Origin of the sequence: Streptomyces sp. NK08204 (assembly GCF_020400585.1) — a bacterium.
Taxonomy (GTDB): Bacteria; Actinomycetota; Actinomycetes; order Streptomycetales; family Streptomycetaceae; genus Streptomyces.
In genome coordinates, this window is the sequence record NZ_JAINVF010000003.1 from 55,656 (window position 1) to 112,654 (window position 56,999).

Annotated in this window: 50 protein-coding genes and 1 pseudogene (2 of these 51 cut by a window edge); 25 read left to right on the plus strand and 26 right to left on the minus strand. The window is 71.2% G+C overall.

The features are described from left to right. The 5 genes from K7G59_RS06030 to K7G59_RS06050 form a co-directional block, all read left to right on the plus strand. Nucleotides 1–60, plus strand: the 3' portion of a protein-coding gene (locus K7G59_RS06030) for an EF-hand domain-containing protein (RefSeq protein ID WP_225831505.1). It extends 495 nt beyond the left edge of the window; the window shows 60 of its 555 coding nt (coding positions 496–555); its start codon lies beyond the left edge, outside the window; its stop codon occupies nt 58–60. After that, nucleotides 57–881, plus strand: coding sequence for an alpha/beta fold hydrolase (locus K7G59_RS06035; RefSeq protein ID WP_225830838.1), 825 nt, complete (start codon nt 57–59; stop codon nt 879–881). Before K7G59_RS06030 ends, K7G59_RS06035 begins: the two co-directional genes overlap by 4 nt. A gap of 155 nt (nt 882–1,036) precedes the next feature. Beyond that, nucleotides 1,037–1,591, plus strand: coding sequence for an EF-hand domain-containing protein (locus tag K7G59_RS06040; RefSeq protein ID WP_225830840.1), 555 nt, complete (start codon nt 1,037–1,039; stop codon nt 1,589–1,591). A gap of 167 nt (nt 1,592–1,758) precedes the next feature. After that, a complete protein-coding gene (locus K7G59_RS06045; protein WP_225830842.1) occupies nt 1,759–2,364 on the plus strand; it encodes a nuclear transport factor 2 family protein in 606 nt (201 codons plus the stop codon). A gap of 771 nt (nt 2,365–3,135) precedes the next feature. After that, nucleotides 3,136–5,562: a SpoIIE family protein phosphatase gene (locus K7G59_RS06050; protein ID WP_225830844.1), complete on the plus strand. Its 2,427-nt coding sequence runs from the start codon at nt 3,136–3,138 to the stop codon at nt 5,560–5,562. On the opposite strand, the gene K7G59_RS06055 is transcribed toward K7G59_RS06050, so the two are convergent. Then, the gene (locus K7G59_RS06055; RefSeq protein ID WP_225830846.1) at nt 5,559–6,104 is read right to left on the minus strand and encodes a DoxX family protein; all 546 of its coding nucleotides are present in this window, start codon (nt 6,102–6,104) and stop codon (nt 5,559–5,561) included. The genes K7G59_RS06050 and K7G59_RS06055 overlap by 4 nt on opposite strands. A gap of 177 nt (nt 6,105–6,281) precedes the next feature. Here K7G59_RS06055 and K7G59_RS06060 point away from each other — a divergent pair, with 177 nt between their 5' ends. From K7G59_RS06060 to K7G59_RS06070, 3 genes are all read left to right on the plus strand, one after another. Beyond that, nucleotides 6,282–6,608 (plus strand): nuclear transport factor 2 family protein, encoded by a 327-nt coding sequence (locus K7G59_RS06060; protein ID WP_225830848.1) that lies wholly within the window; start codon nt 6,282–6,284, stop codon nt 6,606–6,608. 76 nt (nt 6,609–6,684) lie between these two features. Further along, nucleotides 6,685–7,869 carry a D-alanyl-D-alanine carboxypeptidase family protein gene (locus K7G59_RS06065; protein WP_225830851.1) on the plus strand — a complete coding sequence of 395 codons (1,185 nt, stop codon included), beginning with the start codon at nt 6,685–6,687 and terminating at the stop codon, nt 7,867–7,869. Nucleotides 7,870–8,143: 274 nt separating this feature from the next. Further along, entirely contained in the window at nt 8,144–8,431 is a 288-nt protein-coding gene (locus K7G59_RS06070; RefSeq protein WP_225830853.1) for a hypothetical protein, read from the plus strand. 187 nt (nt 8,432–8,618) lie between these two features. Here the strand turns inward: K7G59_RS06070 and K7G59_RS06075 are convergent, their stop codons facing one another. Then, complete coding sequence (locus K7G59_RS06075) at nt 8,619–9,377, minus strand: SDR family oxidoreductase (protein WP_225830855.1); 759 nt, start codon at nt 9,375–9,377, stop codon at nt 8,619–8,621. A gap of 384 nt (nt 9,378–9,761) precedes the next feature. Here K7G59_RS06075 and K7G59_RS06085 point away from each other — a divergent pair, with 384 nt between their 5' ends. The 4 genes and pseudogenes from K7G59_RS06085 (at nt 9,762) to K7G59_RS06100 (ending at nt 13,301) form a co-directional block, all read left to right on the plus strand. Beyond that, nucleotides 9,762–10,931 carry a serine hydrolase gene (locus K7G59_RS06085; protein ID WP_225830857.1) on the plus strand — a complete coding sequence of 390 codons (1,170 nt, stop codon included), beginning with the start codon at nt 9,762–9,764 and terminating at the stop codon, nt 10,929–10,931. Between the two features lie 103 nt (nt 10,932–11,034). Further along, the gene (locus K7G59_RS06090; RefSeq protein ID WP_225830859.1) at nt 11,035–12,045 is read left to right on the plus strand and encodes a small ribosomal subunit Rsm22 family protein; all 1,011 of its coding nucleotides are present in this window, start codon (nt 11,035–11,037) and stop codon (nt 12,043–12,045) included. 4 nt (nt 12,046–12,049) lie between these two features. Then, nucleotides 12,050–12,435, plus strand: a pseudogene (locus K7G59_RS06095) (TetR family transcriptional regulator); the annotation flags it as partial. A gap of 128 nt (nt 12,436–12,563) precedes the next feature. Beyond that, the gene (locus K7G59_RS06100; protein WP_225830861.1) at nt 12,564–13,301 is read left to right on the plus strand and encodes a bifunctional DNA primase/polymerase; all 738 of its coding nucleotides are present in this window, start codon (nt 12,564–12,566) and stop codon (nt 13,299–13,301) included. 370 nt (nt 13,302–13,671) lie between these two features. Here K7G59_RS06100 and K7G59_RS06105 read toward each other — a convergent pair whose 3' ends face one another. Genes K7G59_RS06105 through efeO form a run of 4 tightly spaced genes read right to left on the minus strand, consistent with a single transcriptional unit; the run spans nt 13,672 to nt 17,947 of the window. Further along, the gene (locus tag K7G59_RS06105) at nt 13,672–14,664 is read right to left on the minus strand and encodes a hypothetical protein (protein ID WP_225830863.1); all 993 of its coding nucleotides are present in this window, start codon (nt 14,662–14,664) and stop codon (nt 13,672–13,674) included. Then, entirely contained in the window at nt 14,624–15,496 is an 873-nt protein-coding gene (efeU, locus tag K7G59_RS06110) for an iron uptake transporter permease EfeU (RefSeq protein ID WP_225830865.1), read from the minus strand. Before efeU ends, K7G59_RS06105 begins: the two co-directional genes overlap by 41 nt. 3 nt (nt 15,497–15,499) lie before the next feature. Then, complete coding sequence (gene efeB, locus K7G59_RS06115; protein ID WP_225830868.1) at nt 15,500–16,777, minus strand: iron uptake transporter deferrochelatase/peroxidase subunit; 1,278 nt, start codon at nt 16,775–16,777, stop codon at nt 15,500–15,502. A 33-nt stretch (nt 16,778–16,810) separates the two neighbouring features. Continuing rightward, entirely contained in the window at nt 16,811–17,947 is a 1,137-nt protein-coding gene (efeO, locus tag K7G59_RS06120) for an iron uptake system protein EfeO (RefSeq protein WP_225830870.1), read from the minus strand. A 354-nt stretch (nt 17,948–18,301) separates the two neighbouring features. On the opposite strand from efeO, the gene K7G59_RS06125 reads away from it, so the two are divergent. Continuing rightward, nucleotides 18,302–18,946 carry a PhzF family phenazine biosynthesis protein gene (locus K7G59_RS06125; RefSeq protein WP_225830873.1) on the plus strand — a complete coding sequence of 215 codons (645 nt, stop codon included), beginning with the start codon at nt 18,302–18,304 and terminating at the stop codon, nt 18,944–18,946. Here the strand turns inward: K7G59_RS06125 and K7G59_RS35260 are convergent. The 3 genes from K7G59_RS35260 to map all read right to left on the minus strand — a co-directional run bounded on the left by K7G59_RS35260 (nt 18,858) and on the right by map (nt 20,820). Further along, nucleotides 18,858–19,169: a DUF397 domain-containing protein gene (locus tag K7G59_RS35260; protein WP_225830875.1), complete on the minus strand. Its 312-nt coding sequence runs from the start codon at nt 19,167–19,169 to the stop codon at nt 18,858–18,860. The two genes, K7G59_RS06125 and K7G59_RS35260, sit on opposite strands and share 89 nt — an antisense overlap. Before the next feature lie 38 nt (nt 19,170–19,207). Next, a complete protein-coding gene (locus K7G59_RS06135) occupies nt 19,208–19,855 on the minus strand; it encodes a heme oxygenase (biliverdin-producing) (protein ID WP_225831506.1) in 648 nt (215 codons plus the stop codon). 107 nt (nt 19,856–19,962) lie between these two features. Beyond that, nucleotides 19,963–20,820 (minus strand): type I methionyl aminopeptidase, encoded by an 858-nt coding sequence (gene map, locus K7G59_RS06140; RefSeq protein ID WP_225830878.1) that lies wholly within the window; start codon nt 20,818–20,820, stop codon nt 19,963–19,965. Between the two features lie 58 nt (nt 20,821–20,878). Between map and K7G59_RS06145 the strand changes: the two genes are divergently transcribed. After that, nucleotides 20,879–21,112 (plus strand): hypothetical protein, encoded by a 234-nt coding sequence (locus K7G59_RS06145; protein ID WP_225830880.1) that lies wholly within the window; start codon nt 20,879–20,881, stop codon nt 21,110–21,112. Between the two features lie 8 nt (nt 21,113–21,120). Here the strand turns inward: K7G59_RS06145 and K7G59_RS06150 are convergent, their stop codons facing one another. Continuing rightward, nucleotides 21,121–22,413, minus strand: a complete 1,293-nt coding sequence (locus K7G59_RS06150) for an MFS transporter (protein ID WP_263975982.1) — start codon at nt 22,411–22,413, stop codon at nt 21,121–21,123. A gap of 440 nt (nt 22,414–22,853) precedes the next feature. Between K7G59_RS06150 and npdG the strand changes: the two genes are divergently transcribed. Both npdG and K7G59_RS06160 read left to right on the plus strand, forming a co-directional pair. After that, a complete protein-coding gene (npdG, locus tag K7G59_RS06155; RefSeq protein ID WP_225830885.1) occupies nt 22,854–23,588 on the plus strand; it encodes an NADPH-dependent F420 reductase in 735 nt (244 codons plus the stop codon). 61 nt (nt 23,589–23,649) lie between these two features. Further along, the gene (locus K7G59_RS06160; protein WP_225830887.1) at nt 23,650–23,841 is read left to right on the plus strand and encodes a hypothetical protein; all 192 of its coding nucleotides are present in this window, start codon (nt 23,650–23,652) and stop codon (nt 23,839–23,841) included. On the opposite strand, the gene K7G59_RS06165 is transcribed toward K7G59_RS06160, so the two are convergent. Beyond that, entirely contained in the window at nt 23,831–24,631 is an 801-nt protein-coding gene (locus tag K7G59_RS06165) for a site-2 protease family protein (protein ID WP_225830889.1), read from the minus strand. The two genes, K7G59_RS06160 and K7G59_RS06165, sit on opposite strands and share 11 nt — an antisense overlap. 133 nt (nt 24,632–24,764) lie before the next feature. Here K7G59_RS06165 and K7G59_RS06170 point away from each other — a divergent pair, with 133 nt between their 5' ends. Both K7G59_RS06170 and K7G59_RS06175 read left to right on the plus strand, forming a co-directional pair. Next, nucleotides 24,765–25,271 carry a DUF6578 domain-containing protein gene (locus K7G59_RS06170; protein ID WP_225830891.1) on the plus strand — a complete coding sequence of 169 codons (507 nt, stop codon included), beginning with the start codon at nt 24,765–24,767 and terminating at the stop codon, nt 25,269–25,271. Nucleotides 25,272–25,364: 93 nt separating this feature from the next. Further along, the gene (locus K7G59_RS06175; protein ID WP_225830893.1) at nt 25,365–28,625 is read left to right on the plus strand and encodes a BTAD domain-containing putative transcriptional regulator; all 3,261 of its coding nucleotides are present in this window, start codon (nt 25,365–25,367) and stop codon (nt 28,623–28,625) included. A gap of 43 nt (nt 28,626–28,668) precedes the next feature. On the opposite strand, the gene K7G59_RS06180 is transcribed toward K7G59_RS06175, so the two are convergent. The 3 genes from K7G59_RS06180 to panB all read right to left on the minus strand — a co-directional run bounded on the left by K7G59_RS06180 (nt 28,669) and on the right by panB (nt 31,593). Next, nucleotides 28,669–29,535, minus strand: a complete 867-nt coding sequence (locus K7G59_RS06180) for an ABC transporter permease (RefSeq protein ID WP_225830896.1) — start codon at nt 29,533–29,535, stop codon at nt 28,669–28,671. Continuing rightward, nucleotides 29,532–30,557: an ATP-binding cassette domain-containing protein gene (locus tag K7G59_RS06185; RefSeq protein ID WP_225830898.1), complete on the minus strand. Its 1,026-nt coding sequence runs from the start codon at nt 30,555–30,557 to the stop codon at nt 29,532–29,534. The genes K7G59_RS06180 and K7G59_RS06185 overlap by 4 nt, the downstream gene beginning before the upstream one ends. A 169-nt stretch (nt 30,558–30,726) precedes the next feature. Continuing rightward, nucleotides 30,727–31,593 carry a 3-methyl-2-oxobutanoate hydroxymethyltransferase gene (gene panB, locus K7G59_RS06190; protein WP_225830900.1) on the minus strand — a complete coding sequence of 289 codons (867 nt, stop codon included), beginning with the start codon at nt 31,591–31,593 and terminating at the stop codon, nt 30,727–30,729. 244 nt (nt 31,594–31,837) lie between these two features. On the opposite strand from panB, the gene K7G59_RS06195 reads away from it, so the two are divergent. From K7G59_RS06195 to K7G59_RS06210, 4 genes are all read left to right on the plus strand, one after another. Next, a complete protein-coding gene (locus K7G59_RS06195; RefSeq protein WP_225830903.1) occupies nt 31,838–33,424 on the plus strand; it encodes an MFS transporter in 1,587 nt (528 codons plus the stop codon). A gap of 76 nt (nt 33,425–33,500) precedes the next feature. Continuing rightward, a complete protein-coding gene (locus tag K7G59_RS06200; protein ID WP_225830905.1) occupies nt 33,501–34,130 on the plus strand; it encodes a TetR/AcrR family transcriptional regulator in 630 nt (209 codons plus the stop codon). A 185-nt stretch (nt 34,131–34,315) separates the two neighbouring features. After that, nucleotides 34,316–35,383 (plus strand): endonuclease/exonuclease/phosphatase family protein, encoded by a 1,068-nt coding sequence (locus tag K7G59_RS06205; RefSeq protein ID WP_225830907.1) that lies wholly within the window; start codon nt 34,316–34,318, stop codon nt 35,381–35,383. A gap of 141 nt (nt 35,384–35,524) precedes the next feature. Further along, nucleotides 35,525–35,968: a hypothetical protein gene (locus tag K7G59_RS06210; protein WP_225830909.1), complete on the plus strand. Its 444-nt coding sequence runs from the start codon at nt 35,525–35,527 to the stop codon at nt 35,966–35,968. A 249-nt stretch (nt 35,969–36,217) separates the two neighbouring features. On the opposite strand, the gene K7G59_RS06215 is transcribed toward K7G59_RS06210, so the two are convergent. The 3 genes from K7G59_RS06215 to K7G59_RS06225 form a co-directional block, all read right to left on the minus strand. After that, nucleotides 36,218–38,161 carry a protease pro-enzyme activation domain-containing protein gene (locus K7G59_RS06215; protein WP_225830911.1) on the minus strand — a complete coding sequence of 648 codons (1,944 nt, stop codon included), beginning with the start codon at nt 38,159–38,161 and terminating at the stop codon, nt 36,218–36,220. Nucleotides 38,162–38,382: 221 nt separating this feature from the next. Beyond that, the gene (locus K7G59_RS06220) at nt 38,383–39,009 is read right to left on the minus strand and encodes a DUF305 domain-containing protein (protein WP_225830913.1); all 627 of its coding nucleotides are present in this window, start codon (nt 39,007–39,009) and stop codon (nt 38,383–38,385) included. Then, nucleotides 39,009–39,677, minus strand: coding sequence for a DUF3105 domain-containing protein (locus K7G59_RS06225; protein WP_225830914.1), 669 nt, complete (start codon nt 39,675–39,677; stop codon nt 39,009–39,011). Before K7G59_RS06225 ends, K7G59_RS06220 begins: the two co-directional genes overlap by 1 nt. 352 nt (nt 39,678–40,029) lie before the next feature. Between K7G59_RS06225 and glnA the strand changes: the two genes are divergently transcribed. Next, nucleotides 40,030–41,391, plus strand: a complete 1,362-nt coding sequence (gene glnA, locus K7G59_RS06230; protein ID WP_225830916.1) for a type I glutamate--ammonia ligase — start codon at nt 40,030–40,032, stop codon at nt 41,389–41,391. Between the two features lie 333 nt (nt 41,392–41,724). Here the strand turns inward: glnA and K7G59_RS06235 are convergent, their stop codons facing one another. The 3 genes from K7G59_RS06235 to K7G59_RS06245 are packed head-to-tail and all read right to left on the minus strand — an operon-like array spanning nt 41,725 to nt 44,934. Beyond that, nucleotides 41,725–42,774 (minus strand): TolB-like translocation protein, encoded by a 1,050-nt coding sequence (locus K7G59_RS06235; protein WP_225830918.1) that lies wholly within the window; start codon nt 42,772–42,774, stop codon nt 41,725–41,727. Next, the gene (locus tag K7G59_RS06240; RefSeq protein ID WP_225830919.1) at nt 42,771–44,045 is read right to left on the minus strand and encodes an MFS transporter; all 1,275 of its coding nucleotides are present in this window, start codon (nt 44,043–44,045) and stop codon (nt 42,771–42,773) included. The genes K7G59_RS06235 and K7G59_RS06240 overlap by 4 nt, the downstream gene beginning before the upstream one ends. 1 nt (nt 44,046) lies before the next feature. Then, nucleotides 44,047–44,934, minus strand: a complete 888-nt coding sequence (locus tag K7G59_RS06245) for an alkaline phosphatase family protein (protein ID WP_225830921.1) — start codon at nt 44,932–44,934, stop codon at nt 44,047–44,049. Nucleotides 44,935–45,278: 344 nt separating this feature from the next. Here K7G59_RS06245 and K7G59_RS06250 point away from each other — a divergent pair, with 344 nt between their 5' ends. After that, nucleotides 45,279–48,293: a bifunctional [glutamine synthetase] adenylyltransferase/[glutamine synthetase]-adenylyl-L-tyrosine phosphorylase gene (locus K7G59_RS06250; RefSeq protein ID WP_225830923.1), complete on the plus strand. Its 3,015-nt coding sequence runs from the start codon at nt 45,279–45,281 to the stop codon at nt 48,291–48,293. Here the strand turns inward: K7G59_RS06250 and K7G59_RS06255 are convergent. The 6 genes from K7G59_RS06255 to K7G59_RS06280 form a co-directional block, all read right to left on the minus strand. Continuing rightward, nucleotides 48,275–49,150 carry a phosphatase PAP2 family protein gene (locus K7G59_RS06255; protein ID WP_225830925.1) on the minus strand — a complete coding sequence of 292 codons (876 nt, stop codon included), beginning with the start codon at nt 49,148–49,150 and terminating at the stop codon, nt 48,275–48,277. The two genes, K7G59_RS06250 and K7G59_RS06255, sit on opposite strands and share 19 nt — an antisense overlap. Nucleotides 49,151–49,218: 68 nt before the next feature. Beyond that, the gene (locus K7G59_RS06260; protein ID WP_308294998.1) at nt 49,219–50,253 is read right to left on the minus strand and encodes a LacI family DNA-binding transcriptional regulator; all 1,035 of its coding nucleotides are present in this window, start codon (nt 50,251–50,253) and stop codon (nt 49,219–49,221) included. A 25-nt stretch (nt 50,254–50,278) separates the two neighbouring features. Next, entirely contained in the window at nt 50,279–51,928 is a 1,650-nt protein-coding gene (locus K7G59_RS06265) for a glycoside hydrolase family 13 protein (RefSeq protein ID WP_225830928.1), read from the minus strand. Nucleotides 51,929–52,011: 83 nt separating this feature from the next. Continuing rightward, nucleotides 52,012–52,923 (minus strand): sugar ABC transporter permease, encoded by a 912-nt coding sequence (locus K7G59_RS06270; protein WP_225830930.1) that lies wholly within the window; start codon nt 52,921–52,923, stop codon nt 52,012–52,014. A gap of 12 nt (nt 52,924–52,935) precedes the next feature. Then, nucleotides 52,936–53,934, minus strand: coding sequence for a carbohydrate ABC transporter permease (locus tag K7G59_RS06275; protein ID WP_225830932.1), 999 nt, complete (start codon nt 53,932–53,934; stop codon nt 52,936–52,938). Nucleotides 53,935–54,065: 131 nt separating this feature from the next. Further along, entirely contained in the window at nt 54,066–55,355 is a 1,290-nt protein-coding gene (locus K7G59_RS06280) for an extracellular solute-binding protein (RefSeq protein WP_225830934.1), read from the minus strand. A 485-nt stretch (nt 55,356–55,840) separates the two neighbouring features. Here K7G59_RS06280 and K7G59_RS06285 point away from each other — a divergent pair, with 485 nt between their 5' ends. After that, nucleotides 55,841–56,999, plus strand: the 5' portion of a protein-coding gene (locus K7G59_RS06285) for an alpha-amylase family protein (RefSeq protein ID WP_225831508.1). It continues 179 nt past the right edge of the window; the window shows 1,159 of its 1,338 coding nt (coding positions 1–1,159); it begins with the start codon at nt 55,841–55,843; its stop codon lies beyond the right edge, outside the window.

The following is a 56,999-nucleotide window of genomic DNA, read 5'->3' on the forward strand; positions in this document are numbered from 1 at the left end:
CGTTCCGAGGATCTGGAGCGCCCCGGCAGCCTGTACTTCGGGCGTCTTCAGCAGTCGTGACGGGCCCTGCCGGCCCCATCGCGTCCGGGTCGCACCGTGCCGACCGGGTCCCCGTGGTGCTGCTGCACGCGTTTCCCCTCCACTCCACCATGTGGGACGCGCAACGGCACGTCCTCACCCGCACGGGCCATCCAGTCATCGCTCCCGACCAACGTGGGTTCGGCGCAGCCGTCCTGGGAACCGGCCCCCCGTCACTGCCGGCGGTCGTCGGCGACCTGGCGCGGTCTCTGGACAGCGGTGGCGTGCGGCGTGCGGTGCTCGTGGGCTGCTCGATGGGCGGGTACGTCGCCATGGCGTTCCTGCGCCGTCACCCTGATCGCGTGCTGGGGCTGGCCCTTCTTGCCACCCGGGCCGAGGCGGACACGCCGGAGACGGCCGCAGCGCGGGAGAGATTCGCCCACCGGGTCCTCCAGGACGGCCACAGGGAAGAGCTGCTCGCCGACACCGTGCCCCTTCTGGTCGGCTCCACCACCCTCGAGCGGCGAACAGCCGTCGTGGAGCGACTGACAGCCGACGTCATGGCGGCCCCCGCGAGGTCCATGGCGTGGGCTCAGCGTGCGATGGCCGCCCGGCCCTGCTCCCTTGATGTCCTGCACCGGGCGGACGTGCCGGCCGTCGTGATCGCGGGTGACGAGGACAGGCTGGTCCGGCCGGACGAGGCGCAGCGCCTGACCGCGGTGCTTCCCCGCGGGCGGCTGGTGGTCGTCCCAGGGGCCGGCCACCTCACTCCGTTGGAGGCGCCTGCCCGGGTGACGACGGCTCTGCTCGGCCTGCTCGATGCCGTCGGCGGGGCCGGTGAAGGCGCGAGAGCGAGGCGCTGACGAGCCGTCCGACTGTCGTCCACGGCCTCACGCCACGCGAAACCTGTTTTTTCGCCTCAAATCATGCAATCGACACATTCGATACGTTGTTGACGCATGCCCTCGTTTCGGTCGTGTGCATGCCTCCCCATCCCCCCCCCGGAAAGGACAGAGTCTTGGCCACAACTACGGCATCGGACGTCATCCGGCTCAAGATTGAACGGGCGTTCGACACCATGGACGCCAACAACGACGGCTACGTGGACTGGTCGGACTACCAGCAGCTCGTCGACCGGTACATCAGCGTCTTCCAGCTCGGCAAGAACGATCCCCGGGCCGGCGGCATCCAGGCCTTCTACCAGATGTACTGGCAGGAGCTGCTCCGGCACGCACGGCCGAACGGCCAGAGACTGTCGAAGGAAGAGTTCGTGGAGGCCAACCGCCTCACGAGCGTCGACACCAGCCGGCTCAACATGGTCGAGGGCTGCGGCCACGCGATCTTCGACTGCATGGACGTCAACGGCGACAACGAGATCAGCAAGGAGGAGTTCGAGACCTTCCTGAGGAAGGTCTGGAAGATCTCCCAGCCCGACGCGATCGAGACCTTCCACAAGCTGGACCTCGACGGGGACGGCAGCATCTCGCGGCAGGAGTTCATCCGGGCGGCACACGAGTACTTCTACTCCAGCGACCCGAACGCTCCGGGCAGCCTCTTCTTCGGGCACGTCTGACCCCAGCCGCTCGATGCGGCGGTACGTGCGGTGGCGTAAGTCCCCCAGGATGCCGCCGCACGTCCCCCGGCCGCGTGGAGGGCACCGGTGACAACCGGCCTCCACGCGGCTTCCCCCTCATCAGCCGGACATGCCGGTTCCGGCCGACCTCATCAGGAGCAGAAGCGATGACGCATGACCGCAGCCCCAGTGACATCACCGATGTGACACAGCTGGTGCTGCATGAACGCCGGAGCCGGGACCGGGGCTGGTGGGACGCCCAGCGGGAGTGCTTCGCGCCGGACAGCACCGTCCGCGTGAGCTGGTTCCGCGGTACCGGCGCCGACTTCGTCACCGAGTCGGAGAAACTGGCCGCCAACGGGGAGGACGCCACGCACAGCGTCGGGCCGCCCGTCGTCGACCTGCACCGTGACCGGGCGCTCGCCGAGGTTCCCTGCCACATGGAGCTGCGCACGCACCTCGACGACACCCCCGTGATGCTCTCCTGTCATGCACGGCTGCTGTACCGCGCCGAGCGAAGGAGCGACGAATGGCTGATCGCCTCCCTGGACGCCGTCTATGAGCGTGATGCCGTGACCCCCCATGTGCCCGGCACACGGCTGCACCTCGACGAGGAAAAGCTCGCCACGTTCCGCCCCTCCTACCGGATGCTCGCCTACCTGCTGGGACAGCGCGGGTACAGCATCGCGGAAGACCTGTACGGCGACGACCGCCCGGAGCACGTGGCCGCGCTGCACCGCTCCGCCTGGACCTGGCTGCGCAACGGTCGTTGATCCCTGCTCCCGCTGTCTGCCTCGGCAGCGTGCGCGCCGTATCACCATTCGCGCGTGGAGCCCGGTCGAGGATCGCGGTCACCGGACCCGACGGCGACCTCACCTACGGCGAGCTCGAAGACCGGGCGGAACAGGTGGCCGTCCGGCTCGCCGTACTGGGCGTGGGAGTGGATCTTCCGGTGGGCCTGCCGGTCCTCCTACCGGCAGCGTGAGCGTGGGCCGGCGAGGAGGGGCCGGTCCGGCCGCCGACCCCCGGCTCGGCCCTGTGCTCGCCCTGTTCACCTCGGGCTCGACCGGCGAGGCCAGGCCGTCGCCGTCGAGCACCGCCAGTGCCTCCCCCGGGCAGCCCTCCCCACCACCGGCGGCCGGCTGCACGTGCTGTCCCAGGAGCCGGCGATCGATCCGGAGGCCTTCGCGGCGTACTTCAACAGCACCGGATCGACGCGATGAAGCTCGTACAGAGCCACCTCGCGGCGCCGGCGGGAGCGCACGGTGCCGCGGACGCCAGGGTGCCGCCGCGGCGGCTGCTGATCTGCGTGGGCGAGCCGCTGCCGCCGAAGCCGGTCGGCCGGGTCCGAACCGCCCGGCCGGACCTGGCCGGTCGGGAACCACCACGGCCCGAGTGGGACCACCGTCTCGATGCTCACGGTCGAGCTGGTCCTGACCTGACCCAGGCCCTGTGATCCGGCGGCGTGATCGCAGCTGGGACCGCAGATTCCGACCAAAGCCAACATACTGGACGTATTGGCCACTGGTTGGGAGATGCACAGGATGTGGTTGGCACCCCGACGCGGCTGTCCGTCCGTGTTCGATGAGATCGCGACGGCCGTGATCCACGCTGAGGGCACTGTGCTGAACTGGTCCCGCGCGGCCGAGGAACTGCTGGACCGGACGGCCGCGGAGGTCTGCGGGAAACCGGTCGGGCACCTGCTCGCCGACGCCTGCGAGCGGTGGCCCGGGGCGGACGCCGACGAGACCGGGATCCCGTGCGCGGGGCGGGCACTGCTGCGGCACCGTTCCGGTGACAGGATCGAGGTCGCCTTCCGGGCTGTGCCGCTGCAGGACTCCTCACTGCTCGTCCTGGCCGCCCCCGCCCGCCGCGTGACCGACTGGGAGCAGGGGGGCGCGCTGCTGCGCGCGCTGCTCGCGCAGGACCGGATCGGGGTCGGCGTCCATGACGCCGACATGACCGTCGTGCGGAGCAACATCACACCCGAGATGTTCGGCGGTCCCGGCTTGCCCACCCCCGGCCGGCTGGGTGACGTGATGGCCCCACAGGTCGCCGAGGAGGTCGAGGCGGCACTGCGCCGGGTGCTCGATACGGGCGTGCCGCTGGTCCAGCACGAGCAGCAGATGTACGCGCAGGCTCCCGCGCGGCTGTGGTCCGCCTTGCTGTCCGCCCTCCGGCTGGAGGATGCCCAGGGGCGCCCCAGCGGGGTGGTCGTGCTGCTCACGGACAGCACCGCGCAGCAGCGGGCCCGCCGGGAGCTCGAGCTGCGCTTTCAGGCGTCGGTCCGGATCGGCGCCTCCCTCGACGTCGAGCGCACCGCCCAGGACATCGTGGACGTTCTCGTCCCGGCCTTCGGAGACTTTGCCTCGGTCGATCTCGCGGATGCCGTACTGGAAGGGGAGGAACCCCCAGAGATCCACGGCGGAGGGGACCTGCACCTGCACCGGACCGCGGTCGCCTCGGTCACCGGGCCCTGGCCGGCCGGGCTCCTCCAGCCCGGTGACGCGCTCCCCCCGTGGCCGGACCACCCTGTCCTGCGGAGCTATCAGCGCGGTGAGGCCGTCTTCCTCGACCGGGCGGGATATGTCGAGGCATTCGGCACCCCGGAGATCCTCCGCTCGGCCGTCCCCGAGGGCGGGCGGTCGGCCATGGCCGCCCCGCTGCTCGCGCGCGGCCTGCTGCTCGGCTCCATCGACGTCTGGCGCACCGAGCAGCGCGAGCCCTTCGACCAGCAGGACGCGGACCTGCTGTCCGAGATCGCCTCCCGGGCCGCCCTGAGCGTGGACAACGCCCGCCGCTACACCCGCGAGCACCGAGCCGCCGTCGCCCTCCAGCAGCGCCTGCTCCCACGGGCCACCACCGATTCCCCGGCGGCCGACACCGCCGGACTGTACCTGCCCGCCGGCGGCGGCGCCGAGGTCAGCGGCGACTGGTTCGACGTGATTCCGCTGCCGTCACTGAGGTGCGCCTTCGTGGTCGGCGACGTCATCGGCCGCGGCCTGGCCGCCACTGCCACCATGGGCCGGCTGCGCGCCGCCATCCAGACCCTGGCCGACCTGGAGCTCGATCCCACCGAGCTGCTCACCCATCTGGACGACCTCGTCGCCCGGCTCACCGCCGAGGCCGGCCCCGAACAGCAGGACACGATCGGCGGCACCTGCCTGTACGCCCTGTACGACCCCGTCACCGGCCGCTGCGCCCTGGCCTCCGCCGGTCACCCGCCGCCCGTCGTGGTCCGGCCCGACGGCACCGCCCGCATCCTGCAGGAGCTCTCCCCGGGGCCACCACTGGGCGTGGGGTGCATGCCCTTCGAAACCACCACGGTCGACCTGGCCCCCGGCAGCGTCCTCGGGCTTTACACCGACGGGCTGATCGAGTGCATGAGCCACGACGCGGACACCGGTCTGCGGCATCTGGCCGACAGCATGGGAGCGCACTGCCGCCCGGGCCGTCCCCTGGAGGAGACCGGCCGCGCCCTGCTCGCCGCCGCCACCGACCTTCCGCCGCGCGACGACATCGCGCTGCTCCTGGCCCGCACCCGCGTTTTGCCGCCGCACGGCACCGCCGCCTGGGAGTTCCCGGCCGACCCTGCCGTCGTCGCCGAAGCCCGGGCGGCCACCGTGCGTCAGCTCGCCGCCTGGGGGCTGGACGACCTCGCCTTCACCACCGAACTGGTGGTCAGCGAACTCGTCACCAACGCCGTCCGCTACGCCGGCGGCCCCATCGGCCTGCGGCTGATCCACGAGCACGTCCTGGTCTGCGAGGTCACCGACCCCAGCAACACCCAGCCCCGCCTGCGCCGGGCCCGCTGGGCCGACGAGGGCGGGCGTGGCCTGTTCCTCGTCGCCCAGCTCACCGCACGCTGGGGCAGCCGCTACGACCAGTCCGGCAAGACCATCTGGGCGGAGCTGCACCTGTCGTCCGCCGACGCGGCGCACCACGGCGAGCCGTCGGGGCGGCCGGCCTAGTCCTCGAACAGCGTCTCCTGCTCGCCCTCCGCCTTCTGCCGGACCCGCCTGTTGCGGGCGCCGATCACCACGGCCGTCGTCGCCGCCGTCATGCCGAGCGCCAGCGGGACCATCCAGCCGCGGTCGAAGACATGGCCGAAGGCGTGGTCGAGGGAGAGCCGGCCGGGGCCCGTGATCGCGAGGCCCGTCGCGGCCAGGCCCAGGCTCGCCGCGTACTCGTAGCCGCCCGACTGGGCGAAGAAGCCGCTGGGCACGTGCACCGCGGCGGCGCCCGCCATGGCGCCGGCCGCCGCCGCGCCCGCCGCCGGGGTCGCCAGGCCCAGTGCCAGCAGCGCGCCGCCGCCCGCCTCCGCCAGGCCCGCCGCGGTCGCGCTCGCCTTGCCGGGGGCGTAGCCCACGGACTCCATGAACTGGCCGGTGCCTTCCAGGCCGTGCCCGCCGAACCAGCCGAAGAGCTTCTGGGTGCCGTGCGCGGCGAGCACCCCGCCGGTTCCCAGCCGGAGCAGCAGCAGGCCCAGATCACGTCGGTCGAAGCAGGTCACGGTGGCTCCTCGGGAGACTCGGGGCAGGCGGGCGGGCAGGACGAGGGACGGTCCCCCGTCCGCGGTTCCACCGTTGCACTCCGCAGCCCACCGGGCCTGTCACGGAGGCCGTTCGGGTGGCCGGGCCGGGGGAGTGTTCGGGTGGCGGGCACCGGGGAGCGGTGTGAGATTGACGCCATGACGATTCAGCCAGCCAGACTCAGCGATCCGGCCGTCCGGGCCTTCGTCAACGCCGTCAACTCCCATGACCGGGAGGGCCTCCTGGCCCTCCTCACGGACGACGCGACCATGTCCGACGACGGCGCAGACCAGGAACTCGCCGATTGGATCGACGAGGAGATCTTCTCCTCCCACGGCCACATGGAGGTCGACAACGAGTCCCGGGGCGGTCGTGCCCTCGTGGCCCGCTACCGCAACGACACCTGGGGCGAGATGCGCACCCGGTGGACCTTCATCGTCGAGGACGACGGGCGGATCTCCCGCTTCGAGACCGGGCAGGCCTGACCCCGGCGGATCAGGCGGGTAAGAGGTCGGTCAGACCCGGGACAACGCCTTAATCGATTCGGTGTACGGTCCCGGGATGCGCGATTGTTCTCGGCTCAGTCGGCGTGCCCTCCTCGGACTCTCGGCCGCCGCCCTTCCCCTGTCCGCGACCACCCCCGCCGCCGCGTCCGATGCCCACGTCGTCGGCGGTGGACGGCTGGCCCGTACGGGGATCCAGGTGCGCGGCGCCGGACTGCCCAAGAAGCTCACCGCCCGTTCCTGGCTGATCGCCGACTTCGCGAGCGGAGAGGTGCTCGCGTCCTTCGGCGCGCACCGGCGGCTCGCGCCCGCGTCCACGCTGAAGATGCTCTTCGCGGACACCGTGCTGAAGAATTTCGACCGCACCGAGCGGCACCGGGTCACGGATGCCGATCTGGCCGACATCCCGGCCGGCTCCAGCCTGGTCGGCATCAAGCCCGGAATCACCTACACCGTCGAGCAGTTGTGGCAGGGCGTGTTCCTGCGTTCCGGGAACGACGCCGTGCACGTGCTCGCGCACATGAACGGCGGGGTCGCCAGGACGGTCGCGCAGATGCAGGCCAAGGCCGAGGACCTGCAGGCGCTGGACACCCATGTGGTCAGCCCCGACGGCTTCGACCACCCGGGCCAGGTCTCCTCGGCGTACGACCTCACGCTCTTCGCCCGCCACGGCCTGCGCAACGCCGACTTCCGCAGCTACTGCGGCACGCGGACCGCCGACTTCCCGGCGGGCGGCAAGAAGACCTTCCAGATCCAGAACACCGACCGCCTGCTGACCGGCGCGTGGGGTCTGGACACGTACGAGGGGCTGATCGGCGTCAAGAACGGCTACACCAGTCATGCGGGAAACACCTTCACCGGTGCGGCCACACGGGGCGGGCGCACGCTGCTGGTCACCGTGATGCACCCGGACAGCGGCGGCAACGGCGTCTACGAGGAGACCGCAGCGCTGCTCGACTGGGGGTTCGGGCAGGGGCGTTCAGCGCGGGCCGTGGGCTCGCTGGTGGAGCCGGTCAGCGAGGGCGGGGCGGTGAGTGCGAGTCCGGCACCGGCGCGCAAGGCGGTCCACGCGGCGGTGGGCGCGTCCGGCTCGTCGGCCGGCGGCTCCTCGCCCTGGCACCTGCTGGAAGGCGCCGTGGGGACGGTCGCGCTGCTGGGGGCGGGGGCCTGGGCGCTGCGGCGACGCCGGGCGGCGGCGGGTGGTGCGGCGGACTCCGGGGCAGAAGGCAGGCACCGGGGCTGAACCCCGCGCAGGATCCGCGGCGAACCTGCGCGGCAGCCGTTCCACCCACCGGCGCCTACCCCGCGGTCCCCCGCGAGGTCCACCCCGGCTCCGGTCCGGTGGAACGGCTGCCGCCTCCCCCCTCGGTGTGGCTGCGGAGGCGTCGTGCTCCAACTGTGAAGCTCTGGTGGAGGAAAGTTGAGCACATGTGCCCGGCGGGCCGCAATGGCGCGGATGTTCAACTCTGCTGGGGCAAGAGGCCGTTGTCGTTGTCCGGGCGTCTAGCGTTGAGGCCGTGACGTGGAGTGAGACGTGGAGTGAGGCGGAATACCTCGACTGTCTGCAGACCGAGCGGCGAGGCTACGCGTGGGTGATGCAGCACCATGGTGGGTTGACGCCGGCGGAAGCCGGAGCGGCGGCCCTGGAGCGGTACCCGTACGAGCCGCATGACGCCCCGTACCGTGGGCTCATCTTCCACGATGAGGCGTGGCACTGGGCGATGCTGGCGATCCACGGCGATCAGTACGTGGTGGAACACCCCGAACTGGTCCATCCGTCAGCCGACTACCAGGCCCTTGAGTGAGCGTCGTGCGCAGGGGGCATGTGCGTGGGAGGAGATGTCGTCCACGCACAGCCCTTGTCGCCGTGCAGCCCCGCACGAGCGGTTGAAGCCCCGCACCGGGACCGGTCCAGCCGCCGCGGGCACCGAGGCGTCGAGGAAGACCCGGTGCACCCTGCCGCCGCTGTGGGCGTATGCCGTACGGGTGGGGTCAACCGCGCCCGATGTACGGCATCGCTGTCGCCAGCACCGTCGCGAACTGCACGTTCGCCGAGAGCGGCAGCTCGGCCATGTGCCGGACGGTGCGCGCCACGTCGGCCACGTCCATCACCGGTTCCGGAGCGATCCGGCCGTTCGCCTGGAGCACGCCCTGCTGCATCCGGGCCGTCATGTCCGTGGCCGCGTTGCCGATGTCGATCTGCCCGACCGCGATGTCGTACGGCCGCCCGTCCAGGGCCAGCGACTTGGTCAGGCCGGTCAACGCGTGCTTGGTCGCGGTGTAGGCGACCGAGTGCGGGCGGGGCGTGTGCGCCGAGACGGAGCCGTTGTTGATGATCCGGCCACCCCTCGGGTCCTGCGCCCTCATCTGCCGGTACGCCGCCTGCGCGCACAGGAAGGCGCCGTTGAGGTTCGTGTCCACCACGTGCCGCCAGGCGGCGTAGGACAGCTCCTCCACGGGAACCCCGCCCGGACCGAAGGTGCCCGCGTTGTTGAACAGCAGGTCGACGCGTCCGTAGCGCTCGACCGTCGCCGCGAACAGGGCGTCCACGTCCTCGGGCCGCGACACGTCCGTACGCACGGCGAGCCAGGGGCCCTCCGGCGCCAGGGCCGCCGTGGCCTCCAGCGTCTCGGTGCGCCGGCCGGCCAGCGTCACCGACCAGCCCGCGTGCAGCAGCTCCACGGCGACGGCCCGCCCGATACCGGAACCGGCGCCGGTCACCACCGCGATCTTCGATTGCCTGTCAGTCATGGCCCGCAGCGTAGGCGGTCAGTCCGCCATGCGGAATCAGTTGTCCGCCATACGGCACCTCTCTCGCCCCTCGCGTACTCCACCCGTGGGGACGAGCGGAGACCATCAGGGCGGTCGGTGCCCGCGAGGTGGCCTCGCCCCGTCGTCGCTGCGCTCTTCATCCCGGAGCCCGGGTCCCGGCACGCCGCCGGCCCCGCCTCCGCGCCGCTCGGGACGGCCTCCGCGCCGCTCGGGACGGCCTCCGCGCCGCTCGGGACGGCCGCCGCCCCCGTCGGCGCGGTCGCCTCCCCGGCTCGTCGGCGCGGCCGGAGAGCGTACCGCCGCGCCCACGGCCGTCGTCCATCTGGCCCGAGTACTGGTCGCCGCGGCCTGCTTCATGGGAATGTGCCGTCCCTGAACCACACGCACGAGGCTGGAGGGAGACGAGCACTGAGCGCACCGAGACTGCGCGCCGACACACCCGAGCGGGCCGGACTGGACCCCGCGGAACTCGGGCACCTGGTCGGCGAGGTGCACGCCCTCACCCGCGGGGAGCACCCCTGGACGGCCGGCGCCGTCGTCGTGGCCGGACGCGGCCCTGTGATCGCCGTGGCCGAGGCCGCGGGCTGGGCGGTGCGCTACGCGGCGTACGACCCCGAGACCGACAGGGGCGTCGAACTGCCCGCCTCCGCCCGGGTCCCGACGACCCTCGGCACGCCCTTCGACCTGGCCTCCCTGACCAAGCTCTTCACGTCCGTCGCCGTCGTCCAGCAGATCGAGCGCGGCAACCTCGGCACGGACGCCCGGGTCGGCACCTACCTGCCCGACTTCCACGCCGCCGCGCGACACGGCATCACCGTACGGCAGCTGCTCACCCACACCTCCGGGCTGCGCCCCGAACTGCCGCTGTACGACTGCCCGGACGACGCCGCCCGCCTCGCGCTGCTGCGCGCCGAGGCACCGACCGCCGCACCCGGCACCCACCTCTACTCCGACCTGAACATGCTCCTGCTCCAGTACGTCCTGGAGCGCGTCACCGGCCGCACCCTCGACGTCCTGATCGAGGAGGGCATCACCCGCCCGCTCGGCATGACGGCGACCCGCTTCGGGCCCTGCGCCGGGGCGGCGGCCACGGAGGACCAGCGCCGGCCGTGGGCCAAGGCGGACCGGGGGATGCTGCGGGGCGTCGTCCACGACGAGAACGCCTGGGCGCTCGGCGGGGTCGCGGGCCACGCGGGTCTGTTCTCCACGGCGCACGACCTGGCGGTCTTCTGCCGGGCCCTGCTCGCGGGCGGCGCCTACGGCCGTGCGCGCATCCTCGGCCCCGACTTCGTCGAACTCCTCCTGACCCCGCCGGGCCTCGGCTTCAGCGTGGACCAGCCGTGGTTCATGGGGGAACTCGCCGGCCGGGGGGCGTGCGGCCACACGGGCTTCACGGGAACGTCCCTGGTCCTGGACCCGGCCACGGACACGTTCCTCATACTCCTGGCCAACACCGTCCACCCAAGACGCCGGCCACCGGCCAACGGCCCCAGGGCGACGCTGGCGACGCACCTCGCCAGGGCGGTGGTCTGACCACGTCCCAGCCGGCCGGGTCGCGTGGCCGGGTGGGAAACGGGGGCCCGGGGCGGATCCCCCAGGCGTCCGGCACCAGCGCCGCCAGCCATACAATCGGCAGGTGAACGACCCCGCTTCCCCGGCCGGACGACTCCGCGCCGCCCTCTCCGACCTGCTCGCGGGACTGCCGCCGTCCCAGGCCGCCGGAGCCGTGGACAGGCTGATCGCCAACTACCGGGGGGCCACTCCCACCGACGCGCCGATCCTCCGCGACCGCGCCGACGTCGCCGCATACGCCGCCTACCGCATGCCGGCCACCTTCGAAGCGGTCCGCTCCGCACTGGAGGCGCTGGCGGCGGCCGTGCCCGACTGGACGCCCGGCAGCCACGTCGACGTCGGCGGTGGCACCGGCGCCGCCACCTGGGCGGTCACGGCGACCTGGCCCGGCGAGCGCAGCGTCACCGTGCTGGACTGGTCCGAGCCCGCGCTCGCCCTCGGCCGGGAGATCGCCGCCGCACATCCCGCGCTGCGCGACGCCCGCTGGCAGCGTGCCCGGATCGGCTCGGCGCTCACCCTCGAGGACACCGACCTCGTCACCGTGTCCTACGTCCTCAACGAACTCACCGGGGCCGACCGTGACGCACTCGTCGACGCCGTCGCGAGCGCCGCGCGGACCGTGGTGATCGTGGAGGCCGGCACCCCCGCCGGATACGAGCGGGTCATCGAGGCACGTGACCGGCTGGTCCGGGCGGGGTTCCGGGTCGCCGCCCCCTGCCCGCACAGCGCCGCCTGCCCCATCGAGCCCGGCAAGGACTGGTGCCACTTCTCCGCCCGGGTCAGCCGCTCCTCGCTGCACCGCCAGGTCAAGGGCGGCTCCCTGGCGTACGAGGACGAGAAGTTCAGCTACGTCGCCGCCACCCGCCTGCCCGCCGCCCCGGCCCCCGCCCGGGTGGTCCGGCGTCCGCAGATCCGCAAGGGGCAGGTGCTCCTCGACCTGTGCGAGACCGACGGGCACCTGAACCGTACGACGGTCACCAAGCGCCACGGCGACCTGTACCGGGCGGCCCGGGACGCCGACTGGGGCGACGCCTGGCCACCGGACACCACCGAGCCCGAAGACCCGGTGTCGTAGCCGCGAGCAGACCATCCACCGGTGGTGGCCCGCCAAGGCGGACGGCCTGCTGGGCGTTCCTGGACCTCGGCGAGCGGACGGCCCGGGCGGCGGGGCAGGCGTCGTACGCGATCCCGGACACCGGCGACCTCGCCGCCGGCCTCGGGGCGGTGCTGCGGGCCACCGTGGACGAACTCCTGGACCCCCGTCTCGAGGTGCCCGCCCGCGCGCCGACCGGCTGCGCGCCGCCCAGGCCGTCGGCGCGGTACGCCCCGGCGCCGACCCGCTCATCGCCCCGGAACTGTCGTCAGCCCGCTCGCCCAGCGCTGGCCGCAACGCACGGGCCCGGTCTCGTACGACTGCACGGACACCCTCGTCGACTACGCCCAGCGCGGCCCGGCCCCACGCTGACCTCCCGGCCCGGGACGTGTGAGGCGCATCTCGGCCCCGTTGTCGGGATCCTCTCTGCGGCCCCCCGAGGCTCTTGAGGATGGGACCATGAGGCATGCTGTCCGCACACCAGCGAGGCGAGGCGATAGATGAGCGGAACGTTCGGCGGCCCAAGTGGCCGGCAGAGCAGACTCTCCCGGTGGCTGCTTGGACGCCGCCCGAAGGAGACAGCCGCCGCCGACGAAGGCGGCCGTGAGGCCCTGCTGCTCGCCGCCGGCGCGGCCGGACTGCCGCTCGCGCCCGCCGCGCACCCCGCCGACGGCTACCGGTGTTCGTGCGTGCGCGTCGGCTGCCCCACCCCGGGCCGGCACCCGGTGTCGTTCGCGTGGCAGACGCAGGCCACCACCGACCGCGCCCAGATCGAGCGCTGGGCCCGGCACCAGCCGCAGGCGAACTTCATCACGGCGACCGGAATGACCCACGACGTCCTCGACGTGCCGCTGGAGGCCGGCCGGGAAGCGCTGGAGCGGCTGCTGGGCTCCGGGGTCGAGGTCGGGCCGGTCGCCGAGAGCGACGACGGACGCATGTTCTTCTTCACGCTCACCCGCGGCACCCCCGAGGACGAGGACGAGTGGTGGCCGTGCGCGCTGGACTGCCACCCCGAGACCATGGACGAGCACCCCGGTCTGCGCTGGCACTGCCGGGGTTCCTACGTCCTCGTACCGCCCTCCCGGCTGCCCGGCGACGACGACCAGCGGGTGCGCTGGCTGCGCGGCCCCGAGCACGCCCTGCCCGACCCGCTGAGCCTGCTGGAGGCGCTCACCGACGCCTGCGCCCGGTACGCCGGCGGCGACCAGACGGGCGACTCCTGGCCGCCGCATCACTGAGCCCCGGGTTTTTGGCCCTCCCGGTTTCCGGGGCCCTGGCGTTTTCTGGGCCAGAGGGGCCCTGGCGCTGACGGGTCCCCGGCCTTCCCGGTTTCCTGGGCCCTGGCGTTTTCCTGGGCCCTCACGGGAGTCCCCGGCCTTCCAGGGGTCCTGGGCTGACCCTGACGGGTCCCCGGCCTTCCCGGTTTCCTGGGCCCTGGCGTTTTCCTGGGTCCTGACGGGTCCCGGCCCTCCCCGGGTCCCGGCCCTCCCCGGGTCCCGGCCCTCCCCGGGTCCCGGCCCTCCCCGGGTCTTCCAAGGTCCCCGGGCCCTGACGGTTTCCCGGGCCCTGACGCGGCCCGGGCTCCTCCCGGGCCGCCGGCCCCGGCGGCTACTCGCCCTGCGCGGCCGTCAGCCCCTGGAGCCGGCCCAGTATCTGGACCGGGCCGCTCCCGGCGGGGTCCAGGGCGGCCTCGTCGGCGATGGACTCCAGCGTCAGCGACTGCTTGACCTCGCCCTTGGTCAGGGCCCGCACGTCCCTGTTCTGGACCGGCACGGAGGTGCCCGCGGCGGCGGTCTGCTTCTCGTAGTGGTGCGTGGTGAAGAACACCAGCGCGCCGCCGTCCGCCGTGCGCAGCGCGAGCGGCGCGTAGTCGCCGTGGGTCAGCGGCTCGTCGATGAACTGCCGGACCAGGCCCGGCTTCCGCGCGGCCTTCTGGCGCGCCGTGCGCAGGCCGCTGGTGGCGGGCCCGGTCGCGAAGGTCTTCCCGCCGCTCTGCAGATAGGTGGCGTAGTCCTGGCTCAGGTCCTCGGGCCGGACGGCCAGTTGCGCCGAGTCGGCCGGTACGGCCTCGGCCCAGCCGTCCTTGTCCTTCTTGAACTCCGGTACGGCACCGGGCGCGAACAGCGTCAGATACGCCACCTGCCAGGGCTCACCGAGGTCGCTGCGGGTGAACACCAGCAGCCAGCGGGAGTTTCCGGTCTTGTTGCCCCTGGCGTCGGCGACGAACCAGCGGGGCCAGCCGGCCTTCTTGGGGATGGTGAACTTCGCGTCCGTCAGCTTCAGCGGGGTGTGGTCCGGGTTCCCCGCCGGGTTGTTGATGTGCCCGGCCTTGAGCCGGGCACCGTCGATGTCCTGCAGGGCGCCGGTGACATGGCCGGCGTCCAGGGAACTGTCGTAGGCCTCGTCGGCCTTGTTGTACGCGTCCGTGAACGCTGCGAGCGCTCTGGCGGCCTCGGTGCGGGTGGCGGCGGGAAGCACCTCGCGCTCCCCGTGCACCACCACGCATCCGCTCGCCGTCAACGACAGTGCGGTCAGCGAGGCCGCTGTCAACGCGCTCCGGTCAAGCCTGCGGAGCCTTCGAGGGCCGCGATCCCTGCTCATGAGGTGCCTTCACCTTCCCCTTCCCGGAGGCGAACCCTACCGGGGCGAGGAACAGCGCGAGCGTGGGGACCAAGTACAGCGCCCACATCGTGATCTGGAGGACCGTCGGGTCGGGCTGGAAATTGAACACGCCCTTCAGCAGCGTGCCGTACCAGCTGTCCGGCGGGATCGTGTCGCTGATGTCGAAGGCCAGGTTCGTCAGGCCCGGGACCCAGTCCGCCTCCTGGAGGTCGTGGAAGCCGTACGCCAGCACGCCCGCCGCGACCACGACCAGCATGCCGCCGGTCCAGGTGAAGAACTTGGCCAGGTTGATCTTCAGGGCGCCCCGGTAGAACAGCCAGCCGAGGAACACCGCCGTGGCGAGACCCAGCGCCACGCCGATCAGCGGGCGCGGGGTGCCGTCGCTGGCCGCGTGCACCGACGCCCACACGAACAGCGCGGTCTCCAGGCCCTCCCGGCCGACGGCCAGGAAGGCGGTGGCGACCAGCGCGCCCGTGCCCATCGACAGGGCCTGGTCGAGCTTGCCGTGCAGCTCCGACTTCAGATGCCGGGCGGTGCGCCGCATCCAGAACACCATCCAGGTCACCAGGCCGACGGCGACGATAGACAGCGAGCCGCCGAGCGCCTCCTGCGCCTGGAACGTCAGCTCGTCGGAGCCGTACTCCAGGGCGCTACCGAAGCCCATCGCGATGGCGACCGCGATGCCGATGCCGAACCAGATCGGCTTCAGGGCGTCCCGGCGGCCGGTCTTGACCAGGTAGGCGATCAGGATGCAGACGACGAGCGAGGCCTCGAGACCCTCACGCAGGCCGATCAGGTAGTTGGAGAACACGGGCTACGCCTCCTTCGAGAACAGCGTGCGGCCCCACCAGTCACCGGAGTCCCGGACGCCCGGCGGAACAGCGAAGACCGCCGAACCCACGTGCTGGATGTACTCGTTGAGCGCGTCATGGGCCGACAGCTTGCGCTGCAGCGGGATGAAGCCCTTGCGCACGTCCCGCTGGTAGGCCAGGAAGAACAGACCGGCGTCCAGACGGCCGAGGCCGTCGGTGCCGTCGGTGAAGGAGTAGCCCCGGCGCAGGATCGTGATCCCGCCGTTGGAATCGGGGTGCGCGAGCCGCACGTGCGCGGTCGGCTTCATCGCCTTCAGGAACGGCTCGTCGTGCTCCTTGGCCTTGCCGACCGGGGCGCCCTCGCGCTTGTCCCGGCCGAACACGTCCTCCTGCTCCTGCAGCGAGGTCCGGTCCCAGGTCTCGATGTTCATCCGGATGCGCCGGGCGACGAGGTACGAGCCGCCGGTCATCCAGGACGCCTTGGCGTCCTCGTCGCCGTCGCCGACCCACACGTGCTGCTTCAGCCGGTCCGTCTCGGTGCCCGCGATGTTGCGGGTGCCGTCCTTGAAGCCCATGAGGTTGCGCGGCGTCTGCGCGTCCGGGGTGGTCGAGGAGGTCTTGCCGAAGCCCAGCTGGGACCAGCGGATGGCGACCTTGCCGAAGCCGATCCGGGCCAGGTTGCGGATGGCGTGCACGGCGACCTGCGGGTCGTCGGCGCAGGCCTGGACGCACAGGTCGCCGCCGGTGCGGGTCCGGTCGAGGTTGTCGCCGGGGAACTGGGGCAGGTCGACCAGCGCCTCGGGGCGCCGGTCCGCGAGGCCGAACCGGTCGAAGAGCGAGGGACCGAACCCGATCGTCAGCGTCAGCCGGGACGGCTTCAGCCCGAGCGCCTCACCGGTGTCGTCCGGCGGGGCCTCGGCGAGCCCGCCGAACGCACCCTCGCCGACGGGCTTGCCGACGGTCATCCGCCGGGCCGCAGCCGTCCAGTCCTTCAGCATCTGCACGAACTCGTCGCGGTCGTCGGTCTTCACGTCGAACGCGGCGAAGTGCAGCCGGTCCTGGACCGGGGTGGCGATGCCGGCCTGGTGGGCGCCGTGGAACTCCACCGCCCCGCCCGTCTCGGCGGCGACCGGGTCGGCGTCGTTCCCGGCCTTGGCCATCGCCATCGCGCCGCCGGCCGCGGCGGCACCGAACGCGAGCCCGGCGCCGCCCCAGCCGATCAGTGAGCGGCGCGACGGCCTGCGCCCGTCGGCTTCCCGGCTCTCCTGGTTGTCGGTCATCGCCCTTGCCCTTGCCCCTCTGCTTGCTTCTGTTTACTTCACGACCGCGGCGGCGAGCTTGGACAGCGGCTCGGCGAGGGCGTTCACCGCGTCCGACAGCTCCTTGCGCTGGCTCTTGGTGACCTTTTCGTACGAGACGAACTCATAGTCGGTCTTGCCCGAGCGGTACTTGTCCAGCAGGGCGTTGAGGGAGGTGAACTGCTTGTCCAGCTCCTTGGCCAGCACCGGGTCGTTCTTGGCGGCGACCGGCTTGAGCAGTTCGTACGACTTCTGCGCGCCCTCGACGTTGCCCTTGAAGTCGACCAGGTCGGTGTGCGAGTAGCGCTCCTCCTCGCCGGTGACCTTGCCGGTGGCGACCTCGTCCAGCAGCTCCTTGGCGCCGTTGGCCATGGAGGTCGGGGTGATCTCGGCCTTGCCGACCCGCTCCTGCCAGTCCTTCAGGTCGGTGACGAGCCGGCCGGCGAGGGCCTTCTCCTTGCCGCCGATCTTCTTGTCCTGCCACAGGGCCTTCTCCAGCCGGTGCCAGCCGGTCCACTCCTGGCCGGCCTCCAGGCCGTCGGCGCGGACGTCGACCTTGGGGTCGATGTCACCGAAGGACTCGGCGACCGGCTCGGTGCGCTCCCAGCCCAGGCGGGAGGGGGCGTAGGCCTTCTTGGCGGCGTCCACGTCACCGGCCTTGACGGCCTTGGCGAAGGTCTCGACGAGCGGCAGCGTCTGGTCGGCCTGCTCCTGCGCGTACCGGCGGTAGTCCGCGACGGCCTTGTCCAGCCGCGGGTCGCGGGCGGCGCTCGTGCCGGAACCGGTGACGGTGAGCTTCTGCCGGATGCCGTGGCCCTTCATGCCGGGGCGGCAGGCGATCTCATACGCGCCCGCCTTCACCTCGGCGGTCAGCGTGTACTTGGTCCCGGGGCCGATGTTCTCCTTCTCGGAGACGATCCGGTCGTCCGGGAAGAGGATCTCGACCTCGGTGGCCTTGGAGCCCTTGTTCTCGATCTTCAGCGTGACGTGACCGGCGGGCACCGATGTGGCGGACGTCTCACACTTCGAGTCGGCGGCCGTGACCCTGATGGCCTCGCTGTCCTTGGCATCGCTCTTCGCGGTGCAGGCCGAGAGGGCGGTCAGAGTCGCCGCGGTGGCGGCGGCGGTGACGGTCAGTCGGACGGCTCGCATGCAGGGCTCCAAACGGCGGATCTGATCTGGTGAGGCTGCCCTAACTTACATGAGGCTTACCTCACCTGCACCCGCCGGGGGTCGTGATTCCGCTCTCACGAAGGATCACGGGCACGGCTTGATCCTGACGTCTCGAAAGTGACGCCGACGGGCGGCGGGGAGACGGGGGAGCCGGTAGCGGCGGAGGTGGAGGCGGTGACGCGGATCTGCGGATCAGCGAGAAGCCGTGGACGAACGCGTCCGGTGTGGCGGACGGTGCGCGCGACGTGGCGGCCCGGCCCACCGCAGTTCGCCGTTCCCCGGCAGCGCCCCGCCTGGACGTGCTCGACGACGCGACGATGTTTCAATTCCCACGTGACTGACTACGACGTGCTCCGTGTCTTCTGCGCACCGAACGGCGGCTACGGCAACGAACTCGGTGTCGTCCGCGACGGCTCGGTGCTGCCCGAGCGGAGCGACCGGCAGGAGCTGGCGGCCAAGCTCGGCTTCAGTGAGACCGTCTTCGTCGATGACCCCGAACGCGGGGTCATCGACATCTACACGCCCACCCTGCGCCTGCCCTTCGCCGGTCACCCCTGCGTCGGTACCGCCTGGCTGCTGGACGTGCCCGAACTGGTCACGCCCGCCGGGGTGGTCGGGGCCCGGCTGGACGGCGAGTTCAGCTGGATCGAGGCGCGGGCGGAGTGGGCCCCTCCGCGCACCCTGCGCCAGTACGCCACCGCCGCCGAGGTCGACGCCCTGCCGGTGCCCCCGCCCGGCGAGTGGATCTACGCCTGGGCCTGGGAGGACGAGGCGGCCGGCCGTGTCCGCGCCCGCGCTTTCCCCGGCCGCGACGACGGCATCGAGGAGGACGAGGCGACGGGCGCGGCGGCCCTGCTCCTGACCGATCGGCTGGGCCGGGCACTGAACATCACCCAGGGGAGGGGCTCCCAGATCCTGACCGCCCCGCAGCCGCACGGGTGGGTGGAGGTCGGCGGGCGGGTGTTCCTGGAACGCTGAGACGTGGCCGTTCCGGTCGGCCCACGTGCGCGACGAAGGCGTGCCGGTCCTCGCGGCTGAAGGGGATCACCGGGCCCGTGGGGTTCCTGCTGTCACGGACCGGGACGAAGGCGGGGGCGTGGCGGGTGAGTTGACCGGCGTGACGGGTACGCACCCGGTGTCCCGCGACCCGAACCAGCCGGCTTCCGGACCGGCCTCGGCGCCGAACTGCGCCAGGGCCCATCCGCCGCTTGGACCTGGGCCAGGCTCACTCCGTACGCGTCACGCCGACAGCGGGAACTCCTCGCCCAGGGCCCGGAGGACCCCGATGTTCAGGGCGAAGGCCCGCTTGCACTCCGCCACGATCCGCTGCTTCTCCAGGTCGTCCACCCGGACCGCGTCCAGCAGCGCGCGGTAACCCCGTTTGAACGCGGCCGGGTTGCTGATCCCCTCGAACACATAGAACCGGACCCCGTCGCCCTTCCTCGCGAAGCCCCACATCTTCTCCGCCCTGTCCCGGACGATCTGGCCGCCGGACAGGTCGCCGAGATACCGGGTGTAGTGGTGGGCCACATAGCCGCCGGACCAGTGCGCGGCGCACTCCCTGACCCGGTCCGCGTACGCGCGGGTCGTGGGCAGCGCGGAGAGGGTGGCCCGCCATCCCGGCCCCCGCAGATGGGCCAGGTCCCGCTCCAGCGGGGACAGCCGGAAGAGTTCCGGCCGGATGAAGGGGCCGGCCACCGGATCCGCCGCCAGATGCTCGGCGGTGCTCTCCAGCGCCTCGTAGACGAACCACAGTTGCTCGGTGTAGCGCGCGTACGCCCGCACGCCCAGCCGGCCGCCGAGCAGGTCGCTCATGAACGTCGACGTCCCCCCCTCCCCGTGCAGCTCGTGGGACGCGGTGCGGATGAGGGTCGAGAAGGAGTCCATGAGGCCGCCCTGAGCCATTTTGCCGACGCCTTGTCGGTAAAAGCCTACAAGAGAAAGCCCGCCCTCCGCAGAGGACGGGCTCCCGGTCCTGTCCGGGGCGGGCGCAGTCAGGGCGTGGTCAGGATCTCCGCCCCCGCGTCCGTCACCACCAGGGTGTGCTCGAACTGCGCGGTCCGCCTGCGGTCCTTCGTCACGACCGTCCAGCCGTCGTCCCACATGTCGTACTCGTGCGTGCCCAGCGTCAGCATCGGCTCGATCGTGAAGGTCATGCCGGGCTGCATGACCGTCGTCGCGTGCGGGCTGTCGTAGTGCGGGATGATCAGGCCCGAGTGGAACGACGTGCTGATCCCGTGGCCGGTGAAGTCACGCACGACCCCGTACCCGAAGCGCTTGGCGTACGACTCGATGACCCGGCCGATGACATTGATCTGCCGGCCCGGCCGGACCGCCTTGATCGCGCGGTTCAGCGCCTCGCGGGTCCGCTCCACCAGCAGCCGCGACTCCTCGTCCACGTCCCCGACCAGGTAGGTGGCGTTGTTGTCGCCGTGCACCCCGCCGATGTACGCGGTCACGTCCAGGTTGACGATGTCGCCGTCCCGCAGGACCGTCGAGTCCGGGATGCCGTGGCAGATGACCTCGTTGATCGAGGTGCACAGGGACTTCGGGAAGCCGCGGTAGCCGAGCGTGGACGGATAGGCGCCGTGGTCGCACATGTACTCGTGCGCCACCTTGTCCAGCTGGTCGGTGGTGACGCCGGGCGCGATGATCTTCGCGGCCTCGGCCATCGCCTGGGCGGCGATACGGCCCGCGACGCGCATCGCCTCGATGGTCTCCGGGGTCTGCACCTCCGGACCGGTGTACGGCGTCGGCGCGGGCTTGCCGACGTACTCGGGGCGGCGGATGTTTCCGGGTACCGAACGGGTGGGGGACAGCTCCCCTGGTACGAGCAGCGACTGGCCAGACATGCCAGGGAGTCTATCCAGCGGACATGGGGGAACATGTCGGTGGCGAGAGGAGCTGTTCATGCCCCTGTTCAAGAAGCGCACCGCCGGCAAGCCGGGCGAGTGGTACTACTGCCTGGAACACAAGAAGGTCGAGGAGGGCCCGGAGTGCCCGGCCAAGGACCGCTTCGGTCCGTACACCACCCGGACGGAGGCCGAGCACGCGATGGAGACCGCGCGTGAACGCAACCTGGAGTGGGAGAACGACCCGCGTTGGCACGACGCCCGTACGGAGGGCGGCGCCGACGAGGACTGAACGACCGCTCACGCCCCCAGGGCCGCCGCGCGCCGTTCCCGCATCCGCACCGCGTGCTCGTTGGTCCGTGCGTCGTACGTCATGAGCCCCGGAAGGCACAGCGCGAGCAGCCCCATCGCGCCCGCGCAGGCGAGCCCGCCGGAGACGACGGAGGTCCGTACGCCCGCCCAGGCGGCCATGCCACCCGCCCGGACCTGGCCGAGCTGCGGACCCACGGAGTAGGACAGCAGTTCGATCCCGGCGAGCCGGCCACGCAGCTCGTCCGGGATGGTCTGGTTCCACATGGAGGCCCGGAAGATCCCGCTGACCATGTCGAAGCCGCCGCCGACGGTCAGGCACAACAGGACGAGCCAGACGTTCCCGCAGACGCCGGCCGCCGCGACCGCCAGGCCCCAGCCGGTGGCCGACAGCAGCACCATCAGCCCGTGCCGGTGGATCCGCGACGTCCAGCCGCTGGTCAGGCTCACCAGCATCGCCCCCGCCGGCACGGTCGCGTACATCAGCCCGAGCGCCCATTCGGCGTGCAACTCGTCGGCGAGGAAGGGCAGTACGGCAAGCGGCATGGCAAGGAACATCGCCGCGAGATCCACGGCATAGGTGCCGAGGAGTTCCTTGCGGCTCCAGGCGTACCGGGCGCCCTCGGCGACGGCCCCCAGCGACGGCTTCGCGGCGGAGGGCGTGCCCCCGCTCGAGCGGAGCGGAGCGGCGGGGCAGGGGGCGATGCGCACGATGAACGCCAGCGACACGGCGAAGGTCAGCAGGTCGGCGGCGTACGCCCAGCCGAGGCCCGCGTAGGCGACGACCACGCCCGCGACCGCCGGGCCCGCGACGCCGCCGACGGTCCAGCGCAGCGAGTTCAGGGAGGCCGCGGCAGGCATGTCGTCGTGGGCCACGATCCGGGGCCACAGGGAGTCCAGGGCGGGGCGCTGCACGGAGACCAGGCCGGAGGAGAGCGCGGCGACCACGTACAGCGGCCACACCGCAGGGTGCGGCAGCAGCGCGTTGAGCAGCAGGGCCGCGCTGAGCAGACCCTGGCCCGCCTCCGTCCACACGATGAGGCGCCGCTTGTCCAGGGCGTCGGCCAGGGCTCCGCCGAACAGCCCGCACACGACGAGCGGCACCAGTTCCACGGTGCCGACGGCGCCCACGGCCGCCGCCGAGCCGGTGAGGTCCTTCAGCTGGACCGGCAGCGCGACGAAGGTCAGGAAACTGCCGAAGTTGCTGATCAGGCCGGAGAACCAGAGCCGACGGAAATCGGCGGAGGCCCGCCAGGGGCTGAGGTCGGGAAGAAGCGCACGCAGGCCGGTCACGGTCAGTAATGCTCCGGCTGAGGAAGTCACCGGGCAACTGCTTTTCCCGGCCAGAGGCCGGCGCGCGCAGGGGCGGGGAAGTCACCTTGGGGCAGGCCGTGGTGCCGTGAGGTCTCCACCGGCCTCGACAGGCGGTCGGCAACCCCGCCGAACCCTCGAAGAGCCCCCGTTCCGCGCCCGGCGCCGCACACCCGTGCGCCACCACCGAGCCGCGCAGCCCCCCGCGAACCGCCGGGTCGCCCCCAACCATGCGGTACCGGCGAGCACTTACCGCGGCAGCGCGACCCGTACGGCGTCCACACGTGACCGGCTCCCGCCGCATCCGGCCCTCCCTGACGCAGAGTTCCTGCGAGACGATTCCTGCCGCCGGGTCCCGGTGCGGTGGCCGGTCCGGACCGGTGCCGTCGCCGCCGCGGACGTAGAGTCGGCCCATGACCTCTACGACCTCCACCGCGACCTCATCCGACAGCGCACGGACTCCGGGGAAGGCACCCGCCAAGGACCCCTGGGACCTGCCCGACGTCTCCGGGCTCGTCGTCGGCGTGCTCGGCGGCACCGGCCCGCAGGGCAAGGGTCTGGCCTACCGGCTCGCCCAGGCCGGCCAGAAGGTGATCATCGGCTCCCGGGCGGCCGAGCGGGCCCGGGCCGCCGCCGAGGAACTGGGGCACGGCGTCGAGGGCGCCGACAACGCCGAGACCGCGCGGCGCAGCGACATCGTGATCGTGGCCGTACCGTGGGAGGGCCACGCCAAGACCCTGGAGTCGCTGCGCGAGGAACTCGCCGGCAAGCTCGTCGTGGACTGCGTCAACCCGCTCGGCTTCGACAAGCAGGGCGCCTACGCCCTCAAGCCCGAGGAGGGCAGCGCCGCCGAGCAGGCCGCCGCGCTGCTGCCCGACTCCCGGGTCACCGCCGCCTTCCACCACCTGTCGGCCGTGCTCCTCCAGGACCCCGGGATCGAGCAGATCGACACCGACGTGATGGTCCTCGGGGAGCAGCGGGCGGACGTGGAGATCGTCCAGGCGCTGGCCGGGCGCATCCCCGGGATGCGGGGCGTCTTCGCGGGGCGGCTGCGAGGCGCCCACCAGGTCGAGGCGCTGGTCGCGAACCTGATCTCCGTCAACCGCCGCTACAAGGCACACGCCGGGCTCCGGGTCACGGACGTCTGAGTGCATGGGGGACACTGGTCCTGCAGCAGTGTCCCCCGACAAGGAGCCGGAGCCAGCCGTCATGCCCCGCATCGCCTACTACACCCTCGCCGTCTGCCTCCTCACCGTGGCCGCGGCCGTCGTCTCCTTCTCCCGGGGCAGCTGGCTGGGGATCTTCTGGGTGCTGATGGCGGGTGTGTCCTCGAACATGACCTGGTACTACTACAAGCGCGGCAAGGCCGCCGCCGGGCAGGGCACGTCGGTCACGGGCTGAGCGTGCAGTAGGGGTCGCTCTCCCGCCAGAAGCGGAACAGGTCGTATCCGCAGTACGTCTCGTCCTCGCTGATGCCGAGGGCCTGCAGGACCGAGTGGATCAGGTCGAAGAACGCCTGGTTGAGCGACGGCAGCCACAGCAGCGCGAACACGAACAGCAGCCCGAACGGCGCGTACGGCGCCAGTTGCCGCTTGATGTTGTACGACAGCCAGGGCTCGATGACGCCGTAGCCGTCCAGGCCCGGTACCGGCAGGAAGTTCAGGAGCGCCGCCGTCACCTGGAGCAGTGCGAGGAACGCCAGCGCGTACCGGAACTCGAGGGGCACCCCGTCCAGGGCGTGCAGCCAGAAGGGCGCGGTGCACACCGCCGCGAACAGCACGTTCGTCAGCGGGCCCGCCGCCGAGATCAGACTGTGCCGCCAGCGGCCCCGGATACGGCTGTGCTCGATGAACACCGCCCCGCCCGGCAGACCGATCCCGCCCATGATCACGAACAGCACCGGGAGCACGATGCTCAGCGCCGCGTGCGTGTACCTCAGCGGGTTCAGCGTGAGGTAGCCCTTCGCGCCGACCGTGATGTCGCCGCTGTGCAGGGCGGTGCGCGCGTGTGCGTACTCGTGCAGGCACAGGGAGATGATCCAGGCCGCCGTCACGAACAGGAACACCGCGACGCCCGGCCGCGCGGCGAACCCCGTCCAGGTGGCCCAGCCGGTCACCGCCATGACGGCCAGGATCCCCAGGAACACCGGGCTGATCCGGCGCTCGTCGTGGCGGGTTGTGGCGGTGGTCATCGGCAGGCTCCTGGGGGGCGGCGGTCGGAGAGGACCGGGCGCGAAGGATCGGTCGCAGAGGCCGACCGTACCCGGCCGAAGCCCGCCGGGAAAACGTCTCGCGGCGACCGCCCGGTTCCTGGAGGGTGGGGGGATGGCACTGATGAGGGTCTTCTACCAGGACTGGCAGATGGGGTGTTGCGGCACGCCGTTCTCGGTGGGGGAGGAGGTCGCCTGGCGGCTGGTCCCCCTCGACGGGCAACAGCTGCGGGACGGGCACTGCTACGGCGCCGAGGCGTGGGTGGAGAACCACGGCGGCCCCGACCGGGAGACCGCCGGCCGCGTCCGGGCCATCGAGCTGGTGCACCGCGAGTACACGGCACGCCTGAAACCCCACGCCCTCGACCCGATCGACCCGGAACCCGGGAAGCCGGTCTTCCGCCCGTACCCGTACACCCGCGAACCGGTGCCCGGCGCACCGACCCTGGAGCCCGTCGACACCTGCCCCAAGTGGTTCGAGGATGAGGAGCCGGGCCCGGGACCGGGCCCCCACCGCATCCGCCGCACCGAAGGCGCCCTGATCACCCTGGAAGTCCTCGAGGCCCGGGCCCTCCCGGCGCGGGAAGCCCTGGACGACCTCCAGGACCCCGCAAGCCCCTGAAGGCGCTGGGAGACCCGCAAGCCCCGATGCCTCCGGTGCCGCGGGCGCCGCGCCGTCGCAACCCGGTGACCGGTCCCGCCCGTTCCGGAGACAATGGACCCCGTGCGCTACCGCCTCCTCGGCTCCACTCAGGCACTTCGTCCCGACGGCACGCTCGTCCCGGTCGGCGGGGCGCGGTTGCGTGCCCTGCTCACCGTGCTCGCCCTGCGGGCCGGCCGTGCCGTGCCGGCGGGCGTGCTGGTGGACGAGGTGTGGGGCGCCGATCCGCCCGCCGATGCCGCCGGTGCCCTGCAGGCGCTCGTCGGACGGCTGCGCCGGGCACTCGGCGCGGACGCCGTCGCTTCCGCCGACGGCGGCTACCGGCTCGTCGCCGCGCCCGACGACATCGACCTCGGCCGGTTCGACCGGCTGACCGGCGAGGGGCTGCGTGCCCTGGCCGACGGCGACCCGGCCAAGGCGGCCGCTGTCCTGGACGACGCCCTCGCCCTGTGGCGCGGCCCCGCCCTCGCCGACCTGCCCGACGGCATCGCCGAGGCGGCCCGCTGGGACACCCGCCGGCTCGACGCCCTGCGCGCCCGGCTCACCGCCGCCCTCGCCCTCGGCCACGCCGAGCAGTCCCTGCCCGAGCTGACCGCCCTGTGCGACCACCACCCCCTGGACGAGCCGCTCCAGGCGCTCCGCCTGCGCGCGCTGCGCGACGCGGGCCGCCCGGCGCAGGCACTCGCCGCCTACGAGGACGTACGACGGCTGCTCGGGGACCGGCTGGGCTCCGACCCCGGCCCCGAACTACGGGCTCTGCACACCGAGTTGCTGACGGAAACCGCTGTCCCCGCGGAGCCGGGGGCCCCGGCCGCGCCCGGCAACCTGCCCGCCCGCCTCACCTCCTTCGTCGGCCGCGAAGCCGACATCGAGGCCATCGGCGCCGACCTGCGCGGGGCCCGGTTGGTCACCCTGCTCGGGCCGGGCGGCGCCGGGAAGACCCGGCTGTCGCAGGAGGCCGCCGAGGCGGTACGGCACACCGCCCGGGACGGGGTGTGGCTGGCCGAACTCGCGCCCGTGGACGAACCGGACGCCGTCCCGCAGGCCGTACTGACCGCGATCGGCGCGCGCGAGACCGTACTGCACGGCGGCGGGGTGGAGACCATGCGCGCGGTCGCCGACTGGGACGACCCGGTCGACCGGCTCGTCGAGCACTGTGCCCGGCGCAGCATGCTGATCGTCCTCGACAACTGCGAGCACGTCGTGGAAGCCGCCGCCCGGCTCGTGGAGCATCTGCTGGCCCGCTGCCCGCAGCTGACCGTGCTCGCCACCAGCCGCGAACCCCTCGGCGTGCCGGGGGAGTTGGTGCGCCCCGTGGAGCCGCTGCCGGAGCCGGTCGCGCTGCGCCTGCTCAGTGACCGGGGCGCGTCGGCCCGCCCCGGCTTCCGTGTCGAGGACGACCCGGAGGCCTGCGCCGAGATCTGCCGGCGGCTCGACGGACTGCCCCTGGCGATCGAGCTGGCGGCGGCCCGCCTGCGCATGCTGACATCCCGGCAGATAGCCGACCGGCTGGACGACCGCTTCCGGCTGCTCACCTCCGGCAGCCGCACCGTGCTGCCCCGCCAGCAGACCCTGCGCGCCGTCGTGGACTGGTCCTGGGACCTGCTGGACGCGGACGAACGGGACGTCCTGTCCCGGCTGTCGGTCTTCGCGGGCGGCTGCGACCTGGTCGCCGCCGAGGCCGTGTGCGGCCCGGCCGCCCTGGACGCACTCGGCTCGCTGGTCGACAAGTCCCTGGTGGTGGCCGCCCCTTCGGCGGACGGCGCGATGCGCTACCGGCTGCTGGAGACCGTCGCCGAGTACGCCGCCGAACGGCTGGCCGCAACCGGGCGCCGCCCCGAGGCCGAGCGCGCACACCTGACGTACTACCGCGAACTCGCCCGGACCACCGACCCGTTGCTGCGCGGCCCCGAACAGCGCGCCGCCATCGACCGGATCCAGCTGGAGTACGAGAACCTGCGCACCGCCCTGCGGCACGCCGTCGCGCTCGGCGACGAGCAGGAGGGCCTGTGCCTGGTGCTGTCCCTGCTGTGGTTCTGGCTGATGCGCGACCAGCGCATCGAGACCCGCACCTGGTGCCGGGAGGTCATGACGCTCGGCCCCGACCCGTTCAGCGAACCGGTGCGCCGCGCCGAGCCCGTGTGGCAGCGCTGCACCGACGCCCCGCCCCCGTACACCGGTGAGGTCCTCGCCGAGGCCCGGCGCGGTGTCCACCTGGCCCATCTCGCCTGCATGGACACCGAGATGGAGGCTTGGCAGACCCCGGAGGCACAGGCCAAGTTGCGCGCCGTCACCCAGGTCTACGAGCCCGGCCTGCCGCAGACCTGCCGCGCCCCGGGCATGATGTGGATCTTCGCCGAGATGATGACCGGCGGCGCCGACCGGCTGATGACGATCATCGACGCCGCCGTGCAGACCTGCCGGGACACCCCGGGCTACGCGTGGGAGCTGGCCGGATCCCTCCACCTGCGCGCCAACATGTGCGCCCACCGCACCGCGTGGGCGGGCGACGCCGCCCGCGACGCCGACGAGGCCCTGGAGATCTACCGCGGGCTCTCGGACGACTGGGGTACCGCCGAGGCGCTGTCCGCGCGCGGCGAGTCCTACGAACGCAAGGGCGCCCACGAGCGGGCCGCCGCCGACTACGCGGAGGCCATCGACCACGCCGAGCGCCTCGGCGCCCGCGCGCAGGTGGCCATGCTGCGCGCCCGCCTCGGCAACGTGCTCATGGAGGCGGGCGAGGACGAACGCGGCGAGCGGATGCTCCGGGAGGTCGTCGCGAGCCTGGACGGCTCCCAGAACGAGGCGATGCCCGCCGCCCGGCTCTACCTCGCCTGCTGGCTCGGCCTGACCGACCGTACGGCCGAGGCGCGCGAACAGCTCCGCCTGCTGCGCGAGGAGTTCAAGATGGCGCACTTCATCGTGTTCGACGCCATGATCCTCGGCCAGGAGGCCTGGCTGGACGCCCTCGACGACCGGCCCGAGGACGCCCTGGCCCGGATCCGAAGGGCACTGGCCCTCGCGCTGGACCCGCTGTCCCAGGTCGTCGTCCCTCACCTGCACTCCGTCTGCCTCACCGTCGCAGCGATGGCCCTCGCCCGCCTCGGCGACGGCAGCCGCGCCACCGACGCCGCCCGCTGCCTGGGCGCCGCCGACGCCCTGCTGCCGCCCGGCCACATCCCGTCCGGCGTGGAGCGCCGGGTGCACGGGATGACCGGGGCCTGGATCCGGGAGACGCTCGACACCGCGCGGTACGACTCGGCGTACACCGAGGGCGGTGGCCTCTCCCTCGCGGAGGCCACCGCCCTGGTGTGACTCGGCGGTGCCGGACCCCAGCCGGACCCCAGCCAGACCGCAGTCAGATCTTCGTGCGGAACTTGTGGATGGCGACCGGTGCCATCACCGCCGTGATGGCCACCGACCAGATCACCGTCACCCACACGTCGTGCGCGACCGGCCCACCCAGCATGAGGCCGCGCGCCGCGTCCGCGAGCGTGGACAGCGGGTTGTAGTCGGTGAAGTGCCGCAGCCAGCCCGGCATCGAATTGGTCGGGGCGAAGATGGACGAACCGAACTGGAGCGGGAACAGCACCAGGAAGCCCATCGCCTGCACGGACTGCGCGTTCTTCAGGACCACACCGAGGGTGAGGAACACCCACATGATCGACGAGGCGAACAGCGCGGACAGGCCGACCGTGGCGATCAGGCCCGTCCAGTGGTGGATGTCGAAGCCGACCAGGACGGCGACGACCATCAGCACGGCCGTCGCGAACAGCATGCGCCCCAGCTCCACGGCGATCTTCGCGAAGAGCACGGACCCCCGTCCGATCGGCATGGACCGGAAACGGTCCATGACACCGCTGTTGAAGTCCTGGCTGAAGCCGGTGCCGACGCCCTGCGACATCGTCATGCTCATCATCGCCAGCATGCCGGGGATGACGTACTGCACGTACCGGTCCTGACCGCCGCCCAGCGCCTGCCCGATCGAGCCGCCGAAGACGTACACGAAGAGCAGGGTGAAGACGATCGGCATGAACAGCGCGTCGAACATCGACTCGGGGTCCTGGCGGATCCACAGCAGATTGCGCCGTATCAGGGCGCCGGTGTGCCGCAGGTGCCCGCGCAGCGGGATCCGCAGGTCGCTCAGGGAGGCGCTGTCGGCGACGTCGGCCGGGGAGGCGCTGTCGACGACGTCGGTCGCGGTGACGGTGGTGGTGGCGCTCATGCGGCGACCTCCTGGCGGGTGTCGGCGGGCTCGGCGTCCTGCGCGGTACGGGTACGGTGGCCGGTGAGGGACAGGAACACCTCGTCCAGGCTGGGCAGTTCGGTGGTGACGGAGGACAGGGTGATGCCGCGCGCGATGACCGCGCCGACCACCGCGGTCAGCTGCTCGTCGCTGAGGACCGGCACCAGCAGGGCCCCGGCGTCGGTGTCCACGGTGGTGGACGCGAGCCCGGTGACGCCGAGTTCGTCCAGCATCGCCGCGAGCGGGCGCAGTTCGAGCGGGTCGAGCGGCCTGATGCGCAGGGTGCGCCCGCCGACGCGGGCCTTCAGCTCCTCGATGCCGCCCTTGGCGATGACCTTGCCGCGGTCCACGACGGTCAGCTCGGAGGCGAGCTGCTCGGCCTCCTCCATGTACTGGGTGGTCAGCAGCACGGTGACCCCGTCGCCGACCATCGCCTTGACCTCGTCCCACACCTCGTTGCGGGTGCGGGGGTCGAGACCGGTCGTCGGCTCGTCGAGGTACAGCACGGCAGGCCGGCCGATCATCGAGGCGGCCAGGTCCAGCCGCCGTCGCATACCGCCGGAGTACGTGCGCGCCGGACGCCTGGCGGCCTCGGTGAGGGAGAACCGCTCCAGCAGCTCGTCGGCGCGGGCGCGGGCCTCCTTGCGGGACAGGTCCAGCAGCCGCCCGATCATGTACAGGTTCTCCCAGCCCGGGAGCTTCTCGTCCACCGAGGCGTACTGCCCGGTGAGCCCGATGACCCGGCGCAGCTGGCGGGGCTGGCGTGCGACGTCGTAGCCGGCCACGGTGGCCTTCCCGGCGTCCGGGGTGAGCAGGGTGGACAGGATCCGTACGAGAGTGGTCTTGCCGGCGCCGTTCGGGCCGAGGACACCCATCACGGTGCCCTCGCGCACGTCCAGGTCGACACCGTCCAGCGCCTTGGTCTCGCCGTAGTGCTTGACCAGCCCCCGTACGTGTACTGCGTGGCTTTCGCCGGTGGGGTTGTCGTCGATGCGTGTCATGGGGAAGACGGTGCCAGGGCCGACCGACAAACGACCGACAGACCGCCGACAGCCCCCTGCAGATCACCGACAGAGGTGGCCGCACGTGTTCCGGACGAGGGCGCGGACATGGGGCAGCCCCGCTGACGGGGGAAGATCAGCGGGGCTGCCGTGGTGTTTCCGCAATGGCTCAGTGCACGGAGTGCTCCTCCAGCGGGAACGCCCCGGAGACGACCTCCTCGGCGAACTCCCTCACCGCATCGCCCATGACCTCACGCAGGTCGGCGTACTTCTTGACGAACTTCGGGACCCGGCCGGAGGTGAGCCCCAGCATGTCGGTCCACACCAGCACCTGCGCGTCCGTGTCCGCACCGGCGCCGATACCGATCGTCGGGATGTGCAGCACCCGCGTCACCTCGGCCGCCAGCTCCGCCGGAACCAGCTCCAGCACGACCGCGAACGCGCCCGCGTCCTGCACGGCCTTGGCGTCCCGCAGCAGCTGTGCCGCCGCCTCCTCGCCGCGCCCCTGCACGCGGTAGCCCATCGCGTTGACGGACTGCGGGGTCAGGCCGATGTGGGCCATCACCGGGATGCCGGACTCCACCAGCAGCCGGATCTGCTCGTGCGAGCGCTCGCCGCCCTCCAGCTTGACCGCGCCGACCCCGGCGTCCTTCACCAGCCGGGTCGCCGAGCGCAGCGCCTGCACCGGGCCCTCCTGGTAGGACCCGAAGGGCAGGTCGCCGACGATCAGGGCGCGCTGCGTGCCGCGTACGACGGCGGCCGACAGCATCGTCATCTCGTCCATCGTGACGGGCACGGTCGTCTCGTAGCCGAGGTGACAGTTGCCCGCCGAGTCGCCTACCAGGATCACCGGGATCCCGGCCTCGTCGAAGACGGACGCGGTCATCGCGTCGTAGGCGGTGAGCATGGGCCACTTCTCGCCCCGCTCCTTGGCGAGGGCGATGTCCCGGACGGTGATGCGGCGGGTGCCCTTCCCCCCGTACAGCGCCTTGCTGCCGTCGGAAGGCTTGTTGTGGGCAGCCGAAAGCTGCGTCATGGCAACGGCTCCTTCAGTCATCTCGAGGCGCCCTCACGGCGTCCCCGGATCGACTCCATGGTGGCACTTCGTGCCAAGGAGGGCCAGGGGAAGACCCTGTGATCCCTTCGACCGCGCCGGGCAGCCGTGCCGGCCAGCCGCGCCGGGCAGCCGTGCCGAGGCCAGGCCGGGGGCCGCGCAATGCCTCGGCAAAGCTATTAAGATACGAGACGGTGTCGTATCGAAATGGTTGTACGCTCGACGCATGAGAACGTCCGCCCCCGCCCCCCGGATACCGGAAGCCGTGCACCGGCGCCGCTGGGCCATCCTCGGCGTCCTGATGCTGAGCCTGCTCATCGTGGTGCTCGACAACTCGATCCTGAACGTCGCCATCAAGACCATCGCGAGCCCCGCGCCGACCGGCCTCGGTGCCACGCAGAGCGAGATCGAGTGGGCGATCAACGCCTACACCCTGGCCTTCGCGGGCCTGCTGTTCACGGCCGGACTGGTCGGTGACCGCCTGGGCCGCAAGAAGGTCCTGCTGGGCGGACTGCTCGTGTTCGGCATCGGCTCGGCGCTGGCCGCGGAGTCCGGCTCCCCGGGTGAGCTGATCGCCTACCGCGCCCTGATGGCCCTCGGTGCCGCCTTTGTCATGCCCTCCACCCTCGCGGTGCTCATGAACGTCTTCGAGCGCGACGAGCAGCCCAAGGCCATCGGCATCTGGGCGGGCGGTGTCGGCCTCGGCATCGCCATCGGCCCCATCACCGGCGGTGCCCTGCTCGACCACTTCTGGTGGGGCTCGGTCTTCCTCATCAACGTGCCGATCGTGCTCGTCGCGCTCGCCCTGATGCTGTGGCTGGTCCCCGACTCCCGGGACCCCGCCCCCGGCCGCCTCGACCCCGTCGGCGTGGCCCTGTCCGTCGTGGGCCTGGTCCTGCTCGTCTACGGCATCATCAAGGGCGGTGAGCTGGCCGACTTCACCGATCCCGCCGTGCTGTCCACCATCGGCGCCGGTCTCCTCGTCCTCGCCGCGTTCGTCGTCTTCGAGAAGCGCAGCGACCACCCGTCCCTGGATGTCACCTACTTCAGGAACAAGGTCTTCTCGGCCGCCATGAGCGCCATCGCGCTGGTGTTCTTCGCGCTGATGGGTGTCACGTTCTTCGGCGTCTTCTACACCCAGAGCGTGCGCGGCTACTCGCCGCTCCAGTCCGGCCTGCTGATGCTGCCGCTGGCCGTCGCCCAGATGGTCTTCGCGCCGCGCGCCCGGCTGGTAGTCGAACGGTTCGGCAACAAGGCCACGACCACGGCCGGCCTGCTGCTGGTCGCGGTGACGCTCGCCGCGTTCGCGACCTTCGAGGCCGACACGCCGATCTGGCTGCTGGAGGTCGTCTTCTTCTTCATGGGCGCCGGCATGGCGCACATCATGACGCCGACCTCCGTCGTCATCATGCAGACGCTGCCGCGCGAGAAGGCCGGCTCGGCCTCCGCGCTCAGCAACACCTTCCGCCAGGTCGGCGGCGCCCTCGGTATCGCCGTCCTCGGCTCGGTGCTGTCCACCGCCTACCGCAACGGCATCGAGGACAAGCTCGGCATGTTGCCGCCGGGCCTGCGCGACACCGCCGGCGAGTCCATCGAGGCCACGCTCGGCATCGCCCAGAAGTTCGGCCCGCAGGGCAGGGCGCTGGTCACGCCCGCCGACGACGCCTTCCTGCACGCCATGCACGTCACCGCCCTGTGCGGTACGGGTGTCGCACTGCTCGGCGCCGTGGTCGTCGCCCTGTTCCTGCCGGGCAAACCGCCGGCCGGTCAGGAGAACACGCGCGAGACGGAGCTGGTCGCCACCGCGGACTGAGATCGAGCGGAACTCCACGGAAGAGGGAGGTGGTTGCGAGAGGATTGCCGCAGCGCAGTGAAAGGACGGAGACGACGTGAGCCTTGTCAGCAGCCGGCCGCGCCCGGAGCGGCCGGTACGGGGCCGCCCCCGCAGCGAGGCCGTGGAACGGGCCATCCTGGAAGGCGTGATGAAGCTCCTGGAGGAGGGCGTGCCCCTCGCCGAGGTCTCCATCGAGCGCGTCGCGCGTACGGCCGGGGTGGGCAAGGCCACCATCTACCGCCGGTGGAGCGGCAAGGAGGAACTGCTCATCGACGTGGTGCGGGCGGCGGAACCCCCCGACCCGGATCTGCCCGGCACGTCCATGCGCGACGACCTCGTGACCCTGCTGGAGTCCTTGCGTCAACGCGGGCTGGCCAGCAGGACGTCGGTGATCCTGCACAACGCTCACGTCCAGATGAAGAAGAGCCCCAAGATCTGGGCCGCCTACTACGACACCGTCATCACCCCCCGCCGCAACCTCGTCATCGAGGTGCTGCGCCGTGGTCAGCGCAACGGCGAGCTTCGGCCGGACGTCGACGTGGAACTGGCCAACGACATGTTCGTCGGCCCGGTCCTGGTCCGCTCCGTCATGCGCCCCGACGCCGATCTGCCCGAGGGCCTCGCGGAGGAGATCGTCGACACGGTCCTGGCCGGCCTACGCCCCGTCAGCTCCCCGGCGGTATAGCGTCCATGTGCGCGTTTCGTCACAGTCCTCGCCCGTCACGGCGTTAACCGGAACTCCGGACGTTCCCCTTTCGTCCTCGTCTTCCGTACGGCCGTCATGGGACGGCGGGAACGGAGCCGATCATCCCCTAGGGTCTGAAGAACACGGGGGCGACGGTGTGCACGGCAGGCAGTGAGGCAGACGGTATGGCGCAGCAGGCGTACATGACGGAGACGGACAACGGCAGCTCGGGGCCCGAGCGACCGGGAGCCCGGCTTCGGCGCCTTCTGCACCGCCTTCTGCACCGCCTGTTCGCCGGCTGGCGCGGTGACGCGCGCATCTGGCGCCGAGGCATCGTCCTCGCGTCGGTCGCCCTGCTCCTCGCCCTGGTGATGCTGCTGCACGCGCACATCCCCAACACCGTGGGCAACCTGGGTTCCCTCACCGAGACGTTCCTGCCCTGGCTGGGCGTGCTCATCCCGGTGCTGCTGGTCCTCGGTCTGCTCCGCAGGTCGGCGACCGCGCTCATCGCCGTCCTTCTCCCGGCGATCGTCTGGCTGAACCTCTTCGGCGGGCTGCTCACCGACAAGACGGCAGGCGGCGGCGACCTCATGGTGGCCACGCACAACGTCAACGCCGACAACCCCGACCCGGCCGGCACCGCCCGGGACGTCGCCGGTTCCGGCGCGGACCTGCTGGCCCTGGAGGAACTGCCCGCCTCCGACGTTCCGGTGTACGAGAGGGCGCTGGCGGCGACGTACAGGTACCACGCGGTCGTCGGCACCGTCGGCCTGTGGAGCAAGTACCCGATGACCGGCGTCGAGGCCGTCGACATCAAGCTCGGCTGGAAGCGCGCGATGCGCGCGACCGTGACCACGCCCAAGGGCCCGGTCGCGGTCTACGTCGCCCATCTCCCCTCGGTGCGGGTGAAGATGGAGGCCGGGTTCACCGCTCGCCAGCGTGACAGGAGCGCGGACGCGCTGGGCGAGGCGATCGCCGACGAGCCGTTGAAGCGAGTGGTCCTGCTGGGCGATCTCAACGGCACGATGAACGACCGTGCGCTCAACGCCGTCACCTCGCAGATGCGCTCCACGCAGGGCGCGGCGGGCAGCGGCTTCGGGTTCAGCTGGCCGGCGTCGTTCCCGATGGCCCGGATCGACCAGATCATGGTCAGGGGCCTCGAGCCGGAGAGCTCCTGGACCCTGCCCCGCACGGGCAGCGACCACCTCCCGGTGGCAGCCCGTCTGACCGACCCCCTCTCTCACGGCAGTTGACTGCCTCGCGATTCAGTCCTGACCAGCTTGACCTGCAGTCGAGTCGGTAGGAAACCAGTGGTGCCCGTAAGGCCGTCATGGCATGCTCATGAAAATCTTGTGAAGGCTTCAAGTGATTGAGGGGGACACATCATGCGACTCATGACGAAGGCGGCGACCCTGCTTTCCGCCACTGCTTTGTGCACCGTGGGCAGCCTCGGTATCGGTACCGCCACCGCCAGCGCCGCGACACCGGACGCCCAGGCGAGCATGGTCCAGGGCCAGGTGACGCTGGTCCAGTCGTCGGGAGGCAATTACTGGCACCTTGTTGCTGCGGGCGGCGCGGGAGAGGCCATCTGGAGCCAGGACCCGGCGAACGGCGATCCGGGAGACGCCCTCAGAGCGTACGACGGTCTCGCCGACGGTCTCGGTATCCACGCCTACCTCAGCGACGGGCGCATGGCCAGCACCGCGGGTCACGCGTCGCCTTACTACAGCCCCTGGGTGACCGGCGACCTGCCCGAGGGCAACTGGTACAGGATGACGGTCTGCACCGAAAAGAGCGGGGTGGACATCAGTTGCTACTACGCTGACGTCCAGGCGTAGAACCCGGGACGCAGCCGGCAACTGTCGACAGGGCCTCGAACTTCCCGGCCGGGAAGTTCGAGGCCCTGTTTCCTGCCGCCCGACGGAAGTCGCCGCTCCACTCCCGCATGAATTGCGGAGCAGGAAGGCCAGGACACCGGCGATCACGGTGACGCGCCCTGCGCATGCGCCCGGCCAAGGGGCCGTCGCGCTCCGAGCAGCGCAAAGGGGCGTGAGGTCCAGGACCCCACGCCCCCTGCGTTCAGCGCATCAGCGGCGCTGGAACGACTGCACGTACCCGTTCGCGGGCGTGCCCACGCCGGTCACGTCGTCGTAGCCCTTGACCGCCTTCAGCGAGCTGTCCTTGCCGAGGCTGCGGACCGAGGTCGCGAGGCCGTCGGTGGCGTCGTAGCCGTTGACGAAGTCGACGCGGGCCACGGCCAGGCCGGTGCCGGTCGGGTTGTCCGTGACGTCGTGGTAGACGCCCTTCTTGCCGTACTTGGCGTAGATGGACGGGTTGGCGAAGCCGATCGCCTTGCCGCCGCGCGCCTCCTGGGCCAGGGCCTGGACCGCCGCGATCACCGGGGCGGCCAGCGAGGTGCCGCCGATGCGGTACTCGCTGTACTGCTCGGTGCCGTCGGGGAAGGTCTGGGTCTGACCGACCAGGAAGCCGGTGTTCGGGTCGGCGATGGCCGCGATGTCCGGGACGACGCGGTTGCCGTCGGCGCTGTTGGCCTTGGCGAGCGAGTCCGGGACGACGCCCTTCTGGTAGAAGGGCTGCGGCACGGTCTTGCTGGTGCCGCCGCCCGCGCCCGAGGTGAACGCGCCGGGGAAGTTGGTCCAGCTCTGGCCGTCGGCCGACAGGACCGCCTTCTGGGTGCCCCAGCCGGTCTCCCACATGTACGTGTTGTCCTTGCCGACGGCCAGCGAGGTGCCGCCGACCGCGGTCACCCAGGCCGAGTTGGCCGGGGTGTCGACCTGCTTCACACCGGTGTTGGCGACCTGGTCGCCGTCGTCACCGGAGGAGAAGTAGAAGCCGATGCCCTGCACCGCGCCCAGCTGGAAGACCTGGTCGTAGGCGGCGGCGAGGTCCGGCGTCTGGTTGGCCTCGACGTCGCCCCAGGAGTTGGAGACGATGTCGGCCAGGTGCTTGTCGACGACCTTGCTGAGCGAGTCGAGCAGGTCGGCGTCGTAGCAGGAGGCCGCACCGACGTAGGTGACGTCGGCGTTCGGCGCCACGGCGTGCACGGCCTCGACGTCGAGGGTCTCCTCGCCGTACCAGCCGGCCGCGCCGCACTCCTTGGTCTTGGAGTACTTGCTCGGCAGCACCTGGTGCAGCTGACCAGTCTTCCAGGCCGCGTCACCGTGCTTCGTCGCGTACGTGCCCGCGTCGAAGGCGATGGTCGGCGAGGCGTACGCGTCGGTGATGGCGATGCGCACGTTCTTGCCGGTGTAGGTGCCCGCGCCGTAGGCGGCGCGCAGCTGCTTGCCGGTGTAGCCCTTGATGGCGTACGGGATCTTCTGGCCGTACGCGTCCGGCAGCGTGCTCGCGATCTTCGAGCCGTAGTACGACGAGAACGGCCCGGAGTTCTTGAACACGGCGTCCGGCGGCGGCAGCTGGTCGTCGTGGGTCGACTTGTGCGGGGCGGTGTCCAGACCGGTGACGGTGAGGACGGCGCCCTTCAGGCCGGCCGGCGCGGAGGCGGTGCGCGCCGGGGCGCGGTAGACCTTCGAGCCCTTGGCGTAGTTGTGCAGCTGGGTGCCGAAGGCCTTCTCGGCGGCGGCCACGTCACCGGAGACGGAGACGTAGTGCGCGGTGACCCCGGTGACGGTCAGTCCGGCCGACTTCAGCCAGGACTTGACCGCGGCCACCTGGGCCTTGGTGGCCCCGAAGCGGGCCTGCGCCTTCCTGGCGCTCAGGTACTTGCCGTACAGCGGCGAGCTGGGGTCGGACACGGCCTTGGCGTAGGCGGCGAGTCCGGCGGCGTCCCGCCCGGCCAGGTACACACGGGCGTGGACCTGGGCGGTGTCGGCGGCAGCTCCCTTGTCCGCCGCGGCGGTGGCCCATGCGGGCTTGGTGCCCACCAGGGCGTTGCGGGCCGGGCTGTCCGCGGCGTGCGCCGCGGGCATGCCGAGCGCCAGCGCGCCGGCGATCATGGGCAGTGTCGCTGCCATGCTCACGCCGGCGCGCACCTTGGCGCGGTTGGATCTCATAGAACCCCCTGCGATGCGGTTCGCATGCATGTAGTGGTCGGTACGTCGTGGATGCGCACACCGGCCCGCGGCGGCGTCGGCCGGCGAATCGATCACACGATGGGGGCCACTCTGGCGATGAACCGTTCATGTCAGGGGAAGGTTAAAGTCAAGAGAAGCTCAAGTAATCGTCAGGTGAGACGATTACCAGGCGAATTGAGGCTTTTGTCCTGGGGGAGGGGTTACGAACGGGGTTGTGCGCCGCGCTCCTTGAGCATGTCGGCCATCAGCTGAAGTTCCGACTGCTGCGCTTCGACCATGCCCTGCGCGAGCCGCTTCTCCACGTCGACGGTGCACTTGGCCGCACACCCCTCGGCCATGTGGATGCCGCCCTTGTGATGGTCCGTCATCAGCTGGAGGTAGAAGATCTCCGCCCGCTTCCCGCTCAGGGACTGGAGCTTCTTCATCTCGGTGTTGGTCGCCATGCCCGGCATCAGCGCGCCGTCCTTGCCGGAGGCCATGTCGCCCATGCCCATCCAGGTCATCGGCGGCTTCGCCGACACCTTCGGCAGCCCCCACAGATCCAGCCAGCCCAGCAGCATCCCGCGCTGGTTGGCCTGCGTCTGCGCGATGTCGTACGCGAGCCGCCGCACCTCCGTGTTCGTCGTGCGGTCGCGGACGATGTACGACATCTCGACGGCCTGCTGGTGGTGCACGGCCATGTCCCGCGCGAAGCCGGCGTCGGCCGACTCCGCGCCCGGGGTCTTGGTGTGCGATCCGCCGTCCTCGGCGACCGAGTAGGTGATCGCGCCGGCCGCGACGAGTACCGCCGCCGCGGCTCCGGCGATCCAGCCGACGTGCTGCCGCATCACTTCATGACCCCGCCGGTGCAGGAGGCGCCGGGCTCGGGCGTCTGCCGGCCCTGCACGTAGGTGGCGAAGAACTTGTTCACCTCGGGGTCGCTCGCGCTCTTCACCGTCACCTGGTGGCCCCAGGCCGACAGCAGCAGCGGGGCGGCCTGGTTCTCGTACGGGCTCATCAGCGAGTACGGCGTCTTCTTGACCTTGGCGGCGAGCGCGTCGACGTCCGCCTTCTTCGCCTTGCTGGTGTACGTCACCCAGACCGCGCCGTGCTCCAGCGAGTGCACCGCGTTCACCTCGGGCACCGGCTTGGTGTAGACGTCACCGTTGCAGTTCAGCCAGACCGGGTTGTGGTTGCCGCCGACCGGCGGGTGCATCGGGTACGACACCTTGTCCGTGACGTGCGTGCGTGCCAGCGTGCCGGACCAGGTCCGTACGCCGTCCTTGCCGGTGACGAAGTGCCCGGTGTCGCCGCTCTTGCCGCTCGTGCTCTTGCCGCTGTCGTCCGACTGCGAGTTCACCAGGACCACGCCGCCGACGACCAGACCGGCGACGATCACCGCGGACGCGCCGATGGTGAGCGCCCGGGTGCGGCGTTCGCGGGCACGCTCGGCGCGCCGCATCTCCTCTATGCGCGCCTTGCGCGCCGCGCTGCTCTTGTTCTTGCCGGAACCCATGAGACGTGTCCTTCTGGGGGGAAAGGGGCGTGGACGGTGGGGCCCGCTGATCGTAATGGGAAGGGGCCCTCTCCCGAAGGGAGGGTATGACAACCGGATAATTTGCCCTCAAGAGGCACATTACCTCCCGGGATGCGGCGACTCAGCCCGTTACGAATGTCGGTCCGAGCAGGCAAGATGGGCGGAAGAGCAGTACATCTGCCGGACGAGAGGCGTTCAGCCCGAGGACGCTTCGGCGATCAAGGTCCGCAACGCGCATGAAATGGTGTTGTGGTGGGATGCTCAGGTGCCCGACCGCCTCCCGTGCTACGGCGGACAGGCGGCCTGACCAGCAAGGATGGGGAAGCGGAAGATGGACAAGCAGCAGGAGTTCGTGCTCCGGACCTTGGAGGAGCGCGACATCCGGTTCGTACGCCTGTGGTTCACGGACGTCCTGGGCTTCCTCAAGTCGGTCGCCGTGGCCCCCGCCGAACTGGAGCAGGCCTTCGACGAGGGCATCGGCTTCGACGGCTCCGCCATCGAGGGCTTCGCCCGGGTCTACGAGTCCGACATGATCGCCAAGCCGGATCCCTCCACCTTCCAGATCCTGCCCTGGCGTGCCGAGGCCCCGGGCACCGCGCGCATGTTCTGCGACATCCTCATGCCCGACGGCTCCCCGTCCTTCGCCGACCCGCGCTATGTCCTCAAGCGCGCCCTCGCCCGCACCTCCGACCTGGGCTTCACCTTCTACACCCACCCGGAGATCGAGTTCTTCCTGCTGAAGGACCGCCCCCTCGACGGCTCCCGCCCCACCCCCGCCGACAACTCGGGGTACTTCGATCACACCCCGACCAACGTCGGCATGGACTTCCGCCGTCAGGCGATCACCATGCTGGAGTCGATGGGCATCTCGGTCGAGTTCTCCCACCACGAGGGTGCCCCCGGCCAGCAGGAGATCGACCTGCGCTACGCCGACGCGCTCTCCACCGCCGACAACGTCATGACGTTCCGCCTGGTCATGAAGCAGGTCGCGCTGGAGCAGGGGGTCCATGCCACCTTCATGCCGAAGCCGTTCTCCGAGCACCCCGGCAGCGGCATGCACACGCACCTCTCCCTCTTCGAGGGCGACCGCAACGCGTTCTACGAGTCCGGTTCGGAGTACCAGCTCTCCAAGGTCGGCCGCTCCTTCATCGCGGGCCTGCTCAAGCACGCCGCCGAGACCTCCGCGGTCACCAACCAGTGGGTCAACAGCTACAAGCGCATCTGGGGCGGCGCCGAGCGGACCGCGGGCGCCGGCGGCGAGGCCCCGTCCTACATCTGCTGGGGCCACAACAACCGCAGCGCCCTGGTTCGGGTCCCGATGTACAAGCCCGGCAAGACCGGCTCCGCGCGTGTGGAGGTCCGCTCCCTGGACTCCGGTGCCAACCCGTACCTGGCCTACGCCGTCCTGCTGGCCGCCGGCCTCAAGGGCATCGAGGAGGGCTACGAGCTGCCGCCGGGCGCCGAGGACGACGTGTGGGCCCTGTCCAACGCCGAGCGGCGCGCGATGGGCATCGAGCCCCTCCCGCAGAACCTGGGCGAGGCCCTGACCCTCATGGAGCGCAGCGACCTGGTCGCCGAGACCCTCGGCGAGCACGTCTTCGACTTCTTCCTGCGCAACAAGCGCCAGGAGTGGGAGGAGTACCGCTCCGAGGTCACCGCGTTCGAGCTGCGCAAGAACCTTCCCGTGCTGTAGGCGCAGGTCAGCGCGGGTTTCCGCTCGAACGATCCCTGGGGCCGACGGTCGTCGACCGTCGGCCCCAGGCGCCTCTCACGCCGCTGGGCCGTCTCAGGGCCGTCGGAACACGCTCGGTGAAGCCGTGAGGGTCTGCTCGCCTCACCCGTGGCGGACCGCTCGGCCGACTGAAGTCGTCATTCCTCGCGGAACTGCTGACGCTCGGCTGTCAGCCCGCCGCCCCGTGGAGACCGCGTGCCCGGTGGTGTCGCAGGTGGCCCCGACTTCCCGTCGGTCCCTGCGGCACCACACGTTCCGTCCCAGTGGCCGGGCACCGAGCCGCAGCAGACGCCGTCAGCGTGACGGCCCCGCGCTGACCTGCCGCTGACCGAGGTAGGTGGGGGACACCGCGGCGCTGCTGATCCGCCGCGGCCGTCCCGACCCGTCCGCCGGGACCTGGTACAGGTCGGCGCCGTAGTCCCCGGGCAGGGCGTACACGGCCGTACGGTCGTCCTTCCACACCACCTGGTCGTCCACGCTGCGAGACTCCGCCAGCGGGGTCTCCCGCATCGTCCGCAGGTCCAGGACGTACAGGCGCCAGGGGGCGTCCTTGGGCAGGCCCTTGACGCGCTTCTTGAACGCGACACGGGTGCCGTCGGGGGACAGGGACGGACATTCGACGTCGGTGTGCAGCGTGGTGACCGTGCGCTCGCGCAGGTCACCACGGACCAGGTACGTCGTCCCCCTGGTCGCCATCGTGGCGTAGAAGGTGCGGTCGTCCGCCGCGAACGTCACCCCCCAGAAGTTCACGTCCGCCGCCCGGTACCGGTGCCCGCCCTTGATGATCCGGAAGCTCTCCAGGGACGGGACCAGCTCACCGGTGCGGGTGTCCACGATCGTCGCGCGCGTGGAGAAGTCCGTACCGGCGTAACTGTCACCGCCCACGAACGCCGTCCACGTGGCGAAGTGCCCGGTGGGGGAGACCCGGGCGCGGGAGGGGATGCCGGGGACGCCGTAGCGGTCGCGCACCTTCAGGCGCGCGTCCAGGATCACCGCGCGGTAGGTGTCCGACACCGGCCCGTGCACCGCCTGGAGGCAGACTCCGGTGCCCGAGGCGGCGTAGAACCGCAGGCACTTGACACCGGAGGCGGTCCGCGGGCCGGACGGGTCCGTCGCCGCGACCGACACCAGCTCGTCGCGGTGCGGCCCCCACGCCATGTTGCGGAACACCATCCGGCCGTGCCCGGTCAGGCGGACCGTGCCCGGGGTGACCTCCGGGCCGCCCGCCTGCGTGTGGTTGCGGCGGTCCGCCCGCGCCGAGGCGTGCAGCACGGACGCGATCCCGACCGCCGCCAGCGCGACGACGGCCGAGAGCAGGACGAGGATGCGGCTGCGCAGGGTCATGCGGTCGAGGTGCCTTCCGATTCGGTGCGGGGTCGCAGGGTCAGGGAGAACACGGCACAGGCCGCCAGCGCCACGGTCGCCCCCGCCAGCGCCGTACGGTCGCCCCACACCGTCCAGGCCGCGCCGAACAGCAGCGAGCAGGCGAATCGGGCCGCCGCCTGCCCGGTCTGCACGACGGCCAGTCCGGAGGAGCGCAGCGCCTCCGGCACGCCCGCGGAGGCCGCCGCCATCAGCACGCCGTCGGTGGCCGCGTAGAAGCCGCCGTGCAGGACGAGCACGACGTACGGCAGCGCATCCCCGTGCCACGAGGTGAGCAGCAGCGCGTACGCCAGCAGGAGCGCGCCGTGACCGGCCAGGAACACCGTCCACCGGCCCACCCGGTCCGCGAGCCGGCCGAGCGGCACCGCGAGCAGCAGGAACGCGGCGGCCGTGCCGAGTGGCAGCAGTGCGAACCAGCGGTCGGGGACCCCGAGCCGGCGCTGCAGCAGCAGATAGACGAAGGAGTCGCTGACCGTGGCCAGGCCCAGCAGCAGCGCGCAGACGGTGATCCGCCGCAGCTCACGCCGCCCCAGCAGCCCCAGGGCGGCCCGCAGAGTCGGCCGCTCCTGGTGCGCTGACCGCTGCCTCGCTCCCCCCGGCACGAAGAGCACCAGCACCAGCACGCCCACGACCGCGACGCAGAAGCTGACCGTGAACACGGCGTCGTAGCCGTCCACGGTGGCCCGCAGGATCCAGAAGGCCACCAGCGGCCCGAGCAGCGCCCCGGCCGTGTCCATGGCCCGGTGCACGCCGAAGGCACGCCCCCGCGTCCCGGGCGTGCTGGACAGCGAGATCAGGGCGTCCCGGGGAGCTGTGCGCAGTCCCTTCCCGGTGCGGTCGGCGGCCAGCAGGAGTCCGATCGGCGTGAGGGAGTGCGCGACGAGCAGCAACGGCTTGCACAGCGCCGAGAGCCCGTAGCCGAACCCGGCCACCCACTTGTGCCGCCCGCCGCCCCGGTCGGCGAGATGGCCGCCCACCAGGCGCACCAGCGCCGAGAAGCCGTTGTAGACGCCGTCCAGCAGTCCGAAACCCAGGGGTGACAGACCGAGGCCCGTCACCAGGTACAGCGGCAGCACCGCCGTGACCATCTCGGAGGAGACGTCGGTGACCAGACTGACCGCGCCGAGGGCGAGCACCGTCGGGGCGAGCGCGGCACGGCGCCGCCCGGCGAGGGGCCGGGCGGCGCCGTCCGCGGACGCCGGCGTGTGCGCGCGACTGTCCGCTACGTACACGTCAGGGCGCCCAGATGCCGGTGATGTCCTTGGCGGATGCCGCGTTGCCCGCGTGCGTGGTCAGACCCTGGGTGTCCTCCAGGGTGCGCAGCAGGTCGTAGTGGTTGTACGTGGTGGACGTGCTGGACCCCGGCGTGACCGGCTGTCCGTACAGCACGGTCGGGATCCGGTTGCCACTGAGCCGGTTGTCCTCGTCGAAGGTGACGACGAGGAGGCTGTTGTGGGTCTTGGCCCAGGTGGCGTACGCGCCCAGGTTGTTCTTCAGCCAGGTGTCACCGGTGGACACCGAGCAGTCGTGCATGTCGCTGCACAGGTTGGGGACCACGAAGGACATCTGGGGCAGCTGCGTGTAGTCCGCCGGGAACTGCGCGAAGGTGTACGCGGACGAGGTCGGCACGTTGCTGAACCCGAACCAGGGGTTGTGCTTCTGCGCGTAGTTGCCACTGCTGCACGTGGTCGAGCCCTGGCTCGGCAGCGACTCGTTGTAGCTGGCCCAGGTCCGGCCCGCGGCGATCTGCTCGGAGGCCAGGTTCGGCGCCGAGGAGAAGCCCGGGGTGATGCAGCTGTCGTCGGTGATCCCCTGCGTCGACCCGGAGAACAGCGCGTAGTAGTTCGGCTGGCTCGGGTGGGTGATGCCGTACGACTGCGTGAGGTTGGCGCCGCCGTTCTTGAGCGAGTTGATGTACGGGGCGCTGGAGGAGCCGATGACCTGGCTGTAGGAGTGGTTCTCGAAGACCACGACGACCACGTGGTCCGGGCTGGGCACGGAGCCCGCGGCGTGCGCGGACCCGCTCCCGAGCCCGGTCCACAGCCCGACCGCGGCGGCAGCCAGGGCCGCTGCGGACGCCACGACGGTACGGGCACGGCGGTACACGGAACTGCCGGACACATCAACCTCCGGGGTGGGGGTGGGGCGGGGCTGGCGGTGCGGACAGAGCATGCACACGTCAACATGCCCATGGGTCAAGCGGCCCAACCCGAGGGATGAACACCAGATGAACTGCTCCTCCCGGCAGCGGCGCCCCGCACGCCGGGGGACGGGCACCGTCCGGAGCGGCACCGGCTCACCCACTCGCCGCAGGCGCCGCACAGGCCGCGAAGCCCCGCGCGGGCCGCCGCAGCCCTGCGGCCCGCGCCCCGCGCCCCCGCGCACCAGACCTGCCGCACATCCCCGCCCGGCGCGTTGCAGATAGGCTCTGGCCAGGACAAAGCACATCCGGAGGGAGGCCGCGGATGACGCCGGGGCGCAGAAGCAGTACCTTCACTCGGCTGCTGCGGCACGGCTTCACCGACCCGTCCGCCGCCGAGGCCCTCCTGGACGGCCCCGAGCTGGCCCCCGTCCGCAACGACCCGGTGCTCCTGGAAGCCCTCGGCGCCACCGCCGATCCCGACCTCGCCCTGCACGGCCTGGTCCGCCTCCTGGAGGCCCAGCCCACCCCCGCGGCCCACCGCGAACTGCTGGACACCCTCATCGCGGCCAAGCCCCTGCGCGACCGCCTCCTCGGTGTCCTCGGATCCTCCGCCGCCCTCGCCGACCACCTCGCCCGCCATCCCCGCGACTGGAAGGCCCTGGTCACCTACGAGCCCCGCGACCTCCACCCCGGCGTGGCCGAGTTCGAGCGCGGCCTGGCCGGGGCCACCGACCCCGTCTCCCTGCGCGTGGCCTACCGCCGCTGCCTGCTGTCCATCGCCGCCCGGGACGTGTGCGGGACCACCGACCTCGCCGAGTCCGCCGCCGAACTGGCCGACCTGGCCACCGCCACCCTCCGCGCGGCCCTGGCGATAGCCGAGGCGTCGGCCCCCGAGGACGCCGCGGCCTGCCGCCTGGCGGTGATCGCGATGGGCAAGTGCGGCGGCCACGAGCTGAACTACGTCTCCGACGTCGACGTCATCTTCGTAGGGGAGGCCGTCGAGGGCGGCGACGAGGCCAAGGCCCTGCGCTCCGCGACCAGACTGGCCTCGCACATGATGCGGATCTGCTCCGAGACGACGATCGAGGGCTCGATCTGGCCGGTCGACGCCAACCTCCGCCCCGAGGGCCGCAACGGCCCCCTCGTGCGCACCCTCAGCAGCCACCTCGCCTACTACCAGCGATGGGCCAAGACCTGGGAGTTCCAGGCCCTGCTCAAGGCCCGCCCGGTGGCCGGCGACGCCGACCTGGGCCGGGCCTACATCGACGCCCTCGAACCCCTCGTCTGGAAGGCCGCCGAACGCGAGAACTTCGTCGCCGACGTCCAGAAGATGCGCCGCAGGGTCGTGGAGAACATCCCCGTCGCCGAGATCGAACGCGAACTCAAACTCGGCCCCGGCGGCCTGCGGGACGTCGAATTCGCCGTGCAGCTGCTGCAGTTGGTCCACGGCCGCGACGACCCCTCGCTGCGCAGCGGCACCACCCTCGACGCCCTGCAGGCCCTCGCCGCCGGCGGCTACGTGGGCCGCTCCGACGGCCTCCAGCTGGACCATGCCTACCGCTTCCTGCGCTCCATGGAGCACCGCATCCAGCTCTACCGGCTGCGCCGCACCCACCTCGTCCCGCAGGCCGAGCCCGACCTGCGCCGCCTCGGCCGTTCCCTGGGCCTGCGCGCCGACCCGGTGGCCGAGTTGAACCGCGAATGGCGGCGGCACGCCACCGTCGTCCGCCGCCTGCACGAGAAGCTCTTCTACCGTCCGCTGCTCGACGCGGTCGCCCAACTCGCCCCCGGCGAGGCCAGGCTGAGCCCCGAAGCGGCCCGCGAACGCCTCGTCGCCCTCGGCTACCACGACCCCGCCGCAGCCCTGCGCCACCTGGAGGCCCTGGCCTCCGGCGTCACCCGCAAGGCGGCCATCCAGCGCACCCTGCTGCCCGTCCTGCTCGGCTGGTTCGCCGACTCCGCCGACCCCGACGCGGGCCTGCTCAACTTCCGCAAGGTCTCCGACGCGCTCGGCAAGACCCCCTGGTACCTGCGCCTGCTCAGGGACGAGGGCGCGGCGGCCGAGAACCTGGCCCGCGTCCTGTCGGCCGGCCGCCTCGCCCCCGACCTGCTCATGCGCGCCCCCGAGGCGGTGGCCCTGCTCGGCGAGGGCGACGGCACCGGCCCGGCCGGCGGCGGTCTGGAGCCACGTGGCCGGGCCCAGCTGGAGCAGGAGATCCTCGCCGCCGTGGGCCGCGCCGAGAACGCCGAACAGGGCGTCACCGCGGCCCGCGGAGTACGCCGCCGGGAGCTTTTCCGCACCGCCGCCGCCGACATCGTCGGCTCCTACGGCACCGAGACCAGCCCCGCCGAGGCCGATCAGGGCGCCCTGGTGGACCGGGTCGGCGCGGCCGTCTCCGACCTGACCGCCGCCACCCTCGCCGGCACCCTGCGCGCCGTGGTCCGCGACGGCTGGGGCGACACGCTCCCCACGCGTTTCGCGATCATAGGAATGGGCCGCTTCGGCGGCCACGAGCTGGGCTACGGCTCCGACGCCGACGTGCTGTTCGTGCACGAGCCGCGCGAGGGCGTCGACGAGCAGGAGGCCTCCGCCGCCGCGAACAAGGTCGTCGCCGAGATGCGCCGCCTGCTCCAGCTGCCCAGCGCCGACCCGCCGCTGCTCATCGACGCCGACCTGCGCCCGGAGGGCAAGTCCGGCCCGCTGGTGCGCACCCTGAAGTCGTACGAGGCGTACTACCGCCGCTGGTCCCTGGTCTGGGAGTCACAGGCGCTGCTGCGTGCCGAACCGGTCGCCGGGGACGAGGACCTCGGCCGGCGCTTCGTCGAGCTGATCGACCCGCTGCGCTACCCGGCCGAGGGACTCGGCGAGGACGCCGTGCGCGAGATCCGCCGGCTGAAGGCCCGTATGGAGTCGGAGCGGCTGCCGCGCGGCGCCGACCCCAGACTGCACACCAAGCTCGGCCCCGGCGGCCTGTCCGACGTCGAGTGGACCGTCCAGCTGCTCCAGCTCAGGCACGGCTGGGCCGAGCCCGGCCTGCGCACCACCCGCACCCGCGAGGCCCTCGCCGCCGCCCGCGCGGCCGGTCTGATCTCCGGCGAGGACGCGGCCGTCCTGGACGAGTCGTGGGTGCTGGCCACCCAGGTGCGCAACGCGGTCATGCTGGTGCGCGGCCGGGCCGGGGACACCTTCCCCACCGATCCGCGCGAGCTGGCCGCCGTCGGCCGCTACCTCGGCTACGGCGCCGGGCACGCCGGCGACATGCTGGACGCCTACCGCCGTACCACCCGCAGGGCGCGCACGGTCGTGGCGGAACTGTTCTACGGCACCGGCGACTGAGCGGTCCCGGTGGCCGGCACCGGCACCGCGACCAGCCGGGGCAGGGCGTGCGGCAGGGCGCCGTACCACATCCGGACCACCCCGAAACCGAAGGTCAGGCACACCACACCGCCCACCGCGTCCAGCCAGAAGTGGTTGGCCGTGGCGACGATCACCGTCAGGGTCGCCGCCGGGTAGAGCAGTCCCAGCACCCGTGCCCACGGCACCGAGGCCAGTGCGAAGATCGTCAGCCCGCACCACAGCGACCAGCCGATGTGCATCGACGGCATCGCCGCGTACTGGTTCGACATGTCCTTCAGGTCGCCGGAGGCCATCGAGCCCCAGGTGTGGTGGGCCATGACCGTGTCCACGAAGCCTCCGCCGCGCATCAACCGCGGGGGAGCGAGCGGGAACAGGTAGTAACCGACCAGGGCCACACCCGTGGTCGCGAACAGCACCAGCCGGGCCGCCGAGTACCGGCCGGGATGCCACCGGTACAGCCACACCAGCACACCCAGCGTGATCACGAAGTGCAGGGTGGCGTAGTAGTAGTTCATGCCGATGATCAGCCAAGTCACCGAGTTCACGGTGTGATTGACCGACCCCTCGACAGCGATGCCCAGATGGTGCTCCACGCGCCAGATCCAGTCGGCGTTGCGCAGCGCCTCGTGCCGCTCCTCCGGGACCGCGTTGCGGATCAGTGAGTACGTCCAGTAACTCACCGCGATCAGAAGGATCTCGAACCACAGCCGGGGCCGCCGTGGGCTGCGCAGCCGGTCCACCCAGACACGCGGACCCCAGCTGCCCCCGCCCATGACGGCCCGCGGAACGGCCACTTTCTCGCGACCGTCCGGATCTGTCACCGTCGAGTCACTCATAGCCACAGAGTCTGCCAGAAAAGACTTCTCCGGCCGATCATCCCAAGGTTGGGTCCGCGGCGCGACCCCTACTGCGTACGGAGGACATGCGGCGCGGAAGCGGTCGAACCACGCACCACCAGCTCCGGCATGAACACGAATTCACTGTGCGGCGCCGGCGTCCCGCCGATCTCCTCCAGCAACGTGCGCACCGCCGCCTGCCCCATCGCCGGGACCGGTTTGCGGACCGTGGTCAGCGGCGGATCGGTGAAGGCGATCAGCGGGGAGTCGTCGAAGCCCACCACCGATATGTCCCGGGGCACCTCCAGACCCCGCTGCCGGGCCGCCCGTATCGCACCGAGCGCCATCATGTCGCTCGCGCACACCACCGCTGTGCACTCCCGGTCGATCAGCGCGGTCGCCGCTGCCTGACCACCCTCCAGCGTGTACAGCGAGTGCTGGACCAGCTCCTTCTCGACGGTCTCCGGGCTCAGCCCCACCTGTTCGTGCATCGCGCGGACGAAGCCCTCTATCTTGCGCTGCACCGGCACGAACCGCTTCGGCCCGAGCGCCAGACCGATCCGCAGGTGCCCCAGCGACGCCAGATGCGTCACCGCGAGCGCCATCGCCGCCCGGTCGTCGGGGGATATGAACGGCGCCTGCACCTTCGGCGAGAAACCGTCCACCAGCACGAACGGCACGCCCTGCGCCCGCAGCCGCTCATAGCGCTGCATGTCGGCGGTGGTGTCGGCGTGCAGTCCGGAGACGTAGATGATGCCCGCGACCCCACGGTCCACCAGCATCTCGGTCAGCTCGTCCTCCGTCGACCCGCCCGGGGTCTGGGTGGCGAGCACCGGCGTGTAGCCCTGCCGGGTCAGTGCCTGCCCGATCACCTGCGCCAGCGCCGGGAAGATCGGATTCTCCAGCTCGGGGGTGATCAGGCCGACCAGACCCTCGCTGCGCTGGCGCAGCCGTACGGGCCGCTCGTAGCCCAGGACGTCCAGTGCGGCCAGCACGGACTGGCGGGTGGTAGCGGCGACGCCCGCCTTGCCGTTGAGGACGCGGCTGACGGTCGCCTCGCTGACCCCCGCCTGAGCAGCGATGTCGGCTAGCCGTGTGGTCACAGGAGTGGACTGTACCGGTCGCATGTCAGACTGCCCACCAGACGGTTGAATCGACGGGCAGCTCGGTGACTTCGGCCCCCGCGGACACATCGGCGCTCGCCAGCAGAACGGTGCCCGGCGTGGGCACGGAGACCGGGGCGGCGGTGAGGTTCACGGTGCACACGAAGGAGCCCTCGGCCGTGTCCCGGCGGAACGCCAGGACGCCCTCCGGGCTGTCCAGCCAGGTCACCTGACGGCCCGCGCCCAGCGCCGGGTGCTCACGGCGCACCGCGAGCGCGCTGCGGTAGAACTCCAGCGTCGACGTCGGGTCGCCCTCCTGCGCCTCGACCGTCAGGTCCTTCCAGTTCGCCGGCTGCGGCAGCCAGCTCGGGCCGCCCTCGACCGGACCGAAACCGAACGGCGCCTTCGTGCCCGACCACGGCAGCGGCACCCGGCAGCCGTCCCGCGTGCCGTCCTGGCCCGAGCTGCGGAAGAACGCCGGGTCCTGGCGCACCTCGTCGGGCAGGTCCACGACCTCCGGCAGGCCGAGCTCCTCACCCTGGTAGAGGTACGCCGAGCCGGGCAGCGCCAGCATGAGCAGCGTCGCCGCCCTGGCCCGGCGCAGGCCGCGTGCCTCGTCCCCGTCCGCGAGGCGCGTGACGTGCCGGACCACGTCGTGGTTGGAGAGCACCCAGGTGGCGGGCGCGTGCACGGAGTTCATCGCGCCGAGCGAGCGGTCGATGACGTCGCGCAGGTCGGCCGCGTTCCAAGCGGTGGTCAGGTAGGTGAAGTTGAAGGCCTGGTGCAGCTCGTCGGGCCGGATGTACAGGGCGCTGCGCTCCACGGTCGGCGTCCACGCCTCCGCGACGGCGATCCGCTCGCCCTGGTACTCGTCCAGGATCCGCCGCCAGCCGCGGTAGATCTCGTGCACCCCGTCCTGGTCGAAGTACGGCACGGCCTCGGTGCCGAGCAGCTTGACCTGCTCGTCATGCCCGATGTCCGGCAGACCGGCGGCCTTGACCAGGCCGTGCGCCACGTCGATGCGGAAGCCGTCGATGCCCAGGTCCAGCCAGAACCGCAGAATCGAGCGGAACTCGTCGTGCACCGCCGGGTGTTCCCAGTTGAAGTCGGGCTGCTCGGGGGCGAACAGGTGCAGGTACCACTCGCCGTCCGCGACCCGCGTCCAGGCCGGGCCGCCGAAGATGGACTCCCAGTCGTTGGGCGGCAGCTCACCGTCGGCGCCCTTGCCGGGGCGGAAGTGGAAGCGTTCCCTGATCGGCGATCCGGGGCCCTCGCGCAGCGCCTGCTTGAACCACTCGTGCTGGTCGGAGCAGTGGTTGGGCACCAGGTCCACGATCACCCGCAGGCCCAGCGCGTGCGCATCGCGCACCAGGTCGTCGGCGTCGGTGAGGGTGCCGAACATCGGGTCGACGGCGCGGTAGTCGGCGACGTCGTAGCCCGCGTCCGCCTGCGGGGAGGCGTAGAACGGCGACAGCCAGACGGCGTCGACACCCAGCTTCTTCAGGTACGGCAGACGGGCCCGGATGCCGGGCAGATCGCCCATGCCGTCTCCGTTGCCGTCGGCGAAACTACGCGGATAGACCTGGTAGATGACCGCGTCGCGCCACCACTCCCGGCGCCCGGAGGCGGCGGAGGAGGCGTCGGTGGGCACTGTGTCGGTGACGTGCTGGGTCATGGATTCCCTTAAGGATGCGGGGGAACGGAAGCGCTTGCTAACGAGACGGGGCCGGGCGGGGTTTCCGCCCGGCCGTCCGGTGGTCAGGATTTGGTGCCGCCGGCCGTCAGCCCGGACACCAGGCTGCGCTGCACGAGCATGAACACGATGGCCGCCGGGATGGTGATGATGATCGCCGTGGCCGAGGTCCAGGCCCAGTCGGGTCGCTGGTCCTGGGCGAAGGTGCGGATACCGACGGCGAGCGTGTAGTGGTCGGACTGCATGAACTGCGTGGCGTAGGCGACCTCGCCCCAGGCGGTGAGGAAGCTGTAGAACGCGGTCACCGCGAGACCCGGCCTGGCCAGCGGCACGATCAGCCGCCAGAAGGTGCCGAACGGGGTCAGGCCGTCCACCCGGCCCGCCTCGTCGATCTCCTTGGGGATGGTGTCGAAGTAGCCCTTCATCATCCAGGCGCAGAACGGCACCGCCGTGGTCGAGTAGGCCAGGATGAGGCCGAGATAGTTGTCCAGCAGGTCCAGGTCGGACATCAGCAGGTACAGCGGCACGATCAGCACGATGCTCGGGAACATCTGGGTGACCAGGAAGGTCCACATCAGCTGCCTGCTGCCGGGGAACTTCATCCGGGACACCGCGTAGCCGGCGGTCGCCGCGAGGAAGACGCCGAGCGCGGTGGTGCCGCCCGCCACGATGACCGTGTTCAGGAACCACTTGGGCAGGTCCGAGTGGGACAGGACGTCGCTGTAGTTGTGCAGGCTGAGCTTGTCCAGCACCTCGCTGGGCTGCTGCCAGGCGTCCTTCGGGCCGAGCGAGATGAAGAAGATCCACACCACGGGGAAGGCCGCGATCAGGGTCGCGAGGATCAGCGTGCCGTGCAGGGCGATCGAGGCTCCGAGGCTCCGCTCCTCCCGGCTGCGCACCTTGCGGGCGCGGGGGGCGGAGTCGGGCTGGGCGGCGGAGCGGGCCGGCGCGGCGGTCTCGTGCGTTGCTGCGGTCATGACGATGGCTCCTTACGCCTGCTCGGACTTCAGGGTGCTGCGGCGGTAGAACGTCGAGAAGGCCATCAGGAGGGCGAGGATGATGATCCCGTAGGTCGCCGCTCCCGCGTAGTCCGAGACGCCGACGAAGGCCTTGCGGAAGGCGAAGGTGACGAGGATGTCGGTGTCGCCGGTGGTGTTGTTGCCCAGCAGCAGGTAGATGACGTTGAACATGTTGAACGTCCAGATGCAGCCCAGCAGGATCACGGTGTTCGTCACCGGGCGCAGGCCGGGCAGGGTGACGTTGACGAAGCGCTGCCAGGGCGAGGCGCCGTCCATCTCCGCCGCCTCGTACAGCTCCTTCGGGATCGACTGCAGACCGCCGAGGACGGCGACCATGTTGAAGGGGATGCCGATCCAGACGTTCACCATGATGACGGCGATCTTCTGGGCCAGCGGAGTGCCGAGCCAGTCCTGCGCGGGCAGTCCGACGGCGGTGATGATGTCGTTGAAGACGCCGTACTGGGAGTTGAGCATCAGCCGCCAGGCGAACACGCCGATGAACGACGGGACGGCCCAGGGCAGGATCAGCATCGCGCGGTAGAAGCCCCGCAGACGCATCTTGCGGTTGAGGATCACCGCCAGACCCATGCCGAGGCCGACCTGGAGGGCGACGCAGGAGACGGTCCACACGATCGTCCAGACCAGGCGCGGGTAGAAGTCGCTGTCCGCGCCCGACAGGACGTGCCAGTAGTTGTGGAGGCCGACGAAGTGGTAGGTCGCCGGCCGGTGGAAGGCGCCGATCGTGGTCGCGACGTTCGCCTCGTTGGCGTCGGTCAACGACTGGAAGATGCCGTAGCCCAGGGGATAGAGGACCAGTACGGCCATGACGACGGCGACCGGAGTCACCATCGCCCAGGCGTACCAGTACTTGTCCCACGACCGCCTGAGCGCCGAAACGCGTGCGGGGCGCGGGGACTGCTCACCTCGCGCTGTCTTGTCGGTCTGTTCGGTGCTCGCTGCGGTCGTCATGGTCATCGGCTCTTTCGCGGCAGAAGTCTGGTGATTCCCGCAGCCCCGGGGAGCCCCGGTCGGGGCGGCAGCGGGGAAGTGTCCCCGGGGCTGCGTGTCCTTCGGTTACCGTTCGGCTACTGGCGGTTCGGTCAGCCGATGGAGTAGCCGGGCAGGAGCGACTGGAACTCCTTGGCGGTGGCGTCCAGGCCGGCCTTGACCGACTCGCCGCCCTGGAGGATCTTCACGTAGTTCTGAGCGAGCGGCGTGAACAGCGAACCCACCTGCGGGAGCGCGACGCGCGGGCGTGCGGTCTGCTCCAGGATCGGCTTGAAGCCGGCGATCTTGGCGTCACCCATGACCGTGGTGGTGTAGGCCGACTTGCGGGTCGGCAGGGTGCCGTTCTTCTCCGCGATCGTGATCTGGCTCGAGGTGGACGTCATGAACTGCGTGAACAGGTAGCTGGCGTCCAGGTTCTTCGAGCCCTGGTAGACGGTGAGGTTGTGGCCGCCGGTCGGGGCCTGGGCCTTGCCGCCGGCGCCGGCCGGGACGGGCGCGTAGCCGAGGTTGTCCTCGTGGCCCTTGAACGCCTTACCGGTCAGGTCGTCGCCGACCGACCAGGGACCCTGGACCAGCATGGCGACCTTGCCGCTCTTGAAGGCGGTCTGCATGTTCTGGTAGGCGTTCGCGAAGTCGACCTTCATCGAGGCCTCGTCGCCGATCTTCTTGGCGGTGGTGAGGGCCTTCACGGCGGCGGCGTCGTTGATCGTGATCTTCTTCGCGGACGGGTCGGCCATGTCCGCGCCGTTGCTGTAGAGCAGCGGGAGCAGGAAGTAGGAGTCGGGGTTCAGGTAGGTGCCGTAGGCCCCGGTCTTCGCCTTGATCGTCTTGGAGTCGGCGATGAACTCGTCCCAGGTGGCCGGCGGCTTGGCGATGCCGGCCTTCTTGAGCAGGTCCTTGTTGTACAGCAGGCCCAGGGTGTCGGTGACCGACGGGACACCGTAGGTCTTGCCGTTGTACTTGGTGGTGTTCATCGGACCGGCGTTGAAGTCCGAGGCGTTCTTCAGCGCGGGGGTGCCGTCGAGCGGGGCGATGTAGCCCAGCGAGGCGTACTCCGCCATCAGGCCGACGTCGGTGCGGACGACGTCCGGGGCGCCCTTGCCGCTCTTGGCGGCCGACTTGAACTTCTGCTCGACATCGGTGAACGGGATGTTCTGGTAGTTCACCTTGATCTTCGGGTACTTGGCCTCGAACTGCTTGATCAGGGCCTTGTATGCCGGGGCCTCGTTCGCCGCGTCCGAGGTGTCCCAGTACGTGATCGTGCCGGAGACGTCCTTGGGGTTCTTCGGCTTGCTGGACGCGTTGTCGTCCGAGCCGCCACAGGCGGTGGCGGAGAGGGCGATCACGGTGACCGCGGCGGCGATCGATATGCCACGTCGCATATGAGCTCCTAGAAGTGGGGTGCCCGGATCATCCCTTGGGAAGACCGCGGGTGCCGTCTGTCCCAATCGACGGCCGCCGGGCGCGGATGGAAATTAACAGGACTGCAAGACCTTGCGAAAGGCGTTGCAAGAAACTTTCTGGCAGATCCCGCAAGCGTGACGTTTCCGTTACCGGCGTGTGTCGTCCGGCCTGCGGCGGCGGGTCCGCCACCGCGCGCCGGCCGTCTCTTTCATGGGCTGTGCAACGTCCCCGAAATGCTTTCCAGATCTTGCTGAAACATGACGGCCGTTATAGCGTCCGCACACCCTCGGCGCGGTTGATCGCGCAACGGCCGCCGCGCCGTGCCCGCCCGCATCCCCACGGGCATCCCCCACCCCCACGCGCAAGCAGCGCAGGAGAGTACATGGCCAGAACTGCCATAACTGGCAAATCCCCCAGAACGCCCAGAACCGTCCTGGCCGCCACGACCGCACTCGCGGCCGTCATGGCGGTCTCGCTGGGTCTGCCCGCGGGCGTCGCCGAGGCGTCCCCGCCCGGCACCAAGGACGTCACCGCCGTCCTCTTCGAGTGGAAGTACGACTCGGTCGCCAGGGAGTGCACCAACACCCTCGGCCCCGCCGGGTACGGCTACGTCCAGGTGTCCCCGCCCGCCGAGCACGTCCAGGGCTCGCAGTGGTGGACCTCGTACCAGCCGGTGTCGTACAAGATCGCGGGCCGCCTCGGCGACCGCGCCTCGTTCCAGAACATGGTGAACACCTGCCACGCGGCGGGCGTGAAGGTCGTCGTCGACACGGTGATCAACCACATGTCGGCGGGCTCCGGCACCGGCACGGGAGGCTCCTCGTACACCAAGTACGACTACCCCGGCCTGTACTCGGTCTACGACTTCGACGACTGCATGTCCCAGGTCACCAACTACCAGGACCGCTGGAACGTCCAGCACTGCGAACTGGTGGGCCTGGCCGACCTGGACACCGGCGAGGACTACGTCCGCAGGACGATCGCCGGCTACATGAACGACCTGCTGACCCTCGGAGTGGACGGCTTCCGCATCGACGCCGCCAAGCACATCCCCGCGGACGACCTGGCCAACATCAAGAGCCGCCTGACGAACCCTTCCGTCTACTGGAAGCAGGAGGTCATCTACGGCGCCAACGAGGCGGTCCAGCCCTCGGAGTACACCGGCAACGGTGACGTCCAGGAGTTCCGCTACGCCTACGACCTCAAGCGGGTCTTCAACAACGAGAAGCTCGCCTATCTGTCGAACTTCGGGGAGGGCTGGGGCTACCTCAGCAGCTCCGTGGCGGGCGTCTTCGTGGACAACCACGACACCGAACGCAACGGAAGCACCCTCAACTACAAGGACGGCGCCAACTACACCCTGGCCAACGTCTTCATGCTCGCCTACCCCTACGGCGCCCCCGACATCAACTCCGGCTACGAGTGGACGGACACCGACGCGGGCCCGCCCAACGGCGGCACGGTAAACGCCTGCTGGCAGGACGGCTGGAAGTGCCAGCACGCCTGGCCGGAGATCATCCGCATGGTCGCCTTCCGCAACGCGACACGCGGCGAGCCGGTGTCGAACTGGTGGGACGACGGCAACAACGCCATCGGCTTCGGCCGGGGGAGCAAGGGCTACG

Coding starts and splice junctions, on each gene's coding strand:
- K7G59_RS06255 (WP_225830925.1), bottom strand. CDS start 49,150: ATGAGTGACTCGACGGTGACAGATCCGGACGGTCGCGAGAAAGTGGCC.
- K7G59_RS06275 (WP_225830932.1), bottom strand. CDS start 53,934: ATGACGACCGCAGCGAGCACCGAACAGACCGACAAGACAGCGCGAGGT.
- K7G59_RS06075 (WP_225830855.1), bottom strand. CDS start 9,377: ATGACTGACAGGCAATCGAAGATCGCGGTGGTGACCGGCGCCGGTTCC.
- glnA (WP_225830916.1), top strand. CDS start 40,030: ATGGACAAGCAGCAGGAGTTCGTGCTCCGGACCTTGGAGGAGCGCGAC.
- panB (WP_225830900.1), bottom strand. CDS start 31,593: ATGACGCAGCTTTCGGCTGCCCACAACAAGCCTTCCGACGGCAGCAAG.
- K7G59_RS06225 (WP_225830914.1), bottom strand. CDS start 39,677: ATGGGTTCCGGCAAGAACAAGAGCAGCGCGGCGCGCAAGGCGCGCATA.
- K7G59_RS06220 (WP_225830913.1), bottom strand. CDS start 39,009: ATGCGGCAGCACGTCGGCTGGATCGCCGGAGCCGCGGCGGCGGTACTC.
- efeB (WP_225830868.1), bottom strand. CDS start 16,777: ATGACCGACAACCAGGAGAGCCGGGAAGCCGACGGGCGCAGGCCGTCG.
- K7G59_RS06250 (WP_225830923.1), top strand. CDS start 45,279: ATGACGCCGGGGCGCAGAAGCAGTACCTTCACTCGGCTGCTGCGGCAC.
- K7G59_RS06050 (WP_225830844.1), top strand. CDS start 3,136: ATGTGGTTGGCACCCCGACGCGGCTGTCCGTCCGTGTTCGATGAGATC.
- K7G59_RS06065 (WP_225830851.1), top strand. CDS start 6,685: ATGCGCGATTGTTCTCGGCTCAGTCGGCGTGCCCTCCTCGGACTCTCG.
- efeO (WP_225830870.1), bottom strand. CDS start 17,947: ATGCGAGCCGTCCGACTGACCGTCACCGCCGCCGCCACCGCGGCGACT.
- K7G59_RS06180 (WP_225830896.1), bottom strand. CDS start 29,535: ATGAGCGCCACCACCACCGTCACCGCGACCGACGTCGTCGACAGCGCC.
- npdG (WP_225830885.1), top strand. CDS start 22,854: ATGACCTCTACGACCTCCACCGCGACCTCATCCGACAGCGCACGGACT.
- K7G59_RS06270 (WP_225830930.1), bottom strand. CDS start 52,923: ATGACCGCAGCAACGCACGAGACCGCCGCGCCGGCCCGCTCCGCCGCC.
- K7G59_RS06170 (WP_225830891.1), top strand. CDS start 24,765: ATGGCACTGATGAGGGTCTTCTACCAGGACTGGCAGATGGGGTGTTGC.
- K7G59_RS06195 (WP_225830903.1), top strand. CDS start 31,838: ATGAGAACGTCCGCCCCCGCCCCCCGGATACCGGAAGCCGTGCACCGG.
- K7G59_RS06205 (WP_225830907.1), top strand. CDS start 34,316: ATGGCGCAGCAGGCGTACATGACGGAGACGGACAACGGCAGCTCGGGG.
- K7G59_RS06135 (WP_225831506.1), bottom strand. CDS start 19,855: ATGGACTCCTTCTCGACCCTCATCCGCACCGCGTCCCACGAGCTGCAC.
- K7G59_RS06175 (WP_225830893.1), top strand. CDS start 25,365: ATGGACCCCGTGCGCTACCGCCTCCTCGGCTCCACTCAGGCACTTCGT.
- K7G59_RS06235 (WP_225830918.1), bottom strand. CDS start 42,774: ATGACCCTGCGCAGCCGCATCCTCGTCCTGCTCTCGGCCGTCGTCGCG.
- K7G59_RS06280 (WP_225830934.1), bottom strand. CDS start 55,355: ATGCGACGTGGCATATCGATCGCCGCCGCGGTCACCGTGATCGCCCTC.
- K7G59_RS06045 (WP_225830842.1), top strand. CDS start 1,759: ATGACGCATGACCGCAGCCCCAGTGACATCACCGATGTGACACAGCTG.
- K7G59_RS06210 (WP_225830909.1), top strand. CDS start 35,525: ATGACGAAGGCGGCGACCCTGCTTTCCGCCACTGCTTTGTGCACCGTG.
- K7G59_RS06160 (WP_225830887.1), top strand. CDS start 23,650: ATGCCCCGCATCGCCTACTACACCCTCGCCGTCTGCCTCCTCACCGTG.
- K7G59_RS06100 (WP_225830861.1), top strand. CDS start 12,564: ATGAGCGGAACGTTCGGCGGCCCAAGTGGCCGGCAGAGCAGACTCTCC.
- K7G59_RS06185 (WP_225830898.1), bottom strand. CDS start 30,557: ATGACACGCATCGACGACAACCCCACCGGCGAAAGCCACGCAGTACAC.
- K7G59_RS06145 (WP_225830880.1), top strand. CDS start 20,879: ATGCCCCTGTTCAAGAAGCGCACCGCCGGCAAGCCGGGCGAGTGGTAC.
- K7G59_RS06105 (WP_225830863.1), bottom strand. CDS start 14,664: ATGAGCAGGGATCGCGGCCCTCGAAGGCTCCGCAGGCTTGACCGGAGC.
- K7G59_RS35260 (WP_225830875.1), bottom strand. CDS start 19,169: ATGGGCCCTGGCGCAGTTCGGCGCCGAGGCCGGTCCGGAAGCCGGCTG.
- K7G59_RS06060 (WP_225830848.1), top strand. CDS start 6,282: ATGACGATTCAGCCAGCCAGACTCAGCGATCCGGCCGTCCGGGCCTTC.
- map (WP_225830878.1), bottom strand. CDS start 20,820: ATGTCTGGCCAGTCGCTGCTCGTACCAGGGGAGCTGTCCCCCACCCGT.
- K7G59_RS06165 (WP_225830889.1), bottom strand. CDS start 24,631: ATGACCACCGCCACAACCCGCCACGACGAGCGCCGGATCAGCCCGGTG.
- K7G59_RS06265 (WP_225830928.1), bottom strand. CDS start 51,928: ATGACCCAGCACGTCACCGACACAGTGCCCACCGACGCCTCCTCCGCC.
- K7G59_RS06215 (WP_225830911.1), bottom strand. CDS start 38,161: ATGAGATCCAACCGCGCCAAGGTGCGCGCCGGCGTGAGCATGGCAGCG.